The organism is Streptomyces sp. NPDC096324, from assembly GCF_044763015.1.
Classification (GTDB): Bacteria; Actinomycetota; Actinomycetes; order Streptomycetales; family Streptomycetaceae; genus Streptomyces.
Genome location: NZ_JBIWFK010000011.1, coordinates 57672 through 115342 on the forward strand (window position 1 = coordinate 57672; position 57671 = coordinate 115342).

A 57671-nucleotide genomic window follows, 5' to 3' on the forward strand; every position below is an offset into this window, starting at 1 on the left:
TGGCGCTCGCGCAGATGCAGTACATGCTGCCGAGGCTGCGAGGCTGGGGTCAGTCGCTGTCCCGTCAGATGGGCGGCGGCAAGGGCGGCGGCCTCGCCACCCGTGGTCCCGGTGAGACGAAGATCGAGACGGACCGGCGCCGCATCCGCGAGAAGATGGCGAAGATGCGCCGGGAGATCGCGGAGATGAAGACCGGCCGCGAGATCAAGCGCCAGGAGCGCCGCCGCAACAAGGTGCCCTCGGTCGCCATCGCCGGCTACACCAACGCCGGCAAGTCGTCCCTGCTCAACCGCCTCACGGGCGCGGGCGTCCTCGTCGAGAACGCGCTGTTCGCGACCCTCGACCCGACCGTGCGCCGGGCCGAGACCCCGAGCGGGCGGCTGTACACGCTGGTCGACACGGTCGGATTCGTGCGCCACCTGCCGCACCACCTGGTCGAGGCGTTCCGCTCCACCATGGAGGAGGTCGGCGACTCCGACCTGATCCTGCACGTCGTGGACGGTTCGCACCCGGCACCGGAGGAGCAGCTCGCCGCGGTCCGCGAGGTCATCACCGACGTCGGCGCGACCAAGGTGCCCGAGATCGTGGTGATCAACAAGGCGGACGCGGCGGACCCGCTGGTGCTCCAGCGTCTGCTGCGCATCGAGAAGCGTTCCATCGCCGTCTCGGCGCGCACGGGCCAGGGCATGGAGGAACTGCTCGCGCTGATCGACAACGAGCTGCCGCGCCCCTCGGTCGAGGTCGAGGCGCTCGTTCCGTACACGCACGGCAAGCTGGTCGCCCGCGCCCACACCGAGGGCGAGGTGATCTCCGAGGAGCACACCGCGGAGGGCACCCTGCTCAAGGTGAGGGTCCACGAGGAGCTGGCGGCGGACCTCGCACCGTACGTACCGGCGCCGGCGCTCCGCTAGTACAACCGGCCGGCCCGTCCGCGTGGCCGCCCGCACGAAGGCCCGCCCCCTCCCGAGGGGGCGGGCCTTCGCCGTACCCGCGTGCGCGAGGTCCGAATCGGCGGACGGATCCGCCTACCGGCCGCCGTACTCCTCGCTCATCCGCTGGTAGAGCGCCTGAGCCCCCTTGCCCAGCTGCGGTCCGGCCAGCCAGGTGTGCGCGGCCGGGCCGATCGAGGTGTTGGAGACGAGTTCGGTCCTGCCGTCGACGACCCGGAACCAGCCGCCGCCGGACGAACCGCCCGTCATGGTGCAGCCGATGCGGTACATCGTGGGCATGGCCGGGCTCAGGGAGAGGCGGCCGGGTGTGTCGACGCACTTGAACATGCTCAGTCCGTCGTACGGCGGCGCGGCCGGGTAGCCCCAGGCGCCCACCGTGCCGGCGTCCTGGGCGGACGGCGCGGAGAAGTCCACGTCCAGCGCGTTGCCGACGGTCTCCTCCAGCGACTTGCCGCCCTGCTCCGGCTTCACGTGCAGGACCGCGTAGTCGTACGGGGCGCCCGCGCCGCCCGTCTCGTCCCCGCCGGAGATCCACTCGTCGGAGGTCGAGGCCCAGTCCGCCCACCACTGGCCGTACGGCGCGATCTCCGCGGCGCCGGCACCGGCGAGCCGCGCCTCGGACCTGCCCTGGTCGTTGTAGGAGGGCACGAAGGCGATGTTGCGGTACCAGCCGCCGTTCCTGCCGGCGTGTACACAGTGGCCCGCGGTCCACACGAGGTTGGATCTGCCGGGGTGGTTCACGTCCTTGACGACCGTGCCCGAGCAGACCATCGAGCCCTCGGGGGAATCGAAGAAGACCTTCCCGACCGGGGCGGCGTACTCGTGGTACGGAGTCCGCTCGGCCCGCGCGTCGACGGGAGCCGGCTCGGGGTCGCTGACGCCCTGGTCGGCCGCCGCGTCCCGCACGGAGACCGTCTTGGCCGGGTCCTTCGCGGACTTCATCCGCTCGGGCTTCCACAGTCCGTCGATCACCGGATTGACGAAGTCCTCGGCCTCACCGAGCCACCGGTCCTTGTCCCAGTCCTTCCAGGCGCCGTCCTTCCACTGGTCGACGTCGATCCCGTGTTCCTTGAGCCGGTCCTTGACGGCGTCCGGAATCTCGATCTTGTCGTCGCCGCTCGCCGTCCCCCGCGACGCGGTGGCGGAGGACCCGCCGTCCGCCCGGTCGTCACCGGTGCCGCAGGCCGTCGCGGCCAGTGCCAGGGCGGCCATGAGGCCGGCGGCGAGGACCCTGCGACGCTGTCCTGACTTTCCCATTGGTTTCGTACCCCCCGGTCGAATCCCTGTCTCCGTGCCGGCCGGGCGCGGGCGGCTCTCCGGGGAATCCCCCGCCATGGCCTCCCGCGCCCGCCCGGACGTGTCACGTCTCGCGCGTCACCGCCCGGCGAACTTCGCGCTCACCGAGTCGTACACGCCCTTGGCCACGTCGCCCAGCCGCGGACCCGCCAGCCAGCCGAACTTGACCGGTCCGATGGAGGTGTTGGACACCAGGGCCGGCTTGCCGTCGGAACCCGTGGCCACCCAGCCACCGCCCGAGGAGCCACCGGTCATCGTGCAGCCGATGCGGTACATCGTCGGGTCGGACTGGGCGACCGAGAGCCGGCTCGGCTTGTCCGTGCACTGGTACAGCTTCTGGCCGTCGAACGGCGCCGCCGCCGGGTATCCGGTGGCCGTGATGCCGGACACCTTGGGTACGGCCGGAGCGTTGAAGTTCACCGGCAGCGCCGAACCCACCGTCTCCTCAAGGGACTTGCCGCCGCTGCCCTTCTCCGGCGTCACGTGCAGCACCGCGTAGTCGTACGACGCCCCCTGGCCGCCCGTGGAACCACCCCGCTCGATCCACTGGTCCGAGGTCTGCGCCCAGTCGCTCCACCAGACACCGTACGGAGCGACCTCCTCGCGCGGGGCGCTTGCCAACTGCGCCTCCGTCCGGCCCTGGTCGTTGTACGAGGGCACGAAGGCGATGTTGCGGTACCAGCCGCCCTTCTTGCCGGCGTGTACACAGTGGCCCGCGGTCCACACGAGGTTGGACTTGCCCGGGTGCGCCGGATCCTCGACCACCGTCGCCGAGCAGACCATCGTGCCCTCGGGGGCGTCGAAGAACACCTTGCCCGCCACGGGCACGTTGGCGTGGTACGACGGCTTCACGGCCTGCGCCGTCACCGGGGCCGGTTCCGGGTCGGTGACGCCCTGGTCACCGCTCAGGTCGGCGTCGTCCACGCCCTTGTTCTTGTCCGGGTCGTCCGCGCCGCGCATGCGGGCCGGGTCCCAGAGGTCCTTGATGATCGGGTTGATGAAATCGTCGGCCTGGCGCAGCCACTCGTCCTTGTCCCAGTTCTTCCAGGCGCCCTTCTTCCACTTGTCGACATCGATGCCGTGCTCTTTGAGCTTGTTCTTGATGTCGTCCGGGATCTGGATCTTTCCGTCACCGCCCTGGGAAGCGGAGGCGGTCGGCTCACCGCTCGCCGTGTCGCTGCCCGAGTCGCAGGCGGTGGCCGTCAGCGACAGGGCCGCGGCGAGGCCGACGGCCGCCAGGACGGGGGACGGTCGGCGGCGCGCGCTCCTGCCTCGACGGGCGGCGAAGTGCGGGCGTATGGATCGCATGGTGGGTGACTCCCCCTGAACGTATGGGAACTGTGCGGTGCGTCTGCAGGCGCCCGAGCGGTGTGTCCGGCACGGCCGAACGGCATCACAGACTATGCGGTCGCTGTGCGGGACGCCCGACGGAACGGCAACGGTTCAGCTACGGGGGCGCGGGTCCGCCGCACCGCCACGTTCTGACGGAGGGTCACCAGTTGGCGCGCCGATCCTCCCCGGCAAAGAACCGGTAAGGAACCCCGAATCCACCCGCTTCCCAACGCGACCGGCGTCGTTGGTACGTACGGGGGGCCTGCCGCCTGCGTCCGGACCCTCCTGCCAACTCGCCTCTGAACAGCGGGAGGACCTGAAGTCGTGGCCGTGACCGAGTCAGCGGTGGTGCCGGTGGGAGCGCCAGGGGAAGCCGAGGGGGCGCGGGACACCGGCGCCGGAGCGGCCGAGCGGGCGCGCGCCGCGCACGAGGGCATTCTGCGGCGCCAGTCGGCGCGCGAGTCGGCGGCTCGTACGTACGCGCGCGCCCTGCCGATCGTTCCCGTACGGGCGCGCGGGCTGACGATCGAGGGCGCCGACGGGCGCCGCTATCTCGACTGCCTCTCCGGAGCCGGGACCCTGGCCCTCGGGCACAACCACCCCGTCGTCCTCGAAGCGATCAGAAAGGTCCTCGACTCGGGCGCGCCCCTGCACGTCCTGGACCTCGCGACACCGGTCAAGGACGCGTTCACCACCGAGCTGTTCCGCAGTCTTCCCCCGCGGTTCGCCGAGCGCGCGCGGGTCCAGTTCTGCGGACCGGCCGGGACGGACGCCGTGGAAGCCGCGTTCAAGCTGGTGCGCGCGGCGACCGGCCGCACCGGCATGCTCGCGTTCACCGGCGCCTATCACGGGATGACCGCGGGGGCGCTCGAAGCGTCCGGCGGCGCGACCGACGTACGGGTCGCGCGCCTGCCCTATCCGCAGGACTACCGCTGCCCGTTCGGTATCGGCGGTGAGCACGGCGCCGAACTCTCCGCGCGCTGGACCGAGTCCCTCCTCGACGACACCAAGTCGGGTGTGCGGCACCCCGCCGGGATGATCCTCGAACCCGTCCAGGGCGAGGGCGGGGTCATTCCCGCGCCGGACGCCTGGACACGGCGGATGCGCGAGATCACCGAGGCCCGGTCCATCCCGCTGATCGTGGACGAGGTCCAGACGGGAGTGGGCCGGACCGGCGCCTTCTGGGCCGTGGAACACAGCGGGATCACCCCGGACGTGATGGTGCTGTCCAAGGCCATCGGCGGCAGCCTGCCCCTGGCCGTCGTCGTCTACCGCGACGACCTCGACGTCTGGGAGCCCGGCGCCCACGCCGGCACCTTCCGCGGCAACCAACTGGCCATGGCCGCCGGCACGGCCACCCTGGCCTACGTCCGCGAGCACGGCCTCGCCGAACGCGCGGCGACCGTCGGGGCCCGCATGCTGGACCAGTTGCGCTCGCTCGCCTCGGAGTTCCCGTGCGTCGGGGACGTACGCGGTCGCGGTCTGATGATCGGCCTCGAACTCGTCGACCCCGAAGGGCCCCCGCATCGCACCCCCGACGGTCCACGTCCCGCCGCCCCCGAACTCGCGGCCGCCGTCCAGCGGGAGTGCCTGCGCCGAGGTCTGATCGTGGAACTCGGGGGCCGCCGGTCGAGCGTCGTACGGCTCCTTCCACCCCTGACGATCAGCGACGAACAGGCGTCCGCCGTGCTCGACCGCCTCGCGGACGCGGTGAGCGCGGTGAGCGCGACGGCCCCGGAGGACCGGAGACCCGGTAGGGACGGGGCGCGGGGTGCCGTCGGTCCCGAGTGACGGCCCGGTCCCTCGGCGATCACCGCCTCGCCGCCCGCCCCACCGATCGACCAGGAACGCCAAGAGCCCCGACGCACCCCGGCTCCGGCCCGGTCCCGTCGCCGCACGAGCCCGAACGACCCGCAAGGAACTCCTCGTGAACACCACCCCCGTACCCGACAGCCCTCCCTCCCCGTACGAGCGGACGGCCGTCGCCGTACCGGCCCCGCACCCGCCCGCACCGGAGTCCGTTCCCCGGCAGACGGACGCGGCCCCGGCGCCCGAACGGCCGGGCCGGCCCACCGTGGACCCGCTGGGTCTGCTGGACCTGCTCGACCACCCCGACACCCGGACGGCGGCGCAGGCGGCGGCCGTCGAGAATCTGCTGCGCTGCTGGGTACGGGAGAACGACCTGGCCGCCCCCGACGACGGCACCCTGCGCATCGCACTGCCCGCCAGCGGAGCGGCCCTGCTGGTTCCCGTTCGCCACTGGTCCCCCTCCGGCTGGCACCGCTTCGGGCTTCCCCGCCTCGCCGGAGCGCCCCAACAGGCGCCGTCCGTCGACGCGGTCACCGTGGCGGCCCTCCTCGCACGGCAGACAGCCCCGGGAACACCGGCCGCGGAGACGCTTCACGCGGCGCCGTCCGACGCTCCGGAGGCAGGGGCAGGGGCAGGGGCAGGGGGAGGGGGAGGGGCAGCGGGCGAAGCCGACGCCCGGCACGTGGACAGTCCGGCCGGTGAAGGCGCCGACCTCGTCGGCCGCGTCGCGGACTCGGTCCGGCGCACCGCCGTGTTCATCCGGGACCGCAGGGAGCATCCCGCCGACCCGTCCGACCACTTCCTCGCCGCGGAGCAGGCGCTCCTCCTCGGCCACCCCCTGCACCCGACGCCCAAGGGGCGCGACGGCCTCTCCGAAACGGAAGGCAGGCTCTACTCACCCGAGCTGCGCGGCTCCTTCCCGCTGCACTGGATGGCGGTCGCCCCCTCGGTGCTGGCATCCGACTCGGCGTGGACGGAGCGCGGCCGGCCCGTCTCGGCGGAGCAGCTCACCCTGCGACTGGCCGGGCCCGGACTGGCCCTCCCCGAGGGCTGTTCCGCCGTACTGCCCCTGCACCCCTGGCAGATGCGCGAGGTCGGGCAGCGTCCCGAGACCGCGGCCCTGCTGGATGCCGGGCTCCTCCGCGACCTGGGCCCGCACGGCACGCCCTGGCACCCCACCTCCTCCGTCCGCACCGTCTACCGCTCCGGTGCCCCCGCGATGCTGAAACTGTCGTTGGGCCTGCGCATCACCAACTCCCGTCGTGAGAACCTCCGCAAGGAACTCCACCGCGGCGCCGAGGTCCACCGTCTGCTGCGCGGCGGCCTGTTCGAGCAGTGGCAGTCGGTCCATCCCGGCTTCGACATCGTCCGCGACCCGTCCTGGCTCGCCGTCGACGACCGGGACGGCAATCCGCTGTCCGGGCTCGACGTGATGATCCGCCACAACCCGTTCGCGCCGACGGACGACGTCGGCTGCGTCGCCGGGCTGGTCTCACCCCGGCCGTACGCACGCCTGGGCACGCACAGCCCGGCCGAGCGCGGCCCCTTCATGAGCTCCCGGCTCACCGAGGTCGTCACCGGGCTCGCGGGCCGGACCGGCCGCCCGCGCGGCGCCGTCGCCACCGAATGGTTCCTGCGCTATCTCGAACAGGTCGTCCGTCCCGTGCTCTGGCTGGACAGCGAGGCGGGCATCGCCCTTGAGGCGCACCAGCAGAACACCCTGCTCCTGCTGGACGCGGACGGCTGGCCCGTGGGCGGCCGCTACCGGGACAACCAGGGCTACTACTTCCGCGAGTCCCGGCGTGCCGAACTCGACCACCGGCTGCCCGGCATCGGCGCGCACAGCGACACCTTCGTCTCCGACGAGGTCACCGACGAACGCTTCGCCTACTACCTGGCCATCAACAACGTGTTCGGTCTCATCGGCGCCTTCGGCTCCCAACGGCTCGCCGACGAGGCCCTGTTGCTCGCCGCGTTCCGGCGCTTCCTCGGCGGCGTGATCAACGGCCCGGCCCGGCTGCGGACCCCGCTGCCCGCCCTGCTGCTCGACTCGCCCGTCCTGCGCTGCAAGGCCAACCTGCTGACCCGGCTGCACGGCCTCGACGAACTCGTCGGTCCGGTCGACACCCAGTCCGTCTACGTCACCATCGCCAACCCCCTCCATTCCTGATGTCCGGCTCCCCTCATCCCTGGGGAACATGACCAACCCCGTCTCCCGAGAGGAGCGTCGTCGTGCCTCCCACCGATGAGAGCACCGAACCCGGCACCGGCACGGACTGCGAGGACACGCTCGACCTGCGCCTTTCCGACGAACTGATCGCCCTGTTCGCGGAGGGCCTGGGATCGGGGGACGAGACCGCGGAAGGGGCTCCGGAAGGCGTTCCGGGCAGATCTCGGGAAGGGGCCGCGGACAGGACGCCGGACGGGGGCGATCTGCTCGACCGCGTCGGCGGCTGGGGGCCGGCCAAGACACCCGCGGGCGTCCTCCAGCTCGTCCCGGTGCGTCCCGGCCGCGACCTGGCCCTCGTCCACCGCTGGATGAACGACCCCGCCGTCGCGGAGTTCTGGGAGCTGGCGGGACCCGAGTCCGTGGTCGAGGACCACGTGCTCCGGCAGCTCGACGGCGACGGACGCAGCGTCCCGTGCCTCGGCGTGCTCGACGGCACCCCGATGAGCTACTGGGAGATCTACCGCGCGGACCTCGATCTCCTGGCACGCCACTACCCCGCCCGGCCCCACGACACCGGGATCCACCTCCTCGTCGGCGGTGTGGCCGACCGCGGGAGAGGCCTCGGCTCCACCCTCCTCAGAGCCGTCGCCGACCATGTACTGGACAAGCGACCGTCCTGCGCCCGGGTCGTCGCGGAACCCGACCTCCGCAACACCCCCTCCGTGTCCGCGTTCCTCAGCGCGGGCTTCCGCTTCTCCGCCGAGGTCGATCTGCCGGACAAGAGGGCGGCCCTCATGATCCGGGACCGGTCCCTGCGCGATCTGTTGTAGCCCCGTCACGCAGTGACGTGACGATCGCCCGATCCGGTTCACCGACCAGGAGTCTGCGTGTCGAATCCCTTGATCCCCCGGCCCGCGCCCGGCTTGACCACGCCCTCGGTTCCGGCCTTGATCGCTCGGTTGTCACTGGCGCCCCGTAGGCTGGCAGCGCTATGACAAAGCCCTCACTCCCCGAACTCCTGCATGCTGCCGTCACCGCTGTCGGCGGCTCGGAGCGCCCCGGCCAGGTGACGATGGCCGAAGCCGTCGCGGCTGCCATCGACGACAGCTCCCACCTGCTCATCCAGGCGGGCACCGGCACCGGAAAGTCGCTCGGCTACCTGGTTCCCGCGCTCGCGCACGGCGAGCGGGTGGTCGTGGCGACCGCCACCCTGGCGCTCCAGCGTCAGCTCGTGGAGCGGGACCTGCCGCGCACCGTCGACGCGCTGCATCCGCTGCTGCGGCGCCGCCCCGAGTTCGCGATGCTGAAGGGCCGGTCGAACTATCTGTGCCTGCACCGCCTGCACGAGGGCGTGCCGCAGGACGAGGAGGAGGGCCTCTTCGACCCGTTCGAGGCGGCCGCGCCCACCAGCAAGCTGGGACAGGACCTGCTGCGGCTGCGCGACTGGTCGGACGAGACCGAGACGGGCGACCGGGACAACCTCACCCCCGGTGTCTCCGACCGGGCCTGGGGCCAGGTGTCGGTGTCCAGCCGGGAGTGCCTGGGCGCCACGAAATGCGCCTACGGAGCCGAGTGCTTCGCCGAGCTGGCCCGCGAGCGGGCCAAGCTCGCCGAGGTCGTCGTGACCAACCACGCGCTGCTCGCGATCGACGCCATTGAAGGCGCGCCGGTCCTGCCGCAGCACGAGGTGCTGATCGTCGACGAGGCCCATGAGCTGGTCTCCCGGGTCACCGGCGTCGCCACCGGTGAGCTCACTCCGGGGCAGGTCAACCGTGCCGTGCGCCGCTCCGCGAAGCTCGTCAACGAGAAGGCCGCCGACCAGCTCCAGACCGCCGCCGAGGGCTTCGAACGCCTGATGGAGCTGGCTCTGCCCGGCCGTCTGGAGGAGATCCCGGAGGACCTCGGGTACGCCCTGATGGCGCTCCGCGACGCCTCCCGTACGGTGATCACCGCCCTCGGCTCCACCCGTGACAAGTCCGTCCAGGACGAGGACGCCGTGCGGAAGCAGGCACTGGCGTCCGTCGAGTCCGTGCACGCCGTGGCGGAGCGCATCGCCAACGGCTCCGAGTACGACGTCGTCTGGTACGAGCGTCACGACCGCTTCGGAGCCTCGCTCCGGGTCGCGCCGATGAACGTGTCCGGGCTCCTGAGGGAGAAGCTGTTCGCCGACCGCTCGGTCGTCCTGACGTCCGCCACGCTCAAGCTCGGTGGCGACTTCAACGGCGTGGGAGCGTCGATGGGGCTCGCGCCCGAGGGAACGGAGGGTGACGACCTCCCGCAGTGGAAGGGCGTCGACGTCGGCTCGCCGTTCGACTACCCCCGGCAGGGCATCCTGTACGTCGCCCGGCATCTCTCGCGCCCCGCGCGGGACGCCGACCGGGGGGACATGCTCGACGAACTCACCGAGCTGATCCAGGCCGCCGGCGGCCGTACGCTCGGTCTGTTCTCCTCGATGCGCGCGGCCCAGCTCGCGGCGGAGGAGCTGCGGACCCGTATCCCCGAGTTCCCGATCCTGCTCCAGGGCGAGGAGACGCTCGGTGAGCTGATCAAGAACTTCGCGGCCGACCCGAAGACCTGTCTGTTCGGCACGCTCTCGCTGTGGCAGGGCGTGGACGTGCCGGGGTCCAGTTGTCAGCTCGTCGTCATGGACAAGATCCCCTTCCCGCGCCCCGACGACCCGCTGATGAGCGCCCGCCAGAAAGCGGTCGAGGAGAACGGGGGGAACGGCTTCATGGCCGTCGCCGCCACCCATGCGGCGCTCCTCATGGCCCAGGGCGCCGGCCGTCTCGTCCGGGCCTCGGGCGACCGGGGTGTGGTGGCCGTGCTGGACCAGCGTCTGGCCACGGCCCGCTACGGCAGCTATCTGAAGGCCTCGCTCCCCGACTTCTGGTACACCACGGACCCGAACCAGGTCCGCAGATCCCTCGCGGCGATCGACGAGAAGGCCAGGACGACCGAGGAGCCCACCTCGAAGCCCACCGAGGCACCGGAAGACCCAGAGGACACGTAGCCCCCGGACACATCGGCGGAACCGGAGAACACACAGCTCCGCCGATGCGTCGGCGGAGCCGGAGAGCACAAAGCCCCGGCGACGCGCCGCCGGAACCGGAGAACACGTAGCCCGGCCCCGAAGCCAAGCCAGACGACACCACGGCCCCCCGGGCGCCTGACCGGCACCCCAGAATCACCACGGTCCGCCCGATGCCCCGGACCCCACAGGGTGCTTGCCCGATGCTCGGATAATCCGGGGTGTCTGCCCGAGGCCCCGGAACCACCGCCGTGCGCGCGACGTGCTGAGCCACATCGGGTGGTACCTGGCGCGTGGGAAACCCGGGTATCGGGCCGGCGGTCCGACACCCCGTGCTTCTGCCCAGCGGTCCGGGACTCGGGGTGCTCGCCGGGCGCTTCGGGAGGCGGGGTTGCTCGGCGGGCGCCGTCGGGAGCCGGGGTGCTTGCCGGGCTGTCCGGGACCCGGTGCTTGGCGGTTCCGGACCACGGCGTCCGCCTGGACATCCGGGCTTCCGGTGCTCGCCGGGCCGCCCGGAACCCCGGTGCTGCCCGGCCGCCCGGGCCCCGGCGTTCACCCGGCGGTCCCGGACCGGTCACGCTCGCTCAAGGCCCGCGGCCAGAACACGCAGGGCCCCGGAACCGGCGCAGTTGGTTCCGGGGCCCGGTCAGGGGCGGGGGCGGTGGACCGCCCGTCGCGGTGTCACACCCGGCGCAGCACGGCGACGACCTTTCCGAGGATGGTCGCCTCGTCGCCCGGGATCGGCTGGTACGCGGAGTTGTGCGGCAGCAGCCACACGTGGCCGTCCTCGCGCTTGAAGCGCTTCACCGTGGCCTCGCCCTCCAGCATCGCGGCGACGATGTCGCCGTTCTCGGCGACCGGCTGGCGGCGGACCGTCACCCAGTCCCCGTCGCAGATGGCGGCCTCGATCATCGAGTCACCGACGACCTTCAGGACGAACAGCTCCCCGTCACCCACGAGCTGGCGGGGGAGAGGGAAGACGTCCTCGACCGACTCCTCGGCGAGGATCGGGCCACCGGCGGCGATACGGCCGACGAGCGGCACGTACGACGCGGCCGGCTTGCCCGCCGTGTCCGTCGGCTGCACGGAAGACTGGTCGGACCCCCGCACCTCGTACGCGCGCGGGCGGTGCGGGTCCCGCCGCAGGAAGCCCTTGCGCTCCAGCGCCATGAGCTGGTGCGCGACGGAGGACGTGCTGGACAGGCCGACGGCCTGCCCGATCTCCCGCATCGACGGCGGGTACCCGCGCCGCTGCACGGAGTCCCGGATCACCTCGATCACCCGGCGCTGCCGGTCCGTGAGTCCCGAGCTGTCGGCCCGGATGCCTGGAGGTCGTCCAGGCAGGGAGCGCTTTGGCCCCTCATGATTCGCGGCTTCGTTCATCACATGCACCGGCTCGAGTCGGCCCTGGGAGCGGTCCTGGGCGGTGATGGTGGCGCTGTCTGCGGTCGTGGTCACGTCGGCCCCTCTCGATGGTCTCCCTGCTGGACAACGGTAGTAGCTTTCGAAAGGTTGCGCCAAACACACGTTCGAGTGAAAAACCGCGAATTGCCTGACGTGAGCATGTGTCTAGGTGTATGGCCGTCGACCTACCTGGCGGACAAAAAGGTCCATTGCTGTACCCTTCAGCGCCGGAGGCGGCGGCCGCGCCGGCCGGCCTGGGCCGTCGTCCAGTCTGCCATCCGATGGCCGACCGGCCGGGAACCGGCCCCTTTTCCGTGCGTCGACCACGCTATCCCCGTGTGTCCGGGATGGGTATGCCTGTGCGGCACGTGCCCTTACGTGTACGACACGCGCGGCGTGGGCGGTTTCACGGGCTGATCCCCACATCTAGTGGTTGGATTGCGGAGGCGTCCCAGAAGTTGTGGTCCCCCGGGTCTCCCGACCCTCTGGCATCGCCTATGCTTGAGGCTGCTTCGAGGGGCCCGTGAGGTCCCGCGAGGTTCCTGAGTCGCGCTGTGAAGGAGGGTTGGAGCCATGCACTGCCCCTTCTGCAGGCACCCGGACAGCCGCGTCGTCGACAGTCGTACGACCGACGACGGCACGTCGATCCGCAGGCGCCGCCAGTGCCCCGACTGCTCCCGTCGTTTCACGACCGTGGAGACGTGCTCCCTGATGGTGGTGAAGCGCTCCGGTGTGACCGAGCCCTTCAGCCGCATCAAGGTCATCAACGGCGTGCGCAAGGCGTGCCAGGGACGGCCTGTCACCGAGGACGCGCTGGCGCAGCTCGGCCAGCGGGTCGAAGAAGCCGTGCGAGCCACCGGAAGCGCCGAGCTGACCACCCACGACGTGGGACTGGCCATACTCGGACCCTTGCAGGAACTCGACCTCGTGGCCTACATGAGGTTCGCGTCCGTGTACCGGGCCTTCGATTCGCTCGACGACTTCGAAGCCGCCATCGCGGAACTCAGGCAGGTGAATCAGCGCCCCGCCGAGGACGACGACGTCCCGGACGTGGTGTGCCAGGAGACCGATCACCGGCCGGGCGGAACCGCTGAGGTTCCCGTGCCCGCCACCGCCGCCGACTGACCGCGGACCGGACCCCTCAGGGTGTCCGGGCCCGCCCGCGGGCGGCGACCACAGACTTGCAGCGCACGGCCGTACCCGCGGCGCGCGCTGCATCAGACACACACCGTGCCACGGGAAGTTCGCGGCACTTGAGCGCGTTTTAGCCTGTTACAGGGAGGCGGCATGACAGAGACGGCGAGCGGTCCGGCACGAGGTTCCCGCGCGAAGAGCGGAGCCAAGGCCAGCAAGGGACTGCGCATCGAGCGCATTCACACCACCCCCGGCGTGCACCCGTACGACGAGGTGGAGTGGGAGCGCCGTGACGTCGTCATGACCAACTGGCGCGACGGCTCGGTCAACTTCGAGCAGCGTGGCGTCGAGTTCCCCGGCTTCTGGTCGGTGAACGCGGTCAACATCGTCACCAGCAAGTACTTCCGCGGTGCCGTCGGCACCCCGCAGCGCGAGGTGAGCCTCAAGCAGCTCATCGACCGCATCGTGAAGACGTACCGGAAGGCCGGCGAGGACTTCAAGTACTTCGCCTCGCCCGCCGACGCCGAGATCTTCGAGCACGAGCTGGCGTACGCCCTCCTGCACCAGATCTTCAGCTTCAACAGCCCCGTCTGGTTCAACGTCGGGACCCCCCAGCCCCAGCAGGTCTCCGCCTGCTTCATCCTGGCCGTCGACGACTCCATGGAGTCGATCCTCGACTGGTACAAGGAAGAGGGCATGATCTTCAAGGGCGGCTCCGGCGCCGGCCTGAACCTCTCCCGCATCCGCTCCTCCAAGGAGCTCCTCTCCTCGGGCGGCAACGCCTCGGGTCCCGTCTCCTTCATGCGTGGTGCCGACGCCTCCGCGGGAACGATCAAGTCGGGCGGCGCCACCCGCCGCGCGGCCAAGATGGTCATCCTGGACGTCGACCACCCCGACATCGAGGACTTCATCCAGACCAAGGTCAAGGAAGAGGAGAAGATCCGCGCCCTGCGCGACGCGGGCTTCGACATGGACCTGGGCGGCGACGACATCACGTCCGTCCAGTACCAGAACGCCAACAACTCGGTCCGCGTGAACGACACGTTCATGAAGGCGGTCGAGCAAGGCGGAACGTTCGGCCTCACCTCGCGCATGACCGGAGAGGTCATCGAGAAGGTCGACGCCAAGTCGCTCTTCCGCAAGATGGCCGAGGCCGCGTGGGCCTGCGCCGACCCGGGCATCCAGTACGACGACACGATCAACCACTGGCACACGTGCCCGGAGTCCGGTCGTATCAACGGCTCGAACCCGTGCAGCGAGTACATGCACCTGGACAACACGTCCTGCAACCTCGCCTCGCTGAACCTGATGAAGTTCCTGAAGGACGACGGCAAGGGCCACCAGTCCTTCGACGTCGAGCGCTTCGCCCAGGTCGTCGAGCTGGTCATCACCGCGATGGACATCTCCATCTGCTTCGCCGACTTCCCGACCGAGAAGATCGGCGAGAACACCCGCGCCTTCCGCCAGCTCGGCATCGGCTACGCCAACCTCGGCGCCCTGCTGATGGCGACCGGCCACGCGTACGACTCCGACGGCGGCCGCGCGCTCGCCGGCGCCATCACCTCCCTGATGACCGGTAGGTCGTACAAGCGTTCCGCCGAGCTCGCCGCGGTCGTCGGCCCGTACGACGGCTACGCCCGCAACGCGCAGCCGCACCAGCGCGTCATGAAGCAGCACGCCGACGCCAACACCTCGGCCGTCCGCGTGGACGACCTGGACACCCCGATCTGGGCCGCCGCCACGGAGGCCTGGCAGGACGTGATCCGCCTCGGCGAGAAGAACGGCTTCCGCAACGCGCAGGCCTCCGTCATCGCGCCGACCGGCACCATCGGTCTCGCGATGTCCTGCGACACCACCGGCCTCGAGCCCGACCTCGCGCTGGTCAAGTTCAAGAAGCTCGTCGGCGGCGGCTCGATGCAGATCGTCAACGGCACCGTGCCGCAGGCCCTGCGCCGCCTGGGCTACCAGGAGGAGCAGATCGAGGCGGTCGTCGCCCACATCGCCGAGAACGGCAATGTGATCGACGCCCCCGGTCTCAAGCACGAGCACTACGAGGTGTTCGACTGCGCCATGGGCGAGCGCTCCATCTCCGCGATGGGCCACGTCCGCATGATGGCCGCGATCCAGCCGTGGATCTCCGGCGCGCTCTCCAAGACGGTCAACCTGCCGGAGACGGCGACCGTCGAGGACGTCGAAGAGGTCTACTTCGAGGCGTGGAAGATGGGCGTCAAGGCGCTCGCGATCTACCGCGACAACTGCAAGGTCGGCCAGCCCCTCTCCGCCAAGACCAAGGAGAAGGAGAAGGCCGAGGTCACGGCCAAGGCCGAGGACACCATCCGTACCGCGGTCGAGAAGGTCGTCGAGTACCGCCCGGTCCGCAAGCGTCTGCCCAAGGGCCGTCCCGGCATCACCACCTCCTTCACGGTCGGTGGCGCCGAGGGTTACATGACCGCCAACTCCTACCCCGACGACGGTCTCGGCGAGGTCTTCCTCAAGATGTCGAAGCAGGGTTCGACCCTCGCGGGCATGATGGACGCCTTCTCGATCGCCGTCTCGGTGGGTCTGCAGTACGGCGTGCCGCTGGAGACGTACGTCTCGAAGTTCACGAACATGCGCTTCGAGCCGGCCGGTATGACGGACGACCCGGACGTGCGGATGGCGCAGTCGATCGTCGACTACATCTTCCGCCGCCTGGCGCTGGACTTCCTGCCCTTCGAGACGCGCTCCGCGCTCGGCATCCACTCCGCCGAGGAGCGTCAGCGTCACCTGGAGACGGGTTCCTACGAGCCCTCCGAGGACGAGCTCGACGTCGAGGGCCTGGCCCAGTCCGCGCCCCTGGCGCAGGAGCTGAAGGCCGTCGCCGCCCCCAAGGTCGAGGCGGTCGTGGCCGAGTCCGCCCCCAAGCAGGTCCGCACCAGCGCCGAGCTGGTGGAGATGCAGCTCGGCATCCAGGCCGACGCCCCGCTCTGCTTCTCCTGCGGTACGAAGATGCAGCGGGCCGGCTCCTGCTACATCTGCGAGGGCTGCGGTTCGACGAGCGGTTGCAGCTGACGCCGGACGGACGGGCGGTCGCGGCCGACACCGGGCGCCGGTTCGGCGAACGGTCGCGGCTGACACCGGGCGCCCGCCGGGCGTGAAAGGCTGATCAGGGCGGTGGAGCGAGCAGTCGGCTCCACCGCCCTCGGCGTTCCCGGCGGCCGCCGCCGAGTCCGGAGGCGGGTGCTGAGGCGAGCCCTGAGAAATTCGCCTTTCCCGCGAAACGATCAACGGCTAGTCTCCCTCCGCGCGCACGGAGCGCGCAGGGGAGGGCGGGGGACATGGCCGACAAGGTGGCCGGATCGAGAACAGGCCTGAACGTGGGGGTTCAGGCCGTCGCGGCGGTGGTGCTGGTCGCGGGCGTGATGGGGGGCATTTGGGGGCTTTCGCGGGTCCTGCCGGACAGCAACGGCGCCGACGACCCGGCCAGGTGCTCCGACCGGCTCGGCGCCCCGCCGTCGAAGCGCGTCTCCGGTGAGCAGCTCTGCCAGGCGCTCAACCGCGCGGACCTGCCGGCCCTGCTCGGGACGCCCGACGAGCACGCGCAGACGGCCGACGGCGACGACAGCATGATCACCCTCGACGGCGGCACCAAGATCGCCAGCCCTGAAGCGAACGTCACGCTGAAGACGTACTCCGTGAAACTGTCGGCCTCGGACGACCGGCTCTCCGTCGCCCAGGGCCTGGATCTGCTGCCGAAGGCGGAACCGAGGCAGATCCTCGGCCACCCGGCGGTCCTCTACTCGGACCGGACGATCGCCCTCAGCTTCGGTTCGGGCAAGGCCGAGAGCGGCCCCGGCGGCGTCGCCCGCAGCCTGCTGGTCGCCAAGGACGCCAAGGGGGGCGGCGGTTCGTTCGAGATCTCCGTCTGGCGCCAGGACGACGTGGCGCCCGACGACGCGGCGCTGTTCCGCGTCGCCGAGCTGGTGCTGCCGACGGTCCCGGGCTGGAAGAGCGGCTGAACACCCGCCGTCGGACGGGCCCTGGGCGGGTCCGGGACCGACGGCCGGCACAGCGCGGCCAGGAGGAGGACGCTGGGCTGTGCCTCACGCCTCCTGTGGGCTGCCCATGACCCTCGCGAAGGTCGCCGGGTCGGTGTCGAAGCCGTGGATGCCCGCGTGGAACGTCCATTCACCGGTGTGGTCGCGCACGAACTCCCCGATGGTCGCGGCCGTCGACCCCAGTACGTCGCCGAAGTCGCCCTGGGTCAGGACGGTGTAGCCCTCGCGCAGACGGAAGGCGGGGTTCAGGACGCCGACGAAGGTCCGTGCCTCGGTGCGCTGCTGGATGAGGACACCGACGACCACGCGTGCGTAACGGCTGTCGAGGCGGTCGAGTTCGAGGGTCATGACCTCGTCCCAGCCGAAGCCCTTGCCGTCCTTGCTGTCGCGGTTCAGATAGATCGTGCCGTCCGGCGAACGGCTGCCGAAATACACCACGTAGTCCGGGTTGCCGTTCGGCGCGGACGCCAGATACGTCGCCGCCACGATGTCGAGATCGGTCGCGGGCTCGCCTATGGGGCTCGGATCCCACGAGATTGCCAACTCGGCCTTGCGGATCCCCTTGTTGAGACCGTTCACCGGATGTCCCCTCCCCGTTCCTCAACAGTCACCGGTCCAACTCCCCTGAGAGTGGGGCCGGTTGTCCATCGTGCCACGCACGCCGGGGCGCGCGCCCGGATCCACTCCGGCAGAGCGTGACCGGCGCCACGTTCCGGGGCCTTACGATGGCGCGGTGCTGGTCAAGTGGATTCGCTGCACCGTGGTCGACCGCCGCGGTTTCGAACGGGGGCAGCGAAAGTGGGCGGGGCTTCTGGGGGAGCCGGGATTCCGGGGACAGGGGGGAGGGTGGAGTGCGGGGCGCACCGGTGTCGCGCACATCTTCTCGTTCTGGGAGAGCCGCGCCTTCTACGACTCCTTCATGGCCCGGTCCCACGACCGGCTCGCCGCGTCGCAGTCCGGCAAGTTCAAGGACTCCCAGGTCAAGCTGTTCGACTACCGCTTCGACGTGAAGACGGGCTTCGAGCCGCGCTTCACGGACTCCGACGTGGTCCGGGTCGCGCACTGCCGTGTCCACGAGGAGCGCGCGGAACACTTCGCCCTGATGCAGGAGAAGGTCTGGAACCCCGCGATGGCCGGTTCGCCCGGCATGATCCGGGGCATGTTCGGCGAGGCGCCCGGCAGTGAGTTCCTGGTCCTGTCCATGTGGCAGTCGGCCGCCGAGCACGGAAAATACCGCACCGAGCGGCTGGAGCGACTGGCTCTGCGCGCCCAGCTCGAGGCCGACATAGCCGCCCTCGCGGGAGATGTCGTACAGCTCGAACCCGGCTGGATCGTCTGACGGCACCCTCCCATCGGGCGAACTGATGTGCGGGAGAGTGTGACCTGTGCTGCCGGAACGGTGTGACCTGCGCCTTATGTGACCGTACGACCGCTCGAACAGAGCCGGCACGATCTAGGGTTTTGGCATGGCACGACCACGGCGCATCGTCCTTGTCCGGCACGGCGAGTCGGTGGGCAATGCCGATGACACCGTCTACGAACGCGAGCCCGACCACGCACTGGCGCTCACGGAGACAGGGTGGCAGCAGGCGGAGGACACCGGCAAGCGGCTGCGCGAGCTCTTCGGAAGGGAACGCGTAAGCGTTTACGTCTCCCCCTATCGCCGTACCCACGAGACCTTCCGCGCCTTTCACCTCGACCCCGAGCTCGTACGGGTGCGGGAGGAGCCTCGCCTGCGCGAGCAGGACTGGGGCAACTGGCAGGACCGTGACGACGTACGCCTCCAGAAGGCCTATCGCGACGCGTACGGGCACTTTTTCTACCGGTTCGCGCAAGGCGAGTCCGGCGCCGACGTGTACGACCGGGTCGGCGGCTTCCTGGAGAGCCTGTACCGCAGCTTCGAGGCCCCCGACCACCCGACCAACGTGCTCCTGGTGACCCACGGCCTGGCCATGCGGCTGTTCTGCATGCGCTGGTTCCACTGGACGGTCGCCGAGTTCGAGTCGCTCTCCAACCCGGGGAACGCGGAGGTGAGGATGCTCGTTCTGGGGGAGGACGGCCGGTACACCCTCGACCGTCCCTTCGAGCAGTGGCGCGATCCGGAAGTCGTTCGGAGCCACCGGATAGAGTGGCAGGGCGATGATCGCTGACACCTCTCCCGACGGGCGCTTCGAGCGCGCCCTCGCCAGCCTGCGCGGACTCGCGGTGGGAGACGCGCTGGGCTCGCAGTTCTTCGTGCCCGCGAACTACCCCCTGCTCAAGCGCCGAGAACTGCCGCCCCGCCCCTGGCAGTGGACCGACGACACCGAGATGGCCTGTTCCGTGGTCGCCGTCCTGGCCACACACCACCGCGTCGACCAGGACGCGCTGGCCCACTCCTTCGCCGACCACCACGACTTCGACCGCGGCTACGGACCAGCGGTCAACCGGCTGCTGCGGCTGGTTCGGGAGGGCGGAGACTGGCGCGAGCTCGCGTCGGCGCTCTTCAAGGGCCAGGGCTCCTGGGGCAACGGCGCCGCGATGCGGATCGCTCCTCTGGGCGCCTGGTACGCGGACGACCCGGAGCAGGCGACCCACCAGGCGGAGATCTCCGCCTATCCGACGCACCAGCACCGCGAGGCCGTGGTCGGCGCGATGGCCGTCGCCGCGGCCGCGGCCCTGGCCGCCGACCCGGCGGGCCCGCCCAGCGCCGAGGCCCTGCTGGACGGCGTCATCGCGCTCGTACCGCGAAGCGCCGTGGGCGCCGGGCTGAGGCGCGCCCGCGACATGCTCGACTACGGGGACGCCGCGACCGTGGCCGCCGTCCTGGGCTGTGGCCGGCGTACGTCGGCACACGACACCGTGCCCTTCGCCCTCTGGTCCGCGGCCCGCGCCCTGGGCGACTACGAGGAGGGTTTCTGGGCCACCGCCCAGGTCGGCGGTGACGTGGACACGAACTGCTCCATCGTCGGCGGCGTCATCGCCTCCGGAAAGGCCGGCGCGCCCCCCGGGGCATGGCTGGAAGCGACGGAGGCACTGCCGGAGTGGCTACCAGAAGTCGTGTCGGGGGATAGAGCGGGCGGAGTGTAGGGCGCGTTCCGGGCGGCGGCGTTCCCGCGTATTTGGCAGTGATCGCCGGAGAGTGGCCGGCCGGGAGCGGTTTCGGGCGTGCGGCGGGGTTTGCGGTCGGCTGTGTGTCGAGCGTACGGCGGCCGTGTGATCGCGGACGAGAGGCTTGCGGGGCGAGTGTGCCGTCGGCCGCCTGTCGGGGCGTATGGCGGGTGCACGGCGGGCGCTCGGAGCCTCGGGAGATTTGTCCGGGCTTCCCGGATGCGGCCGGGAGGTCTCGCGGAGGCCTTTGGACGCCGCTGGACGCCGCGTACGGCGGGCTCCGGGGCGGCCCGGGGAGGACCCGGGCCAGGCGGGCATGGCGGGCACCGGACGGGCGTCGGGCTCTGTCACAGGCTTGCTACAGCCCCTCAGCACCGTGGTGAGCCGCATTACCCCTGGATACCCTGTGCGCCACGCCGCCCGTTGATCATGGCGGGCGTGTGCCGACGAAACACCGGCTGACAGCCTCTCCGCCCCAGCGGCGTGATCCGGGCTGCCCGGTGACCGGCTGGGAGGGGATCCCTTGTCCGACATACCGTCCACGCCCGAGCCCGGAGACGGGGCATCGGCGCAGAGGAAGAGACCGGAGGCCGGCGAGGAGATTCCGGGAGCCGAGTCGCGGCTCACGGAGGCACCGGAGCTCACGGACTCCACGGATTCGGACGCGTCGGGGGGCGCGGACGAGCCCGGGGGTGCTGGTGGGTCGAAGGGTGCGGTTGAGTCCGAGGGTGCGGTTGAGTCCTCGGGCGCGGATGGGTCCGAGGGTGCGGATGGGTCCGAGGGTGCGGATGCGCCTGAGGACGAGGAGGAGCCTCGGGGGGTGGACGGTCCGGAAGGGCCTGGTGCCCCCGAGGATGGCAAGGTGGCCGATGCCGCGCACGGGCCCGGGGCCAAGCCCTCGTCCGAGCGGGCGGCCGGGGCCGTCGGTGCCGGGACCGTCGGCGGGGTGCGGCACCAGGCCACCAGGCCGTCGCGGGCGAGGACAGGCAGGCCGGGCCCCTCGGCCGCCCCCGACGTGTGGTCGCCGGAACTGTGGGTCACGTCGCCCGCCCCGGTGCGCACACCCACGCTGTGGGCCGTGCTCGCGACCGGCGTGCTGAGCATGCTGCTCCTCGACGGCGGTCTCGGGATCAACCTCCTGCTGGTCGCGATCCCCGCGGCACTCGCCGCGTACTTCGCCGGCCGGGCCGCGAGTCGACGCCCGCGCGCGTGGAGCCTGGTCTGGGGTATCGGCGGCATCGGCCTGCTGGCCGTGCCGGCCCTGCGGGACGCGGACTGGCCGTCGTTCCTGGCCGTCACGGCGGCGATCGGGCTCGGCTCGCTCGCGCTGAACGGCGGCCGCACCTGGCCGGCGATCCTGCTCGGCCCCATCGGCGTGATGAACTCGGTGATCACCGGCATCACCTGGGGCTGGCGCGGGCTGCGGGAACGATTCGGCGGCGCCCGCCGCGGGGTCGGCGTCGGCCTGCGCGCGTTCGTGGTGAGCGCGGTCCTGCTGCTGGTCTTCGGCGCCTTGTTCGCCGGAGCCGACGCCGCTTTCGCCGATCTGCTCAGCGACCTGGTACCGGACACCTCGGTCACCGGCGGACCCGTGCGCGTGGTGCTCCTGCTGTCGGGCCTGGTCGTGGCGCTGGCCGTGGCCCACACGGCTGCCGCGCCGGTGCGACTGGACCGCGTCGTGGTGCGCCCCGGACGCCCGCGCAACCGTGTCGAGTGGGCGCTCCCGCTGATCGTGCTCACGGTGCTCTTCGCTGCCTTCAACGCGGTTCAGCTCGTCGTCCTCTTCGGTGGCTACGACGCCGTGCTGGAGAAGACCGACCTGTCGTACGCGGAGTACGCGCGCCAGGGCTTCTGGCAGCTCCTGTTCGTCACGCTGCTGACCCTGCTCGTCGTGGTGTTCGCGCTGCGCTGGGCCCCGCGGGACGGCGCCGGCGACCGGAAGCTGGTGCGGGGTGTGCTGGGAACTCTCTGCGCGCTGGCGCTCGTTGTCGTGGCATCCGCTGTGCGACGTATGGACATGTATGTGGAGGCTTATGGGCTGACGCGGCTGAGGATCTCGGTGCTGGCCGGGGAGTTGTGGCTGGGCCTGGTCATCGTGCTCATCATGGCGGCCGGTGTGTGGGGGGCCCGCTGGCTGCCCCGCGCCGTCGCGGCCAGTGCGGCGGTCGGCGTCCTCGCGTTCGGGCTGATGTCGCCGGACAGCCTGATCGCCGAGAGCAACGTCCAGCGGTACGAGGACACGGGCAAGTTCGACATCCTGTACGCCCGCGATCTGTCGGCCGACGCCGTACCGGCCCTCGACAAGCTCAAGGAGCCGACGCGGTCCTGCGTGCTGAGAGCGATCGCCGACGATCTGGGCGAGGACGACACACCCTGGTACGCGACCAGTTGGGGTGAGGCCCGAGCCCGGGACATCCTTCGCGAGCGCCCGCCCGCCGCGTCCGTCGACGAGGCCGTGTGCAACTCGCTGACGGAGGTCCCCGAGTACCGCTGACGGCCTTCGGCCGACCCTCGACGGGGCCGGTTCTCAGTGTCATCGGCGCTACCGGCGTCACTGGCACTACCGGCGCCACCGGCTCCGTATCGCGGACGGTCTGACCTCGGACGGCCGGACCGTGGTCGCAACAGGGTCTTCATGACCCGGACCACGACCCGGCCCTCCGCGGTTCTGCTCCCCGTCCGGGGCGGGTCTCCCGTCGTACCGGCGAGAGCGCCCTGAGCCCACGGCAGGTCTCCCGCCGTACCGGCGCGTGCCCTCAGCCCGCCGCCGCCGGTTCCGCCGTACCGGCGAGAGCCTCCATGTCGCTCTTGCGGACCCTGATCACCAGTGCGGCGGTGGCCAGGGCGACCACGGCCATGCCCACCGCCGGCACGAAGGCGGTCGAGATGCCGTGGGCGAGTACGTCATGGCCCCAAGGGGCAGGCAGTTGGTGGGTCTTGGCGAATGCCGCCTTCTGCTCGGCCGAGCCGTCGGCCAGGAACTTCGGCATCTGCTTCTGCGCCTCGTCCCGGCTGGCCGAGCCGAAGACCGTGGTGAGGATGGAGAGGCCGAGCGAACCGCCCACCTGCTGCGTGACGTTGAGCAGACCGGAGGCCGCACCCGCCTCGTGCTGGGCGACGCCGGAGACGGCGGTCACCGTCAGCGTCACGAAGTTCAGGCCCATGCCGAAGCCGAACAGCAGCATCGGTCCGAGCACTCCACCGGCGTACGAGTCGTCGGGGCTGATGAAGGTCAGCCAGCCGAGCCCGAGGGCGACGAGCGACGAGCCGGTGACCATGAACGGCTTGGGGCCGAGCACCGGCAGGAAGCGCTGCGAAAGACCCGCGCCGACCGCGATCGCGACCGTCACCGGCAGGAAGGCCACACCTGCCGAGATCGGCGTGTACCCCAGCACGTTCTGCACGAAGAGCACGATGTAGAAGAACATGCCGAACATCGCGGCGGCGAGGCTCAGCATGATCAGATAAGTGCCCGATCGGTTCCGGTCGGCGAACATCCTCAACGGGGTGATGGGTTCCTTCGCCCGCGTCTCGATGATCCCGAAGGCCAGCAACAGCGCCGCGGCCGCGCCGAACGACCCGATCGTGAGACCGTCCCGCCAGCCGTTCTCCGCCGCGCGGATGAAGCCGTAGACCAGGGAGGCCATGCCCGCCGTCGAGGTGAGCGCGCCCGCGACGTCGAAGCGTCCCGGGTGGCGCTGGGACTCGTTGATGTACATCGGCGCGAGAACGGCGATCAGGATGCCGATGGGCACGTTGACGAACAGGACCCATCGCCAGTCGAGCCACTCCGTGAGCATGCCTCCGGCGAGCAGGCCGATGGCGCCGCCACCGGCCGATACCGTCGCGAAGACGGCGAAGGCCCGGTTCCGTTCCGGGCCTTCGGGGAAGGTCGTCGTGATCAGGGCCAGCGACGTCGGGGAGGCGATCGCGCCCCCCATGCCCTGCAGGGCCCGCGCCGCCAGCAACTGCCAGGGCTCCTGGGCGAGTCCGCCGAGCAGTGAGGCGAAGGTGAACAGCAGGATGCCGGTCATGAAGACCCGGCGCCGGCCGAGGATGTCGCCGGCTCGTGCGCCGAGAAGCAGCAGGCCGCCGAAGGTGAGGGTGTACGAACTGACCACCCATGTCAGGTCTGTCGTACTGAAGTCGAGTGCGTCTTGAATGTGCGGGAGTGCGATGTTCACAATCGTCGCGTCGAGTACCACCATGAGTTGGCAGGCCGCGATGACGGTGAGCGCGATGCCGGGATGTCCCTCCCGGCGTGCCGCACCTGGCTTGCCGTCCTTAGTCAACTGAGAGGTTGTCACCATGCTTCCCCCACAAGTGAGTTAGTGAACGCGAGCGTTCACTTGCGCGTCAACGGTAGTGACTCCCCGTCAGTGAACGCAAGCGTTCACTGAAGCCACTGCCCGACGTGGACGATCCGGTCGCGCACCCCTCGTCCGAAAGCCCGAACCTCCCTGAATACCGCTCCCCTGTACGACGGAGACACTCTGATGGTTACTTCGCGTTGGACGGCCGCCCCCGCTCAGGCGCCCCCCTCGCGCCGTCGCGGCGCCGTGCTCGAGCGCGCGATCCTGGAAGCCGCCCTGGAACAGCTCGGCGCGGTCGGCTGGAACGGCCTCACCATGGAGGGGGTGGCCGCCGGGGCGCAGACCGGCAAGGCCGCGGTCTACCGCCGGTGGCCCTCGAAGGTGGACCTGGTCGCGGATGCCCTCCAGGCCGGACTGCCCGACCTGACGCGAGTTCCCGACCTCGGCAGTGTCCGGGAGGATCTGCTGCAGGTGTGCCGACGGGTGCGCGAGGCGATGTTCTCGCCGCCGGGAATCGCGCTTCGCTCGGTGCTTCACGAATGCGATGTACGGCAGGCCGAGCGCTTCAATCTGGTGATCCGTGGCAGGGTCGTCGAGCCCACGCTGCATCTGCTCCGCGAGGTCGTTCAGCGCGGTATCGAACGGGGTGAGGTGCGTCCCGAGGCCGCGAACTCGTACGTCTTCGACGCCGTCCCGGCGATGATGATGTACCGCGCCAAGGTGTGCGCGAGCGAATGGAGCGAGCTGGATCTCCAGGAGATGATCGACCAGATGATGGTCCCGCTGCTGTGTGTACGGGTGGGCTGATCCGGTTGTGCGGGTCGTCCGATCGGCTTGGTCCTGTCGGCCGACCAGTGTGCGCGGGGTCGTCGAACCGTCCGTGCGGACCGGCCGGCCCGCACGCTGTGGCTGGGCTGACCGGCGGGTGCGGGTCGGTTCCGCCGGTGTGCGGGCCGGCTCCGCCGGTTCCGAGGCGGGCTTTCCGGCGGCCCGGGGGCCTGGGTGTCGCGCGGGGCTCCGGGCGGCGTAGTCTGAGGGCGCCATGCCGTACGAACCCCCCACTCATACCGTCGAGCGCTCCCTCCGCGCCACGACCGGAGCGAAGGTCATAGCCGGTGTCGACGAGGTGGGGCGCGGTGCCTGGGCCGGCCCTGTCACCGTCTGCGCCGCCGTCACCGGACTGCGCCGCCCGCCCGAAGGCCTCACCGACTCCAAGCTCCTGACCGTCAAGCGCCGGACCGCGCTCGCCGTGGAGTTGGAGAAATGGGTGACGGCGTACGCCCTCGGGCACGCCTCCCCGGACGAGATCGACCGACTCGGCATGACGGCGGCGCTGCGCCTCGCGGCCGTACGCGCGCTGGATGCCTTGCCGGTCCGCCCCGACGCGGTCATCCTCGACGGGAAGCACGACTATCTCGGTGCTCCCTGGAAGGTCCGTACGGTGATCAAGGGTGACCAGTCCTGCGTCGCCGTCGCGGCGGCCTCGGTGATCGCCAAGGTGCAGCGCGACAAAATGATGGCCGAACTGGGCATCGACCATGCAGACTTCGGCTTTGCGGCCAACGCCGGGTATCCGTCGCCGGTCCACAAAGCCGCGCTGGAGGAGCGGGGGCCCACCCCGTACCACCGGCTGTCGTGGGCGTATCTTGATGCGCTGCCCCAGTGGCGGCACCTCAAGAAGGCCCGCAGTTCGACGGACGGAAGCGTTCCGGAGATCGAAGGCCAGCTCGGCTTCGACTTCTGACGACTCCGTTCGCACTCATGTGCCACCCGCCGGGGTGAGTCGCACCGGCGTTTGATAGATATCAGCTCATGCCTCTCCTTCCCGAGGAGCCTCAGATTCACGAGAGTGCCCAGGGTCCCCGCGTCAGTCCGGCCAGTGGCCGAACCGCGCCGACCCCTCGCCCTGTACCCGGTCCCCGTCCCGCGGCCCCGCCGCGTCCCGGCCGCCCGGGTCCCGTCCGGCCGATGCCGGCCCAACGCACCCCGCGCGAGCCGGTCGTGGCCGCACCGGGGCCGTCCGCCAAGCCGGCCGCACCCGCGGCCGGCACCCCGCAGATCCAGCTCGTCCCGGCCTCGGCCGACGGTGCGCTGGACGCCGCGGAAGAAGCCGTCGACCTGCTGCTGGAGTCGGGCCGCGCCCCCGGTGAGGTGCTGGTGATCACCACCGGCGATCCGCACCCGTGGGCCGTGCACGAACTCTCCTTCGGTGAGGCCGCCTACTGGGCGCAGCACGACGCCGGCGACGACGTCTTCTACGCCGACGCCGCTGCCGCGCGCCGCGCCGCTTCCCGTCCCGTGGTCGTGGTCGCGGTCAACGGTGGTTCCGGCGAGGTCGCCGCGACCGCCCTGCCCCTGGCCCTCGGCCGGGCCGGTGCCCTGCTGATCGTCTGCGGTGACCCGCAGCAGATCAACTCGGTCCTGGCCGCAGGCGTCTGAGCGCGTTCCGGACCCGGTCCGGAACGCGCCCGGCGGGACGCTGAGGGTGCCGCCACGGCGGCACCTGCACGGCGGTCCCTTCGGCGTACCCGCACGCGTCGAGTCCGCCCCGAACCCTTGCACGGCGGTCCCTTCGGCGTACCCGCACGCGTCGAGTCCGCTCCGAACCCTCGGATCCGGCGGATCTGTTCGGCTCCCGACTGATGTCACGGCACGGAGTCCGACCGCTCCGCACGTGTGCCTTCCCGCTTCACCGCCCGCGCCTGCTCGGGTGCAGCGCCCGGCATGGCACGGTCACCCCGCGTGTACCGCATCGCTCCGTTCGGCCCGCGCCCTGTCGGTGGCAGGGCAGGTGTTGGGGTGTTCGGCGTATGCCCTCTTGGTCGCCGAGCGTGAGCGCGCTCCGCATCAGGCCGCGCGTTCGCGCCGCACCGGTGCGCGGGTGGTGCGGGTGGTACGGCCCTGCGGTTCGCCCGGCCGAGCGTGCGCGGCCCGCCTTCCCCGGGGCGGGCCACGGCCGTGACGGACCCGCCTCTCAGCGGGCGGCCGCCCGGCGCATCACCTCGGAGGCGACGCCTCCTGTGCGGGGCAGCGGCGGCATCACCTCACCCACGTAGAACTCCGGCGCCGACTCCGAATTGGGGCGGCGTCCGCCGCGGCCCTCGCCGAGGACCTGCCAGCCGTCACGTGTCAGCGTGATGTACGCGCCGCACCGCAGTCCGTGGAGCGTGCAGGCATCGCGCAGTCCCCACATCCAGGCCCCGTCCTCCTCCGTCCAGCGCGCGTCGCCGTCCCGGCAGTACATGAGGACGGCCGTGCGCGCGGGAGTGCGGCGCCGCAGGTCGTGCGGGATGACCCGGCGAAGCTGCGCGAGCAGCGCGTTGCGGAACATCCAGCCGTCTGCGGGTGCCGAACGCCGGGTGAAGGAGGCGCTCGCCATCAGCCGCTCGTCCTGGTCGAGCACCGCGACGACCGCGGTCGACGGTCTGGGCCGGTGCCGGGCGTGAAGGCCGCTCACGACCTCACGGGGATCGCGCAGAAGCGGAATTCCGGCCGAGGCCCATTCGGCGGGTTCCAGCATGCGGGTCAGTGGATTGGTGGAAGCGGCGGACAGGTCGGGAGACATGGTTGCCGCCGAGGACGGAGCGAATCCGAAGGTCACGGTCCTCCCTTCGGCTACGTGCCCGGACAGCGGGCGGGGTCGGACTTGGGGGATGGCACGCCGCAGCAGAGCCCTACCGGACCACGGGCAAACCGTGCGGGGAGCGGAGCTCAATTCTTCCTGTCGAACTGGGATGCGGCAACGAGCAATTGGGGCCACCGACCGTTTTCGGGCGATTAGCGTCCTATATACCTGCCCGGTGTTTCGAATGGCGACACGCGAGTCACGCCTGTACGGCGAGGACCAGCGGCAACACTGCCTGGGCACCCGCTCTGCGAAGCATCCGCGATGCCACCGCCAGCGTCCAGCCCGTGTCCGTGGCATCGTCCACCAGCAGTACCGGACCCTCCGTTTCTCTCAGGACTTCGGCCAGCCGCGGCGGCACGGTCAGTGACCCGTCCAGTGCCTTGAGCCGCTGAGCGCTGTTGCTGCGGGAGATCTGGGCCGCCTCGCCGACGTACTCCACGGACCCCAGGAGCGGCAGCCGGCCGATCTCCGCGATCCGCGCGCCGAGCGAATTGATCAGTTGCGGCCGCGAGCGCGAGGCGATGGTCACCACGCCGACCGGGCGCGGCATCGCGTCGGGCTGCCCGGAGGCCCAGCCACCAGGGCCCTTCGCCCAGTCGGCCAGGACGCCGACCACGGCCTGGGCCACATCGTCCGGAACGGGCCCGTCCGGGGCCTGCGGGGCGAGCATCGGCCGCAGTCGGTTTCCCCAGCCGATGTCGGAGAGCCGTCCCAGGGCACGCCCCGGAGCGGCCAGTTCGCCGGCCGGGATGCGGCCCTTCAGATCGACACCGACCGCCGCCAGCCCGGTCGGCCACATCTTCCGGGGTTCGACCTCGACGCCCGCACGGTCCAGCTCGCCGTTCGCCGCGTCCAGCGCGGCAGCGGACACGGACTCCTGGAACCGCCCGCCGGAGCAGTTGTCGCAGCGCCCGCACGGCGCGGCGCCCTCGTCGTCGAGCTGCAGCCGGAGGAACTCCATGCGGCATCCGGTCGTCGACACGTAGTCCCGCATCGCCTGCTGCTCCGTCGCCCGCTGCTTGGCGACCCAGGCGTAGCGCTCGGTGTCGTACGTCCAGGGCATCCCGGTGGAGATCCAGCCGCCCTTGACCCGGTGCACGGCCCCGTCCACGTCGAGCACCTTGAGCATGGTCTCCAGCCGGGACCTGCGCAGCTCGACCAGCGGTTCCAGCGCGGGCAGGGAGAGCGGGCGCTCGGCCCGGGCCAGGACGTCCAGAGTGCGCCGCACCTGCTCCTCCGGGGGGAAGGCGATCGAGGCGAAGTACTCCCAGATCGCCTGGTCCTCCTTCCCCGGCAGAAGCAGCACTTCGGCGTGCTCCACCCCGCGGCCCGCGCGTCCCACCTGTTGGTAGTAGGCGATCGGAGAGGAGGGCGAACCCAGGTGCACCACGAAGCCGAGGTCGGGCTTGTCGAAGCCCATGCCCAGCGCCGACGTGGCGACCAGTGCCTTGACGCGGTTGGCGAGCAGGTCCTCCTCGGCCTGTTGGCGGTCGGCGTTCTCCGTCTTCCCGGTGTACGAGGCGACGGTGTAGCCGCTCTGGCGCAGGAACGCGGTGACCTCCTCGGCCGCGGCCACGGTCAGCGTGTAGATGATTCCCGAGCCCGGCAGGTCGTTCAGATGCTCGGCGAGCCAGGCCATCCGGTGCGCGGCGTCCGGCAGCCGCAGCACGCCGAGGCTCAGGCTCTCCCGGTCCAGGGGGCCGCGCAGCACCAGCGCGTCGGTGCTCACGCCGGTGCCGAGCTGCTCGGCCACATCGGCCGTCACGCGCGCGTTGGCCGTCGCGGTGGTGGCCAGCACCGGGGTGTCGGGCGGGAGGTCGGCGAGCATGGTGCGCAGGCGCCGGTAGTCCGGCCGGAAATCATGGCCCCAGTCGGAGATGCAGTGCGCCTCGTCCACCACCAGCAGTCCGGTGGCCGCGGCCAGCTTGGGCAGTACCTGGTCGCGGAAGTCGGGATTGTTCAGTCGTTCCGGACTCACGAGGAGGACGTCGACCTCGCTCGACGCCACCTCGGCCTGAATCGTCTCCCACTCCTCCGTGTTGGAGGAGTTGATCGTCCGCGCGCGGATTCCGGCGCGGGCCGCCGCCTCCACCTGGTTGCGCATCAAGGCGAGAAGCGGCGAGACGATCACCGTGGGCCCCGCGCCCATCTCGCGCAGCAGCGCCGTCGCGACGAAGTACACCGCGGACTTGCCCCAGCCGGTGCGCTGCACCACCAGCGCTCTGCGCTTGTCGGCCACCAGCGCCTCGATGGCGCGCCACTGGTCCTCGCGAAGCCGAGCCTCGCCCGCCGGCGCGCCGACCAGGCGGGCCAGGACGGTGTCGGCGGTTGCCCGGAGTTCTTCGCGGGAGGTGTCGTGAGCGTTGTCGGGGGCTGTGGGTCGCGGGTCTGCGTTGGTCATGGCTCCATGCAACCGGATGGGTCCGACAATGCGCGAACGAGACGTCGAGCTGTGGACAACTTCTGTTGTGATCATGGCGACGGTTATCCACAGCCTCAACCGGAATCTTGCGATCTGCGAGATGGTCACCGCATGACGAATCACGACGAATCGACCGGCACGTCCGGCGACAAGAACATCAGCGCGGTCGGTGGACGCGGCTGGAACCCCGGGCACGACCGATCCGGTGGCGCAGGCGGCGAGGGTGACTGGAGCGGGCCGGGCGGCCGAGGCGGGGACGGCGGCGACGCGTCGAACGATCCGGGCGGCCGGCCCGACGACGGGCTGGAAATTCTGGACGGCCTCTCCGACGAAGGCCTGGAAGGTTTGGACGGCCGCTCCCGCAATAGGGCGGACGGTTCGGACGGCCGCTCCTGCGACGGGTTGGACGCGGCGGGCGGCCGGTCAGGCGACGGTCCAGCGGGTCCAGCCGGTCCAGCCGCTCCGCCCGGGTGCGCGGGCCGGGTCCGGCCGGTTCGTCAGCTCGGCCCGGTGGTCCACGGCGGAACGGCCATTCCTGGCGGGCTGCTCCACGGCGCCGACGCGGAGCGTGTCCGCGGCGGGCACCACGCGGGCGGCATGGGCCTGCCGGGCGGAGAGCATCAGGTGACTCTCCGCACCCCGGCGGAGCTGGCCGACGCGCTGCCCTATCTCCTCGGATACCGCCCCGACGACAGCATCGTGCTGGTCGCCCTGCACGACCGGGAGCGACGGGGCCGCTTCGGCGGCCGGGCCCGGCTCGGCATCCCGGCTCACGCGGAGGACTGGCCGGCCGCCTCCGACCAGCTCGCACAGGGACTGGTGAAGGGGAGCGAGCGACGAGGCACCCGCCCCGGGAGCATGGTGGCGTACCTGTGCCAGGAACCCGGGCGAGGTGAATCGGGCCGGGACGTCATGGAACGTCTGCGCCCGCTCGCACAGCTGTTGCGGACGGCCTGCGGACGTCTCGACGTTCCGGTGATCGAGGCACTCTGCATCTCCGACGGGCGCTTCTGGACCTACACATGCCCGGGGCAGGGATGCTGCCCGCCGGAAGGTACGGCGATGGGGCTGCCGGGCACGTCCGTCCTCGCCGCCGCCGCGACGTACGCGGGCCTTCAGGTGCGCGGATCACTGAAGGACCTGACAGCCAGGTTCCATCCCTGGGAGTCCACCGCCGCGCTGGGGCAGGAGGTCGCGCTCGACACGGCCAGCATCGCCCTCGTACCGAGGATCCTCATGGATGACAGCCGGGCCGAGGTGGCCGAGGAAACCCTCACCATGGCCCGGCGGATCAGGGACCGGTTCGCCGCGGCCCTTCCCGTGTCGGGTACGCGCCCGTCCGATCTGCGCGACGACGGACTCCTGGAGAACGACGAGGCCGCCACACTGATCCTCGGCCTCCAGGACCGCACGACCCGCGACCGCGCCGCCCAATGGATGGAGGGCGACGAGGCCGCCCCGGCGCTGCGCCTGTGGCGGGCCCTGGCCCGTCGCTGTGTCGGCCCCTACCGCGAGCACGCGGCAGCACCCCTCACACTCGCTGGATGGGTCGCCTGGTCCATGGGCGACGAACTGGAGGCGCGGGAAGCGCTCGCCATGGCACTCGGCGCCGATCCCGAGTACCTGTTCGCCCGCCTGCTCCACCAGGCCTGCAATGAGGGCCTGGATCCGGAATCGGTCCGCCGCTGTCTCCGCGCGGAGCGCGCGGACAGCGATCCGAACGAGGCGGAACGGCCGAACGGCATGGAGGGGTCGACCGAGGCGGGTCGGCCGGTCGACACGGAACAACCGACCGACTCGGAACGCCCGGTCGACTCCGGCACACCGCCGCCGGTCGTCGGCCCGACACCGCCCGGTTCCCACGCGCCCGCCGACCGGCCCACGAGGCCGACCACCTCGATGGGCACCTCGCTCTCGACGCCTGCCGCGTCGCGTCGCCGTCGGCCTCGGTCAGCGCCGATCGGCGGCAGTCGACCGAGTCGGCGCGGCCCCGGGACCTCGTATCCCCAGGGGGGCCGCCCGACGGGCGATGTCTCACGGGGCGGGGACCGGTCGCGGCGAGCGGTGGACCGGGCGGACGGCCGGCGGCGAGGGCGGGAGAACAGCGAGCGGCGCGGTACAGGGGAGGACGCGTGAGCGACCGAGGTGCAGCACGGCGGGAGAGGGCCGGGACAAGGACGGGCCGGACTTCTCCGCCATAGACAGCCCGGCCAGTCCAGTCGTCTGCGGAGGACAGCCTGGCTTTCTCGGCAGAGGACTGGCCGGACCATTTCGGGGTGGGACCGGCCGGTCTTCTCGGCCCGGGCGGGTCGGGAGTCCCCGCGCCCCGGGGGTTGGCCGCAACCCGGTCCTGCCCTTGTCGGAGGGCTCGGCTCCCGACCAGCCGGAGCACCACCACCCGCACGGTCGGCGAACGTCCGGCCGGTGCCGGTGCCGGTGCCGGTGCCGGTACCAGTGCGACTGGTGGCCGGCCCGCCGCCATTCGGTCGGCTTCCTGGTCATACGCGTGACCCGGGACAGGGCTGGCCCGTTCACCTGAGTGGCGGAATCCGTGGCCGGATTGCGCCGCCGCAACGCCCCCGACCCGCGGAGCCCCCACCCGGAGCCCAGCGCACTCCCGGCGCATCGAGCGCGGAGGAAGTCATCCCATGTCCATGCCCCATCCGTCCTCGGCGCCCGACGGCGGTCGTCCGTCCGGGCCCGAACCCGCACAGGCCGCCGGACGCGGGGGCGCTCCGGCGGCCCCGCGACCGGGCCGCGACTCCGCTGAGCCGTTCCTCCCGGCAGGGCGCGTCACCGTGACTCCCCGGACGCCTCTTCCCGTGCCGGGCCGGCCGACGGACCTGCCACCGGCCCACACCACACTGATCTGTGCCGCCCTTCCCGGACTGGTGATCTCGACGCAGGAAGGACAGCTCACCGGCCGTGGCCTCGAGGGCTTCTACATGGCGGGTCGACGGACTCTGTCCCGTTGCCTGGTACGGGTCGCGGGCCGGGAGCCGCTGGCGATGCAGGCCCGGATGCTCGCGGCCGACCGCGCCCACTTCCTGGGGACGCTGCGCGCCTGCCCCGACACCGGCCCGGACCCGGACGTGATCGTCGAAAGAACCCGCCAGGCGGACGGCGTCGAAAGGATCACCCTGCGCAGCGCGGCTCTTCGCGTCCTGCGCGTGCCCGTCGAGGTCGCCCTCGGGACGGACCTCGCGGAACTGGGCGACGTCGCCTCGGGCCGGGCCGGAGCCGAGCTGCCCGCCAGTGTCCACGGCGCCGGTCTGCGCTGGTCCTGCCCCACGGGCCATGTGACCGTCTCCGCCGATCCGCCGCCCACCGACGCCCTGGCTTCGGCGGGACTGCTGCGCTGGGAGGTCGAACTGCCACCAGGGGGCACGCTCACGGTGGAACTGCATGTCAGACCGGACGGCCAGGGGCCGGTCAGAGCGGTGGGCCGGGGCGCGGCGAGCCCGTTCGCCGAAGCCCGGGTGGTGAGCGACGAGTCCGGAGTCGAAGCGCTCCTGAGCACCTGCGTCGACGACCTTCGAGCCCTGCTGCTGCGCGACCCCCGGCACCCGGCCGACACCCACCTCGCGGCGGGAGCGCCCTGGCGCTGCGGGCTGGCGCCGGCCGAGGCACTGGCCGCGGCCCGGATGACCCTGCCGCTGGGCACCCGTCTCGCCGCGGGCACGCTGCGCACCCTCGCCCGTACCCAACTCGCAGGTCCGGGGCCGCACGCCGGACTGATCCCGGGACCGCTCCGGGACAGCGGGCCGCACCTGCCGCCAGGCTGCACGGCGACCGAGGCCACCCTGCTCTTCCCGGTGCTTCTCGCCGAGGCCTGGCGCTGGGGGCTGGCCGAGCGGGAGGTGGCGGAGTTGCTGCCCGCGGCCGAGCGTTGCCTGGAGTGGCTGCGGACCACGATCGGCGACGGCACGTACCTGCCCGACCCTCAGCCGGGCGGGCCGTTCCGCTGCGAGACGCAGGCACACGCGCATCGCGCCGCCCTGCTCGGTGCCGATCTGTTGGACGCGCACGGACGGACCGGCGGCACGGGGCTGCGGCAGTGGGCCCGGGCGCTGCGAGGGGCGTTCCACGACGACTTCTGGGTCGAGGACCGAGCCGGTGGCCGGCCGGCCGCTGCTCGTACCAGGGACGGGCGCCCCGTGCCCCAGCTCGGTTCGGGCGCCGCCCATCTCCTCGACACGGGTCTGTCGGGCGCGGGTGAGCACGCCCCCGGTCTGCTCGACAAGGCGCGGACCGAACAGCTCGCGCGGCTGCTCGGCGAGCCGGCCATGGACTCGGGGTGGGGGCTGCGCAGCCTCGGAGCGAAGGAGGCGGCGTACAACCCGTTCGGTCATCGCAGCGGGGCGGTGCGGGTCCACGAGACGGCCGTCGCCGTCATGGGGCTCGCCGCCGCGGGCCACGAGAAAGAGGCCGGCTCCCTCCTGCGTGGCGTACTGGCGGCGGCCGAGTCCTTCGGCGGCAGAGTGCCCGAGATGTACGCGGGGGAGCAGCGCACGCGGGGGAGCGCTCCGGTTCCTCACCCGGCCGCCTCCCGGCCCGCCGCCACCTCGGCGGCCGCCGGGGTGCTGTTGCTCTGCTCCCTGGCCGGGATCCGCCCCGATGCGCCCGCGGGCGCGGTGACCCTGCGCCCGTTCCGGGCCGCGCCCCTGGGGGAGATCGTGCTGACGGGCCTGCGGATCTCGGGGGTTCCCTTCTCCGTGCGCGTCAGCAGACTGGGGCTCGCCATGGTCGAGGAAGCGGGAGAGGGACTGCAGTTGGGGGTGTGACGCCGCGGGACGCGTCATCGACCGGATCCTGGGCGGCTGGGTGCCGTACGGGACGGAAGTCGATCAACCTTGGTCCGGGCTCCCGAAGGAGGTGTTTATCGTCAGGAAGACGACTATGATCGCGGCATGCCCTACGACCCGTCAGCCTTTCCGCCCTTCGCCGTGACCGTGGACCTGGTCGTGCTGACCGTGCGCCGCCATGCCCTGTGCGCGCTGGCGGTACGGCGGGGCGAGCAGCCGTTCCAGGGGCGATGGGCGCTGCCCGGCGGTTTCGTACGGACCGACGAGGATCTGGCGCAGGCCGCGGCCCGCGAGCTGGCCGAGGAGACGGGGCTGTGTGCCCACGACCCCTCGGTGCCCGCGCAGGACAACGGCGCACACCTCGAGCAGCTCGCGACCTACGGTGACCCCAAGCGCGATCCCCGGATGCGGGTGGTGAGCGTCGCGCACCTCGCCCTCGCCCCCGACCTGCCCGCTCCCCGCGCGGGCGGCGACGCGAACAGCGCACGCTGGGCGCCGGTCGACGAACTGCTGCAACAGGGCGGGTACGGACGTGACGGGGAGCAGGCGGCGCCCCTCGCCTTCGATCACGCGCAGATCCTCTCGGACGGTGTGGAGCGCGCCCGGTCCAAGATCGAGTACTCGTCGCTGGCGACCGCCTTCTGCCCGACGGAGTTCACCGTCGGCGAGCTGCGCCGTGTCTACGAGGCCGTGTGGGGCGTGGCGCTCGACCCGCGCAACTTCCACCGCAAGGTGACCGGTACGCCGGGCTTCCTCGTGCCCACCGGGGGCACGACCACACGTCAGGGCGGCCGCCCCGCCCAGTTGTTCCGGGCGGGCGGCGCCACGCTGCTCAACCCGCCGATGCTGCGCCCCGAGGTCTGAGGAAGACCGCGAACGCGGTTCCGGGCGCCGGGGTCTCGGCGCCCTCGCCGGACCCGCGAGGCCCTTCGGAGGCGAGCCGCATGGCGCCCGGGAAATCCGAAATGTCGCGCTATCTTGCTTTGGGTGATCCAGGCCATCGGACTGACCAGCAACACCCGCAAGGCGCGTCCGCCCGCCGTCGACGACGTGTCCTTCGAGGCGCAGGCGGGCCACGTCACCGCGCTCGTCGGGGCCCCCGGTGCGGGCAAGACGACGGCACTGAGACTCATGCTCGAACTCCGACAGGGCCGCGGAATCACTTATTTCCGGGGAAGGCCCCTGCACCGGATCGCCCATCCCTGCCGCGAGGTCGGCGTACTCCTGGGCGAGGTGCCGGGCCATCCGGCACGCACGGTCCGGGGCCAGCTCCGCATGCTGTGCGCCGCGGCCGGGGTACCCGCCCGCCGCGCCGACGAAGTCCTCGAAGTGGTCGGGCTCGTCAGCCTGCGGGACGAGAGCCTGGGCACCCTCTCCCGTGGCATGGACCGCCGGCTCGGACTGGCCTGCGCGCTCCTGCCCGACCCCCACACCCTCGTGCTCGACGCCCCCGCGGGCGGACTGTCCGTCAGAGAAGGCCGATGGCTGCACGGGATGCTGCGCGCACACGCGAACCAGGGTGGCACGGTGCTGTTCACCACGGACGACCCCAAGGAGGCCGCACGGACCGCCGACCGGGTCGTCACGCTGGAGCAGGGACGCCTCGTCGCCGACCAGGAGGCCGCCGAGTTCGCCCGCACCCGGCTGCGGCCGCGGGTCGCCGTCCGCAGCCCGCACGCCGCCCGGCTCGGCTCCCTCCTGACCAAGGAAGCCCGAACGGCACGGCGCTCGGTGGAAGTCGTGCGCGAGGAGGGCAATCGGCTCTCGGTGTACGGAAGCACCTGCGCCGACGTCGGCGAGACGGCCTTCCGGCACGGCATCCTCGTACACCAACTCGCTGATGAGACGGGTGACATGGGGCCCAAGCGGGCTGCGTCGCCGTCGGAGGAGAGCGAGCAGCCTGCCGACGAGCCGCGCCGCGCAGACGAGTCGCGCCTCACCGAGACCTCGGCCGCGGATGACGCTTCCGCCCTTCCGCCCCCCATCGCCGTACGCCAGGCCCGGAGCCCGTCGCGCCCCCTGCGCTACGAACTGCGCAGAGCGGCCGGCGTCGGTACTGGCTACGTCACGGCGGCCGCCGTTCTCGTCACCTCCGCCCTCCTGTCCGTCCTGCTGGCCAGAATCGGCCACACGCCGCAGCCGCGCCTGCTGGCCGCGTGGCCACGGGAGCTCCCGCTCCCGCCCGCCGCGCTCGGTGCCGGACTGCTGGGCGCCGTCGCCTTCGGCGAGGAGTTCCGGCACCCCGCCCTGGCCGCGGACCGCGGCACCGTCCCGCGCCGGCTGGGACTGCTGACCGCCAAGCTCCTCGTCGCCTCGGCCACCGCGCTGACGCTGGCGTTCCTCACCGTGGGATGCGACCTCGAAATGCTCTACCTCGTCTACGGACGGGAGCTCGCCGGAATTCCGTCGGACTGGCTCTCGCTGAGCGCGAGTTGGTTCGGTCTGGTGGTGGGGTGCGCGTGGGCGGGCGTGCTGGCGGCCGGCATCTTCCGGTCCACCGCCGCCGGGCTCGCGGCGGTCCTCGCCGTGCCGGTCGTCGTCGTACCGCTCGTACAGAAGGCCTTCCAGGGGCCGTCTGTACGGTCGGCGGCCGGATTCCCGGAGCGGCTCCGGGAACTGGTCCTCATGCAGTGGCCGTTCGGCGGCGAGCGCTACCTGGTGGCCGTCGTGCGGGTGCTCGCCCAACCCGTGGGCGGAGCACTGCTGTTGTCGCTGACCGCACTGCTCTGCGCATATCTGCTCACGACCCTGCGGAGCCGGGTCCGATGACGACCGTCCGCACCCTTCCGTTTCCCCTGTGCGCACAACTCCCCGAAGAACGCCCATTTCTTTCCGATAAGGCGTCAATTGCGACGGTGTGAGCGATCACCCTTTCGTGTGCTTTTCACCAAAGACCTCAAGGCAGTTGGAGCCGGAGCCGACAACAGACCCGTGAGTACCCTTGCGCAGACCATGATGACCGCCGCCCGTTCCTCAGACTCCGGCCTCGCCGGACCGGGCGAACTCGACCGTTACCCCTACGCCGACGCCTCCGGTGCCGACCGCGTCGGCCCCCCTGTGTGGGAGAGCGCCGAGCCCGAGCTCGGCCGCGTCGGCCGGCGCGCCGCCGGCAGCCGCGGACGCGGACTGCACGGCCAGCTCGTCCAGCAGCTCGGCCAGATGATCGTCTCCGGAGACCTCGGCGCGGACCGCCCGCTCGTGCCCGAGGAGATCGGCCAGCGCTTCGAGGTCTCCCGGACCGTCGTCCGCGAGTCGCTCCGCGTCCTGGAGGCCAAGGGGCTGGTCAGTGCCCGCCCGAACGTCGGCACGCGCGTGCGTCCCGTCAGCGACTGGAACCTCCTCGACCCGGACATCATCGAATGGCGGGCCTTCGGTCCGCAGCGGGACGACCAGCGGCGCGAGCTGGGCGAGCTCCGCTGGACGATCGAGCCGCTCGCCGCACGCCTCGCGGCCGGACACGGGCGCGAGGAGGTCCAGCAGCGGCTCGGCGACATGGTGGAGATCATGGGCCACGCCATGGCGCAGGGTGACGCCCTGACCTTCTCGCGGGCCGACACCGAGTTCCACTCGCTGCTCATCCAGCTCGCGGGCAACAGGATGCTCGAGCACCTCTCGGGGATCGTCTCGGCGGCGCTCCAGGTCTCCGGCAGCCCGGTCACCGGCTGTGACCGGCCGAACGAGGCCTCGCTGGGTCACCACGCGCGCATCGTGGACGCCCTCGCGGCGGCCGACGGCGCGGCGGCCGAGACGGCCATGCGGCAGCTCCTCACCGTCCACCCCGAGGTGGAGCGTGTCGTGCCCGCGCCGCGCGAGCACTGATCGCGCGGCGCGGGTGACGCGGTCCGGAGCGTGTGCGCGTCCGTGGCGGCGTCGGACCCGGGAGTCGTCACCCGTCGGGACCTCGCCAAATCCTTCCCGGATGAGGTGAGGTCCCGACGGTGCGACCGGGGTGGCGGATCATGAACTAACCTGGATTGACAGGATCTGTCATCTTTTGGGCACATACGGGGTGTGACTCGGGCCACGCAGATTGGGCGTAACGCTCTTCGGGGCAGCGCGATGACCTAAGAGGTGATAGCCGAGGAAGGAATACAGACGCCGTGTGTGGCGCTGTGCATCTTCCCGGTCCCCGCCCGCGCCGTCGGCCCATCCCCAGTCGGCGGTCGTCGGTTCCTGTCCACAGCGGACGGGGCCGGAAGCCGTTTTTCAACGTTCCGAGAGGTTGTTCGTGTCGGCCAGCACATCCCGTACGCTCCCGCCGGAGATCGCCGAGTCCGTCTCTGTCATGGCGCTCATCGAGCGGGGAAAGGCTGAGGGGCAGATCGCCGGCGATGACGTGCGTCGGGCCTTCGAAGCTGACCAGATTCCGGCCACTCAGTGGAAGAACGTACTGCGCAGCCTCAACCAGATCCTCGAGGAAGAGGGTGTGACGCTGATGGTCAGTGCCGCGGAGCCCAAGCGCACCCGAAAGAGCGTCGCAGCGAAGAGTCCGGCCAAGCGCACCGCCACCAAGACCGTGGCGGCCAAGACGGTGACTGCCAAGAAGACCACCGCCACCGCGGCTCCGGCTGCCCTCGCCGACGATTCGGTCGAGGACGCCTCCGCAGGCAAGCCCGCCGCAGCCAAGAAGACGACGGCGAAGAAGGCCGTCGCCAAGAAGACGGTCGCCAAGAAGACGGCGGCCAAGAAGACGAGCGCCAAGAAGGACGACGCCGAGCTCGTCGACGAGGAGACGGCCGAGGAGACCCCCGGCAAGCCCGGTGCGGACGAGCCCACCGAGGACGGCGCCCAGGGCTTCGTCCTGTCCGACGAGGACGAGGACGACGCGCCCGCGCAGCAGGTGGCCGCCGCCGGTGCCACCGCCGACCCGGTCAAGGACTACCTCAAGCAGATCGGCAAGGTCCCGCTGCTCAACGCCGAGCAGGAGGTCGAGCTCGCCAAGCGCATCGAGGCCGGTCTGTTCGCCGAGGACAAGCTCGCCAACGCAGACAAGCTCGCCCCCAAGCTCAAGCGTGAGCTCGAGATCATCGCCGAGGACGGCCGCCGCGCCAAGAACCACCTCCTGGAGGCCAACCTCCGTCTGGTGGTCTCCCTGGCCAAGCGTTACACCGGTCGCGGCATGCTCTTCCTGGACCTCATCCAGGAGGGCAACCTCGGTCTGATCCGCGCGGTCGAGAAGTTCGACTACACCAAGGGCTACAAGTTCTCCACGTACGCCACCTGGTGGATCCGTCAGGCGATCACCCGCGCCATGGCCGACCAGGCCCGCACCATCCGTATCCCGGTGCACATGGTCGAGGTCATCAACAAGCTCGCGCGCGTCCAGCGCCAGATGCTCCAGGACCTGGGCCGTGAGCCCACCCCGGAGGAGCTGGCCAAGGAACTCGACATGACCCCCGAGAAGGTCATCGAGGTCCAGAAGTACGGCCGTGAGCCCATCTCCCTGCACACCCCGCTGGGTGAGGACGGCGACAGCGAGTTCGGCGACCTCATCGAGGACTCCGAGGCCGTCGTCCCGGCCGACGCGGTCAGCTTCACGCTCCTCCAGGAGCAGCTGCACTCCGTCCTCGACACCCTGTCCGAGCGCGAGGCGGGCGTCGTCTCGATGCGCTTCGGTCTCACCGACGGTCAGCCGAAGACCCTCGACGAGATCGGCAAGGTGTACGGCGTGACCCGTGAGCGGATCCGCCAGATCGAGTCCAAGACCATGTCGAAGCTGCGTCACCCGTCGCGTTCCCAGGTGCTGCGCGACTACCTCGACTAGGCCTCGGCCGCACGTCGACGAGGGCCCGATCTCCTGTTGGAGGTCGGGCCCTCGCCGTGTGCGCGGAATGCGTGCGTTCGCCTACTGGATCACTCTGGGTGTTCCACGACCCTCCCAGTGTGAGGAGCGCGCATGCGCCGTCCCTACGTCCCGACGTTGGCCCTTGCGGCCGCCACAGCGGTGATATCACTGACCACCCCCGCCCTGGCGTCCTCCGACAGCGTTGTCATAGGAAGCCGTCCGGTCCGGATCTCCGACAGTCCGTGGACGGTCGCACTGTCCAGTCGTGACCGGTTCGGGGGTACGCGCGCGGGACAGTTCTGCGGAGGTGTGGTCGTCGGACCGACCACCGTCCTGACCGCGGCCCACTGCCTCGGCGACGACGTGCTGGGGGCGCCACCAAGTGAGGACCGCGATCTGAAGGTCATCGCGGGCCGGGGCGACCTGATGTCCCGCGACGGCAAGGAGATCTCCGTGCGCGACATCTGGGTCAACCCGCACTACGACAGTGATACGAACGCCGGGGACTTCGGCGTGCTGACCCTCGCCGAGCCGCTGCCGACCGCCTCCGTGATCCGTATGGCCCCCTCGGGCGACTCGGCGTACGAGCCGGGGACCGCCGCCACCGTCTACGGCTGGGGTGATCTGACGGGCGGCGGCGACTACGCGAGCAGCCTGCGCGCCGCGGATGTGCACGTGCTTCCCGACGCCGACTGCGAGCGGGCCTATCCCGGAGACGAGTCCGGCACGTACGACGCCGCGTCCATGGTCTGCGCCGGAGAGCCCGCCGGCGGCCGTGACGCCTGTCAGGGGGACAGCGGCGGGCCGCTGGTCGCCCAGGGCCGTCTCATAGGCCTGGTGTCCTGGGGGAGCGGCTGTGGGCGCCCGGACAGCCCGGGGGTCTACACGCGGGTCTCAGAGGCCGTCCAGGCGCTGAAGGCGGGCCGCTGAGAGCCGGCGACGTCGCGATACGAGTGTGGGCGGCCACTCCCTGTGTCCAGGGTGTGACCGCCCACTCACCGGCCTGTCGCCGGTACCCGCTCGTCGTTGATGCGAAGGTCAGCGTTCTTCGTCGTTGACGCTCTCGGGAACGGACGTCAGCCGCTCCGTCTCGTCCTGTATCTCAGCGGCGATCTTCTTGAGTTCCGGCTCGAACTTGCGACCGTGGTGGGCGCAGAAGAGCAGTTCTCCGCCGCTCAGGAGGACGACGCGCAGATATGCCTGGGCGCCGCAACGGTCGCAGCGGTCAGCGGCCGTCAGCGGGCTCGCGGGGGTCAGAACAGTAGTCACGTCGCCTCTTCTCTAGCTCGACGAGCTGTCGTACCAGGGTCAACATCCAACCAGGCCGAAAACGTTCCCGCTCGCGGCTTTTCCTCGAAATTTTCTTTCGAGGCGGCTGTCTGCTGCCGGGTGGCGGCGAATGAGCCGTATTGCGTGTCTTTGTGTCTGTACGGGTTCGCGCTGTCTGTCAGGTGTCGGTCCTCCCGGCTGGATTGCCGGTTGTTCATGAGGACGTGCCCGGAGCCTAAATGGTTCATGCCTCGAAGGGAACGTGATATGTACTTCACTCCATCGAGGGATCGAACACTCATACGATCCTGGACTAGGGTGAGTTCATGCGAGGGTGGTGCTACAACGGCTCTACCAGGCCTCGGTACCCTCTGAGCGGCGACCGAAGCCGGGCCCTTACCCAAAAGGGTCTCCCATGAAATTCAGCGAGGAGCGAACCGCGTGACCGCCGATACGTCCGTGCCGTCCACAGCGCTGCTGACCGGAGCAGACCGGGACGGCTCCAACTACACAGCGCGGCACCTGCTCGTCCTTGAAGGGCTCGAGGCAGTGCGGAAGCGCCCGGGCATGTATATCGGGTCGACCGACAGCCGCGGCCTGATGCACTGCCTCTGGGAGATCATCGACAACTCCGTGGACGAGGCCCTCGGAGGGTACTGCGACCACATCGACGTCATCCTGCACGACGACGGCTCGGTCGAGGTGCGCGACAACGGCCGCGGCATCCCGGTCGACGTGGAGCCCAAGACGGGCCTCTCCGGCGTCGAGGTCGTCATGACCAAGCTGCACGCCGGCGGCAAGTTCGGCGGCGGCTCCTACGCGGCCTCCGGCGGTCTGCACGGCGTGGGCGCCTCGGTCGTGAACGCGCTCTCCGCCCGCCTGGACGTCGAGGTGGACCGCAACGGCCAGACCCACGCGGTGAGCTTCCGTCGCGGCACCCCGGGCGCCTTCAAGGCCGACGGACCGGACGCCGCCTTCGACGCGAGCGGCGGCCTGCGCAAGCTCAAGCGGATCCCGAAGACCCGCACCGGCACCCGCGTGCGCTACTGGGCGGACCGCCAGATCTTCCTCAAGGACGCCCGGCTCTCCCTGGAGCACCTCCACCAGCGTGCTCGCCAGACCGCCTTCCTGGTGCCGGGCCTGACCATCGTCGTCCGTGACGAGTTCGGGCTCGGCGAGGGGGGCAGCAAGGGCGAGGAATCCTTCCGCTTCGACGGTGGAATCAGCGAGTTCTGCGAGTTCCTGGCCTCCGACAAGCCGGTCTGCGACGTCCTCCGCTTCAACGGGCAGGGGACCTTCAAGGAGACCGTTCCGGTCCTCGACGAGCACGGCCAGATGACGCCGACCGAGGTCACCCGTGAGCTGGCCGTAGACGTCGCCATGCGCTGGGGCACCGGTTACGACACGACCCTGAAGTCGTTCGTGAACATCATCGCCACGCCCAAGGGCGGCACCCACGTCGCCGGCTATGAGCAGGCCGTCGCCAGGACGATGAACGAGGTCCTGCGGTCAAAGAAGCTGCTGCGCGTCGCCGAGGACGACATCGTCAAGGACGACGCGCTGGAGGGCCTCACGGCCGTCGTCACCGTGCGTCTCGCCGAGCCCCAGTTCGAGGGGCAGACGAAGGAGGTCCTCGGCACCTCGGCCGCCCGCCGCATCGTGACGAACGTGGTGACCAAGGAACTCAAGGCGTTCCTGACCTCCACCAAGCGGGACGAGGCCGCGCAGGCGCGGGTCGTCATGGAGAAGGCCGTCGCCGCCGCGCGCACGAGGATCGCCGCCCGTCAGCACAAGGACGCGCAGCGCCGCAAGACGGCTCTGGAGTCCTCCTCGCTGCCCGCCAAGCTCGCCGACTGCCGCAGCGACGACGTCGAGCGCAGCGAGCTCTTCATCGTCGAGGGCGACTCCGCGCTGGGTACGGCGAAGCTGGCCCGGAACTCCGAGTTCCAGGCGCTGCTGCCGATCCGGGGCAAGATCCTCAACGTTCAGAAGGCGTCTGTCACGGACATGCTGAAGAACGCCGAGTGCGGTGCGATCATCCAGGTCATAGGAGCCGGCTCCGGGCGGACCTTCGACATCGACGCCGCGCGCTACGGGAAGATCATTCTCCTCGTCGACGCCGACGTCGACGGCGCGCACATCCGGATCCTGCTGCTGACGCTCTTCCAGCGCTACATGCGGCCCATGGTCGAGGCGGGCCGGGTGTTCGCCGCGGTCCCGCCGCTGCACCGGATCGAGCTCAGCCAGCCCAAGAAGGGCCAGGACAAGTACGTGTACACGTACTCGGACCGTGAGCTGCGGGAGACGGTTCTGGAGCTGCAGCGCAAGGGTGTGCGCTACAAGGACTCGATCCAGCGGTACAAGGGTCTCGGTGAGATGGACGCCGATCAGCTCGCCGAGACGACGATGGATCCGCGGTTCCGGACGCTGCGCCGGATCAACATCTCCGACCTGGAGGCGTCCGAGCAGGTGTTCGACCTGCTGATGGGGAACGATGTGGCACCGCGCAAGGAGTTCATCTCCAGCTCGGCGGCGACGTTGGACCGGTCACGCATCGACGCGTAGCCCTCCGGGGGGTCACCGGGTGCGGTGTCGGTCCGGTGGGTGGGTCGGGGCCGTGCCGGTGCATCAGCCCGTCGCCGTTGGACGGAGAGGTGACCGTCGGTGGCGACGGGCATCGATGTACCGGCACGTCCCCTCGCGTCGGATTCCGGCTGCGGGTGCGGGATCCAAACGGTTACAGCCCCGGCCGGGAGAGTCCAGTTCTCCGGCGGTCTCCCTGCGGGCCCCTTTCCTGGTGCCGGGCAAGTTTCAGCCCCTCCGGCGTTTGAGGAGCGGGGTCTGGGGCGGAGCCCCAGGTACGGGATGGGTAGGGGCGGAGGGGGCGAAACAAGCCTGTGGGCCCCTGTACCAGGGCTCACAGGGCTCAGGCCGCATGGTGGGCCAGGCGTCTGGGTCGTGGGTCCACCCGTGGGTGGAGAGATGGGGGCCGAGGGATCCACCCAGGGTCCACCCCGGCGCCGATCTCCCAAAGCCGCGAGGTCCGTAGCGTCGATGGGGTCGGCAGCGCTCGCTGCGGACACCCGCTTCTCGCTCACGGAGGCCGCGCATGTCCGGGCTCATGAACACCGTGCTGATCCTCGCGATCGCCGCAGCGGTGATCGCGCGCCAGTTCGGCGCACGCCGAATCGGCTCGGATCGCCGCTGGTGGATCGTGCCCGCCGTTCTAGCCGTCATGGCACTGCGCGAGCCCGGCGTGATCGACCCGCACCACCAGATAGTGGCGTCCCTCCTGCTCGGCACGGAACTGGTGACGGCGGTGGCCATCGGAGCCGGATGGGCGTGGACGACACGGATGTGGGTGGAGCCGGACGGCGCCGTGTGGAGCAGGAGCACCAAGGCCGCCGCAGCCGTCTGGGCCGCGGGTATCTGCCTGCGACTGGGACTGTTCGGCATAGGGACCCTGGTCGGCGTACACCAGACCTCCTCGGCCCTGATGCTCGGTCTCGCGGTCACCCTGCTGGTCCGCTCCGGGCTGCTGACCTGGCGGGCACAGGCCCTGCAGCCGGCGGTGACGGGACAGAGCCGGGGACAGAGCCCGGCGTACGGTGACGGTGTCGGCCGCGCCCTGCGGAAGGAGCGCCTGTGACGGACAACGCCTGGATGCGCTGGCCCTCTCGTGAGGCACTCGCGCGCGTGGGTGTGCACAAGGCCCGCCGTGTGCTCGCCCTGGTCACGCGTGCCGTCGTCCTCGCCACCCTCGTCGCCACGACACTGACGAACCCGGAACTCGGCGGTTGGGAGCTCGCCGGGGGCATCGCGGGGATTGTCGCGTGCGGGGTCCTCGCCTGGGGCTTCTGGCGGACCACCCTGGAGCATCGCCTGCTGCCGTCCCTGGCGCTGTTCGCCCTGCTGCTGGCGGTCGCGTCCGTGGGGCACCAAGCGGGCTTCCGGGTCCCGGCGCTCGTCCTGCTGTGCGGGTGTGGCGTCGCCGCCATCGAAAGGCTGCCCCTCGTGGCGGCCCTGCCGGCCACAGCGGTCGCGCTGAGTGTCTACGCGGCGTTCGACGACGACGCCTGGCTGACCACCGCGGCCACGACCGCGGGACTGGCGCTCGCCGGATACGTGCTGCGCCTCGACGCGGAAGCGCGGGCCGGCGCTCAGCGGCTGCTGGCGCAGGAGCGCGCTGCTCGCGCGGCCGAGGCGGAGTCGGCGGCCCTGGCGGAGCGGGCGCGGATAGCCAGGGAGATCCACGACGTCCTGGCCCACAGTCTGTCGGCGCAGCTCGTGCATCTGGAGGCGGCACGGCTGCTCATCGAGAGAGGAGCGGACCGGGAGGTCATTCTCGAACGGGTCGTGGCGGCACGGGGAATGGCCCGTGAGGGGCTCTCGGAGACCCGGCAGGCACTCTCCGCACTTCGGGGTGAGATGACTCCGCTGGAGGACTTCCTCGGCGAACTCGTGGCCGCCGCCGACCGCGCCGGTGTCACCGTGACCGGCGAGCGTCAGCCGCTGCCGGCGGAGGCGTCCCAGGCGGTGCGCCGCGTCGCGCAGGAGGCGCTGACGAACGTGCGCAAGCACGCTCCGGGGGCCGCGGTACACATCCGGCTGGACTATGGCGAGCACGAAGTGACGCTGGACGTACGGGATTCGGGTGGAAAACCGGGTGAACTCGGCGGTTCGGGAGCCGGGTACGGTCTGCTGGGCATGCGGGAGCGCGCGGAGCTGCTCGGCGGCTCGCTGGATGCCGGACCGGGCGAGGAGGGGTTCGTGGTGACGTTGAAGGTGCCCGTATGACCGAGCGGGAGGAGCGCAAGGGACCGGCGCGGGTCGTGGTCGCGGACGATCAGACCGTCGTGCGCGAGGGCATTGTGATGCTGCTGGGACTGCTGCCCGGGATCGAGGTCGTCGGAGCGGCCGGTGACGGGGCCGAGGCGGTGGAGCTGGTGGCCGAACTCGCCCCGGACGTCGTGCTGATGGATCTGCGCATGCCCCGCTGTGACGGGGTCGAGGCGACCCGGCGCATTCGTGCCGAGCATCCCGGGACCCAGGTCGTCGTACTCACGACGTTCGCGGACGACGAGTCGCTGTTCCCCGCGCTGCGTGCCGGGGCCCGGGGCTATCTGACCAAGGACGCGGGAGGTGACGAGATCGTGCGGGCCGTGCAGAGCGTGCTTTCCGGGGACGCGGGGCTCTCGCCGAGTATCCAGCGACGGCTGCTGGAGCGGCTGTCGGCCCCGGAACCGGAGCCCGGCCCGCCCCTGGAGGCCCCCGACGGGCTCACCTCGCGCGAGACGGAGGTTCTCCTGCTGATCGCCGAGGGCCTCAGCAACCACGAGATCGCCCGCAAGCTCCATGTGTCCACGGCCACCGTGAAGACCCACATCAACAATCTCTTCGCCAAAGCGGGTCTCAAGGACCGTGCTCAAGCAGTCCGTTACGCCTATGGGAAAGGTCTCGTGCGGCCGCCCGCGGGATGAAGTCACCTAATGGGGTGAAGAGCGCGGAGACAGGGGTCAGGGAGCCCTCCGATCTGCACATCCTTGGGCACGCGGCAGCAACGGGTCGCGGACAAGGAGAGTTCGGTGGACAAGCACGACGGCGGCGACACGGGGGAGGTCCGGTTCGACGACCCCTGGTACGACGCGCTCGCTTCCGGCTGGGGCGAGTTGGACGGCACGGGTGCGCTCGCTCCCGCCGTGCCGGCCGCCCGCTCGGAGCACGAAGGACGCACGGGCGACGCCGCCCGCGTCTACATCGAGGTGCAGCGCAGCGCCGCCTTCCAGGAGGTGCGCGGCCGGTACCGCAGGTTCGTGATTCCGGCCGTCGCCGTCTTCTTCCCCTGGTACGTGGGGTATGTGGTGGCCGCGACCACCGCGCCGGGGTTCATGGCGCGTCCCGTCGTCGGAGCCGTGAACGTGGCACTGCTCGCGGGACTCGGGCAGTTCCTCACGACGTTCCTGCTCGCCTGGGCGTACGCACGGCACGCTCGGCTCCGCCGGGACCGGGCCGCGCTCGAACTGCGCTGGGACACCCAGGAGATGACGCGGAACGCCAGGGGTGGTGAGCGGTGAGCGGCCACCATCAGACCCTGGCGCTCCTGCTGTTCAGCGCGTTTGTCGCGGTGACGCTGGCGATCACGACATGGGTGAGCCGTAACAGGCACGGTTCGGCCGAGGAGTTCTACGCGGGCGGGCGATTGTTCTCGCCGATGGAAAATGGTTTTGCCCTCTCCGGTGACTACATGTCGGCGGCTTCCTTCCTCGGTATCACGGGACTCATCTCCCTGTACGGCTACGACGGTCTGCTGTACGCCGTGGGATTCCTGGTGGCCTGGCTGGTCGTTCTGTTCTTCGTCGCCGAACTGGTGCGCAACTGCGGGCGGTTCACGCTCGCCGACGTCGTAGCGGCCCGGATGGACGAGCGGCCGGTGCGGATCGCGGCCGGAACGTCCTCGGTCGTGGTGTCCGTTCTGTATCTGGTGGCGCAGATGGTGGGCGCGGGGAGCCTGGTCTCGCTGCTGCTGGGCGGCACGAGCGACGCGGCGCGCAACTGGACGGTGATCGGTGTCGGCGCGCTCATGGTGATCTACGTGTCGATGGGAGGGATGCGGGCGACCACCTGGATCCAGATCGTCAAGGCGGTTCTGCTGATCGGCGGGGCCATCGCTCTCACCGTGCTGGTCCTGATGCGATTCCACGGGGACATCAACGAACTGCTGCGTGCGGCCGCGCGGCGCAGCGGCCACGGCAAGGACTTTCTCGCCCCCGGGCTGAAGTACGGCGGCGACTGGACGGCACGCTTCGACTTCATGAGCCTCGGGCTCGCACTCGTGCTCGGCACCGCCGGGTTGCCGCACATCCTGTCGCGCTTCTACACCGTGCCGACCGCGCGAGCCGCCCGGCGCTCGGTGCTGTGGGCGATCGGGCTCATCGGCGGCTTCTACCTGATGACGATCGTGCTGGGCTTCGGCGCGGCAGCCGTCGTCGGTCCCGAGGCGGTGCGCGGATCGAACGCCGCGGGCAACACCGCCGTTCCGCTGCTGGCCCTGGACCTGGGCGGCGGGGCCGACTCCGCCGGCGGAACAGTCCTGTTCGCGATCGTCGCCGCCATCGCCTTCGCCACCATTCTCGCGGTCGTCGCCGGAGTCACCCTCGCGTCCTCGGCGGCCGTGGCCCACGACCTGTACGGCTCGTTGCGCCGCCGCCGCGCGAAGCCGCGCGGCGAGGTGACGGTGGCGCGCGCCGCGTCGGTCGGCATCGGTGTGGTCGGCATCGCCCTGAGCCTCCTCGCCCGGGATCTCAACGTGGCCTTCCTGGTCGGGCTCGCCTTCGCCGTCGCCGCCTCGGCGAACCTGCCGGTGCTGCTGTACTCCCTGTTCTGGCGGTCCTTCACGACGCGCGGTGCCGTGTGGGCCGTATACGGCGGGCTGGTGCCCGCGCTGTTGCTCGTGCTGCTGTCGCCGGTGGTGTCGGGCAGCCCCGAATCGTTCTTCCCGGGTGTGGACTTCCAGTACTTCCCACTGCAGAACCCGGGCCTCGTCTCCGTCCCCCTGGGCTTCGTCGCCGGCTGGCTCGGCACCGTCACCTCGGCGGAACCGTCGGACGAGGCCAAGCACGCCGAGATCGAGGTCCGTGCGCTCACGGGCGCCGGGGCCGTCTGACGGCCGCCAGGATCGCGTACGACCGCCCTGAGGTGGCATGACTCCGGCAGCCCGTTGCCGCAGGAGTGCCGGCTCAGGGCGCCACCCAGGCGTAGCGGTGTTCCGGGCGTCCTGTGTCGCCGTATCTGAGGGAGAGACGGAGCCGTCCCGCTTGTTCCAGGTGCCGCAGATAGCGCTGGGCGGTGGATCGGCTCAGGCCGGTCTCGGAGGCCACCTCGTGGGCCGACAGCGGCTGGTTCGCCTGGTGCAGTACATCGCAGATCAGGTCCGTGGTCGGCTCCGAGTGACCGCTGGGGAGCCCGGGGGAGGACGGCGTGGGGGCGGTGCGCAGGGCACCGAAGATCCGGTCGACCTGCTCCTGGCCCGTCACGCCGTGGCCGCCCACCCGGTCGACGGTACGGCGCAGGGCGGCGTAGGAGTCGAGGCGTGTGCGCAGGGCGGTGAACGTGAACGGTTTGATCAGGTAGTGCAGAGCACCCAGACGCATCGCCGCCCGTACGGTGGCGACATCGGCGGCCGCGGTGATCATGATGACGTCGGTGCCGTGACGGTTCTCCCGCATCCGGTGGACGAGTTCGAGTCCCGTCCGGTCGGGCAGGTAGTGGTCGAGCAGCACCAGATCGACGGGAGTGCGCTCGATCGCGGCCAGAGCCTGGGCGGCACTGTGCGCGCGGGCGGCCACCTGGAATCCGGGAACCCTGCTCACGTACTTCGCGTTGATCTCGGCGACGCGGAAATCGTCGTCCACGACCAGGACGTCAATCATCGGGCCTCTTTCTCTCAAGGCCTGGGCGTGTGTTGCGCCCGTGTTTCGGCTCCGCTGTTGTAGCGCGAGCAAAATGAGCACAACAGACCCTTGCGAGCAGAAGAACGGCTTGCGCCCAGAAGACTGATGGTGTGGCCCGCCCCACATCTACGGTCCGGGCCATGAGCACAGACACCGGCCCCGCCATCGAGCTGCGGGGCGCGAGCAAGATCTTCAAGACCCCGTCGGGGGGTTTGCACACGGCCGTCAGGGACCTGGACCTGACCGTCGGCCGGGGCGAGTTCGTGGCCGTCGTCGGACCGACCGGCTGCGGGAAGTCCACCACGCTGACCCTGGTCAGCGGTCTTGAGGAGCCCACCGAGGGCGATGTCCTGGTCGCCGGGGAGCCCGTCGCCGGCGTCGGGGACAAGGTCGGCTTCGTCTTCCAGCAGGACGCCACTTTTCCCTGGCGCACGGTGCTGTCCAACGTGATGGCCGGACCCCGGTTCCGTGGCGTGCCCAAGGCCGAGGCGAAGGAACGGGCCCGGGATTGGCTCGCCAGGGTCGGGCTCGCGGCCTTCGAGGACCGGTATCCGCACCAGCTCTCCGGTGGTCAGCGCAAGCGTGTCGCCCTCGCCGCCACCTTCGTCAACGACCCCGAGATCCTGCTGATGGACGAGCCCTTCTCCGCGCTCGACGTGCAGACCAGGGCGCTGATGTCCGACGAACTGCTCGAACTGTGGGAAGGCACGGGTGCTTCGGTCGTCTTCGTCACCCACGACCTGGAGGAGTCGATCGCGCTCGCCGACAAGGTCGTCGTGATGACCGCGGGGCCCGCCACCGTGAAGCAGGTCTTCGACATCGATCTGCCACGGCCGCGCAAGGTCGAATCGGTGCGCCTGGAGCCGCGGTTCATCGAGATCTACCGCGAGATCTGGGAGTCCCTCGGCGAAGAGGTCCGCATCACCCGCGAAAGGGGCGCCGCCAATGTCGCCTGAGGTTCTCAGCGCTCAGGTCGTCGACACGGCCAGGACCCCGGGCCGCGAGCACTCCCGCGCCCGTGCCGCCCGCAGACGCAAGGTCGTGGTGGCGGTAGCCCGGGTGCTGCTCCTGGTCGCCGTGCTCGGCCTGTGGGAGGTGCTCTCTCGAGCCAAGGTCATCGACCCGTTCAATTTCTCCATGCCGTCGAAGATCTGGGAACAGATCCAGACCTGGGTGATGCACGGGACCGCGCTCGGTCCACTGGGCGAGCAGATCTGGTACACGCTTCACGAGGCGCTGCTCGGCTGGGTCATCGGTGTCGTCGCCGGTGTGCTCTTCGGAATAGCGCTCGGGCGTGTCACCTTGCTCGCAGACATCCTTGGTCCGTACATCAAGGTGCTCAACTCCATACCGAGGATCGTCCTCGCACCGATCTTCGTGATCTGGTTCGGGCTCGGACCGGCGTCCAAGGTCGCCTCGGCCGTGGTGCTCGTCTTCTTCCCGGTGTTCTTCAACGCCTTCCAGGGCGCCCGGGAGGTCGACCGGAACCTGGTGGCCAACGCCCGGATCCTCGGCGCGAGCGACCGCAGGGTGACACTGCAGGTCGTCATACCGTCCGCCACCTCGTGGATCTTCACGAGTCTTCATGTCAGCTTCGGGTTCGCCCTCATCGGCGCGATCGTCGGCGAGTACATCGGCGCCACCAAGGGCATCGGGCTGCTCGTCGCACAGTCGCAGGGCACCTTCAACGCGGCAGGGGTGTACGCGGCGATGGTCATCCTCGCCGTCGTCGCCCTGCTCGCCGAAGGACTGCTGACATTCGGCGAACGCCGCATCTTCCGCTGGAAGCCGTCGGAATCCGACCGCTGACCCCGCGCCCGCAAGAACGCACGACCTCTCCCTGTCGCACATACGGGTCCGCCCGTACGCACCGTCCCGCCGTACGTAGGCACGGCCTCCCCTCCGCTCACAAGGACGTGAACCACCATGCGCAAGACCGCCAGATACTCCGCGCTGGCAGCCGCCGGTCTGCTCGCTCTCTCCTCGCTCACCGCCTGCGCCAATGACGCGGCGAGCACCACGGCCAGCTCCGGCAGCGGTGGCGGTGGCGGCAAGGGGGAGCACGTCAAGATCATGGTCGGTGGGCTGGACAAGGTCATCTACCTGCCGGCGATGCTCACCCAGCGGCTCGGCTACTTCGAGGACGCGGGTCTGGACGTCGAGCTCCTCAGTGAGCCGGCCGGTGTCCAGGCCGAGACCGCGCTCGTCTCGGGACAGGTCCAGGGAGCCGTCGGCTTCTACGACCACACGCTCGACCTGCAGACCAAGGGCAAGGCCGTCGAGTCCGTCGTGCAGTTCTCGCACGCTCCGGGTGAGGTCGAGATCGTCTCCGCCAAGCGGGCGGGCGACATCACGTCACCCAAGGACTTCAAGGGCAGGAAGCTCGGCGTCACCGGACTGGGTTCCTCGACCGACTTCCTGACGAAGTACCTCGCCGTCAAGAACGGTGTGAAGGTCAGCGAGTTCACCCCGGTCGCCGTCGGCGCCGGACCGACGTTCGTCTCCGCGCTCCAGCAGGGTGCCATCGACGGCGGCATGACGACGGACCCCACCGTCGCCACGGTCATGGAGAAGAACCTCGGCAAGGTGCTCATCGACATGCGCACCCCCGAGGGCTCGCAGAAGGCGCTCGGCGGACCGTACCCGTCGTCAAGCCTGTACATGCAGACGGACTGGGTCAACGGTCACAAGGAGACGGTCCAGAAGCTGGCCAACGCCTTCGTGAAGACCCTTCGGTGGATGTCCGGTCACAGCGCCTCCGAGATCGCCGCCAAGATGCCCGCCGACTACTCCCAGGGCAATCAGACGCTGTACGCCGGGGCGATCGAGAGCACGCTGCCGATGTTCACCGAGGACGGCGTGATGCCCGAGAACGGTCCCGAGACCGTCGAGAAGGTCCTCAAGGCGTTCAACCCGAACATCAAGAACGCCGATGTGGACCTGAGCAAGACGTACACCACGGAGTTCGTGAAGAAGGCGACCGGCTGACCATCTCCCGCCTGGAGCGCCGAGCCGCCCCGTCGCCCGCACGACCGTGCCCCACTGGTCGTACGGGCGACGGGGCGGCCGCCCCCGCTTCGGGTATGTCCTCAGACGCGGGTGGCCCACACGTAGCGGTGCTCCGGGCGGCCCGCGTCGCCGTAACGGAGGGTCAGACGCGCCTTCCCCGTGCGCTCCAGGAGCTTCAGATACCGCTGTGCGGTCTGTCGGCTCAGTCCGGTCTCCTCCGCGACCTCCTGGGCCGACAGCGAGCCCTCGGCGTTCAGCAGGGCGCGCCGTACGAGGTCCGCCGTCGCGGGGGAGTGCCTCTTGGGCAGGTCGGGCACGGCGCCCGAGGCGAGCGCCCCGAAGATCAGATCCACATCGGACTGCTCGGCCGTGCCACCGCGGTCGAGCGTGTGTCGCAGGTCGGCGTACGTCTCCAGTTTGGCCCGCAGCCCGGCGAACGAGAACGGCTTGACCAGGTACTGCAGTACGCCCTGCCGCAACGCCGCTCGTACGGTCGTGAGGTCACGCGCGGCCGTCACCATGATCACGTCGATCTGATGGCCCCGTCGGCGCATCTCCTGGACGACCGCGAGACCCGACTCGTCCGGCAGATGGTGGTCCATCAGGACGAGGTCCGGGCGCGGCAGCCCCTCCATCCGGCGCAGCGCCTCGGCCGCGCTGTGCGCCTGCCCCGCGACACGGAACCCCGGCACCCTCTCCACGTAGGCGGCGTTGACGCGAGCGACCCGTGTGTCGTCGTCCACGACCAGAACCTCGATCATCCCGGCTCCCCGTCGGGGTTCCCGGCGCTCCAGCCGTTCCCGGTGTTCCCGGCACCCCAGGTGTGCGTGGCGTTCTCGGTGCCTCCGGCGTCGGCCTTCGGCGCCAGCGACGGGTCCGTCAGCGCCTCCGGCAGGACGACCGTGAACTCCGCGCCGCCGCCCTCGGCGTCGGCCACCTCCGCGCTGCCTCCCTGCCGCTCGGCGAGGCGCCGCACCAGGGAGAGCCCGATCCCGCGCTTGCCGTGCGCGGGCGGCTGCTTGGTGCTCCAGCCGTCCGTGAAGACCAACTCCCGCCGCTCCTCGGGGACGCCGGGCCCGGTGTCCCGTATCCGCAGTACGGCGGTTCGCCCCTCGGCCCGCAATTCGACCTCCACGCGCGCGTGCGGCGTACCCGCGACGGCGTCCAGCGCGTTGTCGACGAGGTTCCCGACGACGGTGACGAGCCCACGCGGATCGATCAACCGGTCCGGGAGCAGCGTCCGGTCCGAGATCCACAGCGCCACGCCCCGCTCCGTCGCCACGGTCGCCTTGCCGACCAGGAGCGCGGCGAGCAGTGGATCGTGGACCTTCTCGGTGACCTGTTCCGCGGTGACCCTGTGGTCGCCGACCACCTCCCCGACGAACTCCACGGCGTCGTCGTACATCTCCAGTTCGAGCAGCCCCAGGAGCGTGTGCAGTCGATTGGCGTGCTCATGGTCCTGCGCGCGGAGGGCGTCGATCAGACCGTGCGTGGAGTCGAGCTCACGGCCGAGCTGCTCCAGTTCGGTCCGGTCGCGCAAGGTGGCGACGGCGCCGCCGTCCTCGGTGGGCATCCGGTTGGTGACCAGGACGCGCTGGCCGCGGACGGTGAGCAGGTCCGTGCCGGTGACGCGTCCCGCCAGCACATCCGTCGTGCGGCCCGGACCCAGCGCGTCGCGAAGCGATTGCCCGACGGCCTCGGCGCCGACCCCGAGCAGCCGCTGCGCCTCGTCGTTCAGCAGGCGTACGCGACCGCCCCGGTCCAGGGCGACCACGCCCTCGCGGATACCGTGCAACATCGCCTCACGCTCCGCCAGCAGCGCCGAGATGTCGGAGAAGGCCAGGTCATGGGTCTGCCGCTGGACTCTGCGGGAGATCAGATACGCGGCCAGCGCACCGACGGCCATGGCCCCGCCCGCGTAAGCGAACAACCCCGGGATCGCGTCGATCAGCCGAGCCCGCACACTGTCGTACTTGATCCCCACCGACACCGCGCCGACGATCCGGTCGGAGGCGTCGCGCAGCGGCACCTTTCCCCGCGCGGAGCGCCCCAGAGTTCCGGTGTCGATCTCCATCACGTCCCTGCCGGCCAGGGCCTGCCGCGGGCTCGTCGAGACCGGTCCGCCGATCCGTGCGGGCTCCGTGTGCGACCAGCGGATGCCTCGCATGTCCATCACGACGACGTACTCGGCATCGCTCGCTTTCCGTATCCGCTCGGCCTCGGCCTGCACGGGGCCGGTCCTGGAGGGGGCCGTTCTCCGGAGGTCCACCGCGATCTGCGGCTGGGCGGCCGTGGTCTGCGCGATCGCGAGAGCGCGTCGCATGGCCTGGTCGTCCAATTGGGCGCTCAGCGGCGCCAGGAACAGCCCGGTGGCGAGTACCGCGACTCCTGCCGCGATCGCGATCTGCATCAGCAGGACCTGGGCGAACACCCGCCGCGGCAGACCGAGGCGCAGCCGTCGTGCGAGGGGAGTGGGGCTCATGCCCACGACCGTACGGCGGTGCCGCATCCCTCCAAAGGGAGTGTGGTGTGGATCTCTTGATCAATGGATGAGACGGCCGTGGAGCGACCAGAGCGCAGGGGACCGGGTGGTGGGCGCCTGCCCTGGCCTCGGCGGGTACGTGCGACGGGCCCGGTTTCGTGCGGCGCAGCCGCCCCGGTCGAACCCGGGGGCCGGGCCGTCAGCAGGCCACGGCCACAGCCGTCGCCTCGAGCTGCCGTACGGCCACCACATCCATCCGGGCGGGTGAACCGAGCGCCGAACCGCAGCTCTCCGGGCGGGGTGGCAGCGAGGCACCCCGCGCGACGACGACCCGCCACAGCCGGCCGTCGGAGTGGGCGACGGTGACCTCCCAGCGCGGCGCGCTGCCGTCCGTACGGATCACCGTCAGGACATCGGCGGCGTGGTCCCCCGAAGCCGTCCGAACGGCCAGTTCGGCCGCCTGGCCGGGGCGCTCCCAGGCGGAGTTCCCGCGACACCCCTCGGTGACGATCCGGCCCTCCCGGACGCCCTGGAGGATCTCCTTGACGGCATGGGCCTCGGCGCGGCCGTACGCGTACCCGTACGGCAGGACCAGCACGGTGGGGGAGAAGCGATGACCACCCAGATGGGTGACCTCCCAGATGCCACCGACGCCTGAGGCGGCCAGTTCCGCCGCCAGGGGGCGTCCGAGCAGGGCGCAGCAGCGGTCGCGCTTGCCGTTGGTGCAGACGAGGGCCAGCGGATCGCCCGTGTGGGGCCGTCCTTGGAGTACCTCGTCGAAGGAGTGCGGGTCGCCCGCGCCGAGCGCCGAGAAGTCGAGGTCTAGCAGGTCCCCGGGATCACGCGTCATGGCGTTGTGCACCCAGGCGTCTCCCGGGGTGGTGTGGGCCACGTACACCTGCCGTTCGGCGAGCGAATGGCAGTCGGCATGGCGCCCGGGGCGCCGGATGAGCGCGATGCGCACCCCGGTTCCCTCCGCGGCCGCTTCGAGGGCGCGGCCGAGCGCGGGATCCAGGTGGCTCGAAGTGAGCGCCTTGGCACCCCAGGGTCCGGGCTGCTCGATGAGCAGCCATGTCCTCGCAGTGGCCGCGGTCCCGGAAAACGGCTCGTCGAGCTGCCGCGACACAGTCGTGCACGTACTCACACAGGTGAGCCTAACCTGACTTCGCCCGGGGTGACTTCCCGTCGCCCGCGGGGGGCGCGCAAGGGGGCGTCCAGGCGTGTGGGCCGGGCGTGTGGAAGTGCGGGTGGGGAGATG

At 70.8% G+C, this 57671-nt stretch carries 44 protein-coding genes (1 of these 44 only partly in view); 31 read left to right on the forward strand and 13 right to left on the reverse strand.

The genetic code is table 11. The features are described 5' to 3' along the window. Positions 1-911, forward strand: partial view of a GTPase HflX gene (gene hflX, locus ACIQ7M_RS28805; RefSeq protein WP_355763220.1) — the 3' portion only. 586 nt of this gene lie to the left of the window's left edge; 911 of the gene's 1497 nt are visible here — the last part of the coding sequence; its start codon lies beyond the left edge, outside the window; its stop codon occupies positions 909-911. A 114-nt stretch (positions 912-1025) separates the two neighbouring features. Here the strand turns inward: hflX and ACIQ7M_RS28810 are convergent, their stop codons facing one another. Continuing rightward, positions 1026-2207 carry a trypsin-like serine peptidase gene (locus ACIQ7M_RS28810; protein WP_403649840.1) on the reverse strand — a complete coding sequence of 394 codons (1182 nt, stop codon included), beginning with the start codon at positions 2205-2207 and terminating at the stop codon, positions 1026-1028. Between the two features lie 117 nt (positions 2208-2324). Then, entirely contained in the window at positions 2325-3554 is a 1230-nt protein-coding gene (locus ACIQ7M_RS28815; protein WP_403649843.1) for a trypsin-like serine peptidase, read from the reverse strand. Positions 3555-3902: 348 nt separating this feature from the next. Here ACIQ7M_RS28815 and ACIQ7M_RS28820 point away from each other — a divergent pair, with 348 nt between their 5' ends. The 4 genes from ACIQ7M_RS28820 to ACIQ7M_RS28835 all read left to right on the forward strand — a co-directional run bounded on the left by ACIQ7M_RS28820 (position 3903) and on the right by ACIQ7M_RS28835 (position 10567). Then, positions 3903-5369, forward strand: a complete 1467-nt coding sequence (locus ACIQ7M_RS28820) for a diaminobutyrate--2-oxoglutarate transaminase family protein (RefSeq protein WP_403649846.1) — start codon at positions 3903-3905, stop codon at positions 5367-5369. A gap of 136 nt (positions 5370-5505) precedes the next feature. Next, complete coding sequence (locus tag ACIQ7M_RS28825; protein WP_403649849.1) at positions 5506-7557, forward strand: IucA/IucC family protein; 2052 nt, start codon at positions 5506-5508, stop codon at positions 7555-7557. A 62-nt stretch (positions 7558-7619) separates the two neighbouring features. Then, positions 7620-8387 (forward strand): GNAT family N-acetyltransferase, encoded by a 768-nt coding sequence (locus ACIQ7M_RS28830; RefSeq protein ID WP_386983717.1) that lies wholly within the window; start codon positions 7620-7622, stop codon positions 8385-8387. Between the two features lie 161 nt (positions 8388-8548). Continuing rightward, complete coding sequence (locus ACIQ7M_RS28835; protein ID WP_403649853.1) at positions 8549-10567, forward strand: ATP-dependent DNA helicase; 2019 nt, start codon at positions 8549-8551, stop codon at positions 10565-10567. 699 nt (positions 10568-11266) lie between these two features. On the opposite strand, the gene lexA is transcribed toward ACIQ7M_RS28835, so the two are convergent. Continuing rightward, positions 11267-12043, reverse strand: coding sequence for a transcriptional repressor LexA (gene lexA / locus ACIQ7M_RS28840; RefSeq protein ID WP_355763205.1), 777 nt, complete (start codon positions 12041-12043; stop codon positions 11267-11269). Between the two features lie 519 nt (positions 12044-12562). On the opposite strand from lexA, the gene nrdR reads away from it, so the two are divergent. The 3 genes from nrdR to ACIQ7M_RS28855 all read left to right on the forward strand — a co-directional run bounded on the left by nrdR (position 12563) and on the right by ACIQ7M_RS28855 (position 17121). Then, entirely contained in the window at positions 12563-13114 is a 552-nt protein-coding gene (nrdR, locus tag ACIQ7M_RS28845; RefSeq protein ID WP_403649857.1) for a transcriptional regulator NrdR, read from the forward strand. A 162-nt stretch (positions 13115-13276) separates the two neighbouring features. Beyond that, a complete protein-coding gene (locus ACIQ7M_RS28850; protein ID WP_355763199.1) occupies positions 13277-16174 on the forward strand; it encodes a vitamin B12-dependent ribonucleotide reductase in 2898 nt (965 codons plus the stop codon). Positions 16175-16440: 266 nt separating this feature from the next. Continuing rightward, positions 16441-17121, forward strand: coding sequence for a DUF6215 domain-containing protein (locus ACIQ7M_RS28855; RefSeq protein ID WP_403649861.1), 681 nt, complete (start codon positions 16441-16443; stop codon positions 17119-17121). Positions 17122-17205: 84 nt separating this feature from the next. On the opposite strand, the gene ACIQ7M_RS28860 is transcribed toward ACIQ7M_RS28855, so the two are convergent. Further along, positions 17206-17739 carry a TerD family protein gene (locus tag ACIQ7M_RS28860; protein WP_355763193.1) on the reverse strand — a complete coding sequence of 178 codons (534 nt, stop codon included), beginning with the start codon at positions 17737-17739 and terminating at the stop codon, positions 17206-17208. 154 nt (positions 17740-17893) lie between these two features. Here ACIQ7M_RS28860 and ACIQ7M_RS28865 point away from each other — a divergent pair, with 154 nt between their 5' ends. The 4 genes from ACIQ7M_RS28865 to ACIQ7M_RS28880 all read left to right on the forward strand — a co-directional run bounded on the left by ACIQ7M_RS28865 (position 17894) and on the right by ACIQ7M_RS28880 (position 22744). Further along, positions 17894-18499, forward strand: coding sequence for a YdbC family protein (locus ACIQ7M_RS28865; protein ID WP_403649865.1), 606 nt, complete (start codon positions 17894-17896; stop codon positions 18497-18499). Between the two features lie 127 nt (positions 18500-18626). Next, complete coding sequence (locus ACIQ7M_RS28870; RefSeq protein ID WP_355763188.1) at positions 18627-19310, forward strand: histidine phosphatase family protein; 684 nt, start codon at positions 18627-18629, stop codon at positions 19308-19310. Beyond that, positions 19300-20229, forward strand: coding sequence for an ADP-ribosylglycohydrolase family protein (locus tag ACIQ7M_RS28875; RefSeq protein WP_355763185.1), 930 nt, complete (start codon positions 19300-19302; stop codon positions 20227-20229). The genes ACIQ7M_RS28870 and ACIQ7M_RS28875 overlap by 11 nt, the downstream gene beginning before the upstream one ends. 1036 nt (positions 20230-21265) lie before the next feature. After that, positions 21266-22744 (forward strand): DUF4153 domain-containing protein, encoded by a 1479-nt coding sequence (locus ACIQ7M_RS28880; protein WP_403650182.1) that lies wholly within the window; start codon positions 21266-21268, stop codon positions 22742-22744. 262 nt (positions 22745-23006) lie between these two features. On the opposite strand, the gene ACIQ7M_RS28885 is transcribed toward ACIQ7M_RS28880, so the two are convergent. Further along, the gene (locus ACIQ7M_RS28885) at positions 23007-24557 is read right to left on the reverse strand and encodes an MFS transporter (protein ID WP_403650186.1); all 1551 of its coding nucleotides are present in this window, start codon (positions 24555-24557) and stop codon (positions 23007-23009) included. A 189-nt stretch (positions 24558-24746) separates the two neighbouring features. On the opposite strand from ACIQ7M_RS28885, the gene ACIQ7M_RS28890 reads away from it, so the two are divergent. The 3 genes from ACIQ7M_RS28890 to ACIQ7M_RS28900 all read left to right on the forward strand — a co-directional run bounded on the left by ACIQ7M_RS28890 (position 24747) and on the right by ACIQ7M_RS28900 (position 27002). Next, positions 24747-25370 (forward strand): TetR/AcrR family transcriptional regulator, encoded by a 624-nt coding sequence (locus ACIQ7M_RS28890; RefSeq protein WP_355763179.1) that lies wholly within the window; start codon positions 24747-24749, stop codon positions 25368-25370. Positions 25371-25605: 235 nt separating this feature from the next. Next, entirely contained in the window at positions 25606-26307 is a 702-nt protein-coding gene (locus tag ACIQ7M_RS28895) for a ribonuclease HII (protein ID WP_389841119.1), read from the forward strand. 68 nt (positions 26308-26375) lie between these two features. Next, positions 26376-27002 carry a hypothetical protein gene (locus ACIQ7M_RS28900; RefSeq protein ID WP_355763173.1) on the forward strand — a complete coding sequence of 209 codons (627 nt, stop codon included), beginning with the start codon at positions 26376-26378 and terminating at the stop codon, positions 27000-27002. A 535-nt stretch (positions 27003-27537) separates the two neighbouring features. On the opposite strand, the gene ACIQ7M_RS28905 is transcribed toward ACIQ7M_RS28900, so the two are convergent. From ACIQ7M_RS28905 to ACIQ7M_RS28915, 3 genes are all read right to left on the reverse strand, one after another. Then, the gene (locus tag ACIQ7M_RS28905) at positions 27538-28164 is read right to left on the reverse strand and encodes a hypothetical protein (protein WP_355763170.1); all 627 of its coding nucleotides are present in this window, start codon (positions 28162-28164) and stop codon (positions 27538-27540) included. 223 nt (positions 28165-28387) lie between these two features. Next, positions 28388-30592, reverse strand: coding sequence for a RecQ family ATP-dependent DNA helicase (locus ACIQ7M_RS28910; RefSeq protein ID WP_403649872.1), 2205 nt, complete (start codon positions 30590-30592; stop codon positions 28388-28390). 444 nt (positions 30593-31036) lie between these two features. After that, positions 31037-31234, reverse strand: a complete 198-nt coding sequence (locus ACIQ7M_RS28915; RefSeq protein WP_403650213.1) for a hypothetical protein — start codon at positions 31232-31234, stop codon at positions 31037-31039. On the opposite strand from ACIQ7M_RS28915, the gene ACIQ7M_RS28920 reads away from it, so the two are divergent. The 7 genes from ACIQ7M_RS28920 (at position 31145) to ACIQ7M_RS28950 (ending at position 42133) form a co-directional block, all read left to right on the forward strand. Then, complete coding sequence (locus tag ACIQ7M_RS28920; protein ID WP_403650189.1) at positions 31145-32749, forward strand: DUF4192 domain-containing protein; 1605 nt, start codon at positions 31145-31147, stop codon at positions 32747-32749. The genes ACIQ7M_RS28915 and ACIQ7M_RS28920 overlap by 90 nt on opposite strands. 518 nt (positions 32750-33267) lie before the next feature. Continuing rightward, positions 33268-35397 (forward strand): glycogen debranching N-terminal domain-containing protein, encoded by a 2130-nt coding sequence (locus ACIQ7M_RS28925; protein WP_403650191.1) that lies wholly within the window; start codon positions 33268-33270, stop codon positions 35395-35397. Positions 35398-35523: 126 nt separating this feature from the next. Beyond that, positions 35524-36282, forward strand: coding sequence for an NUDIX hydrolase (locus tag ACIQ7M_RS28930; protein ID WP_355763160.1), 759 nt, complete (start codon positions 35524-35526; stop codon positions 36280-36282). A gap of 123 nt (positions 36283-36405) precedes the next feature. Then, positions 36406-38187 carry an ATP-binding cassette domain-containing protein gene (locus ACIQ7M_RS28935; RefSeq protein WP_403649876.1) on the forward strand — a complete coding sequence of 594 codons (1782 nt, stop codon included), beginning with the start codon at positions 36406-36408 and terminating at the stop codon, positions 38185-38187. 162 nt (positions 38188-38349) lie between these two features. After that, positions 38350-39237 (forward strand): FadR/GntR family transcriptional regulator, encoded by an 888-nt coding sequence (locus ACIQ7M_RS28940; protein WP_386983694.1) that lies wholly within the window; start codon positions 38350-38352, stop codon positions 39235-39237. A 409-nt stretch (positions 39238-39646) separates the two neighbouring features. Beyond that, a complete protein-coding gene (locus tag ACIQ7M_RS28945) occupies positions 39647-41182 on the forward strand; it encodes an RNA polymerase sigma factor (protein WP_403649880.1) in 1536 nt (511 codons plus the stop codon). A gap of 132 nt (positions 41183-41314) precedes the next feature. After that, positions 41315-42133: a serine protease gene (locus tag ACIQ7M_RS28950; RefSeq protein ID WP_403649883.1), complete on the forward strand. Its 819-nt coding sequence runs from the start codon at positions 41315-41317 to the stop codon at positions 42131-42133. Between the two features lie 108 nt (positions 42134-42241). Here the strand turns inward: ACIQ7M_RS28950 and ACIQ7M_RS28955 are convergent, their stop codons facing one another. After that, entirely contained in the window at positions 42242-42472 is a 231-nt protein-coding gene (locus ACIQ7M_RS28955) for a hypothetical protein (protein WP_121406526.1), read from the reverse strand. A 441-nt stretch (positions 42473-42913) separates the two neighbouring features. On the opposite strand from ACIQ7M_RS28955, the gene ACIQ7M_RS28960 reads away from it, so the two are divergent. The 6 genes from ACIQ7M_RS28960 (at position 42914) to ACIQ7M_RS28985 (ending at position 50135) form a co-directional block, all read left to right on the forward strand. Further along, entirely contained in the window at positions 42914-45037 is a 2124-nt protein-coding gene (locus tag ACIQ7M_RS28960) for a type IIA DNA topoisomerase subunit B (protein ID WP_403649886.1), read from the forward strand. Positions 45038-45581: 544 nt separating this feature from the next. Next, on the forward strand, positions 45582-46121 hold the full coding sequence (locus ACIQ7M_RS28965) for a DUF1453 domain-containing protein (protein ID WP_403649889.1): 540 nt from the start codon (positions 45582-45584) through the stop codon (positions 46119-46121). After that, positions 46118-47269, forward strand: a complete 1152-nt coding sequence (locus ACIQ7M_RS28970) for a sensor histidine kinase (RefSeq protein ID WP_403649892.1) — start codon at positions 46118-46120, stop codon at positions 47267-47269. Before ACIQ7M_RS28965 ends, ACIQ7M_RS28970 begins: the two co-directional genes overlap by 4 nt. Then, positions 47266-47952 carry a response regulator gene (locus ACIQ7M_RS28975; protein WP_403649895.1) on the forward strand — a complete coding sequence of 229 codons (687 nt, stop codon included), beginning with the start codon at positions 47266-47268 and terminating at the stop codon, positions 47950-47952. Before ACIQ7M_RS28970 ends, ACIQ7M_RS28975 begins: the two co-directional genes overlap by 4 nt. Before the next feature lie 105 nt (positions 47953-48057). Further along, positions 48058-48546 carry a DUF485 domain-containing protein gene (locus tag ACIQ7M_RS28980; RefSeq protein ID WP_403649898.1) on the forward strand — a complete coding sequence of 163 codons (489 nt, stop codon included), beginning with the start codon at positions 48058-48060 and terminating at the stop codon, positions 48544-48546. Beyond that, entirely contained in the window at positions 48543-50135 is a 1593-nt protein-coding gene (locus ACIQ7M_RS28985) for a cation acetate symporter (protein ID WP_355766228.1), read from the forward strand. The genes ACIQ7M_RS28980 and ACIQ7M_RS28985 overlap by 4 nt, the downstream gene beginning before the upstream one ends. Before the next feature lie 73 nt (positions 50136-50208). Here the strand turns inward: ACIQ7M_RS28985 and ACIQ7M_RS28990 are convergent, their stop codons facing one another. Continuing rightward, the gene (locus tag ACIQ7M_RS28990) at positions 50209-50901 is read right to left on the reverse strand and encodes a response regulator (RefSeq protein WP_403649901.1); all 693 of its coding nucleotides are present in this window, start codon (positions 50899-50901) and stop codon (positions 50209-50211) included. A gap of 161 nt (positions 50902-51062) precedes the next feature. On the opposite strand from ACIQ7M_RS28990, the gene ACIQ7M_RS28995 reads away from it, so the two are divergent. From ACIQ7M_RS28995 to ACIQ7M_RS29005, 3 genes are all read left to right on the forward strand, one after another. Then, positions 51063-51878, forward strand: coding sequence for an ABC transporter ATP-binding protein (locus tag ACIQ7M_RS28995; protein ID WP_403649904.1), 816 nt, complete (start codon positions 51063-51065; stop codon positions 51876-51878). After that, on the forward strand, positions 51868-52731 hold the full coding sequence (locus tag ACIQ7M_RS29000) for an ABC transporter permease (protein ID WP_403649907.1): 864 nt from the start codon (positions 51868-51870) through the stop codon (positions 52729-52731). Before ACIQ7M_RS28995 ends, ACIQ7M_RS29000 begins: the two co-directional genes overlap by 11 nt. Before the next feature lie 117 nt (positions 52732-52848). Then, entirely contained in the window at positions 52849-53910 is a 1062-nt protein-coding gene (locus ACIQ7M_RS29005; RefSeq protein ID WP_403649910.1) for an ABC transporter substrate-binding protein, read from the forward strand. 101 nt (positions 53911-54011) lie between these two features. On the opposite strand, the gene ACIQ7M_RS29010 is transcribed toward ACIQ7M_RS29005, so the two are convergent. From ACIQ7M_RS29010 to ACIQ7M_RS29020, 3 genes are all read right to left on the reverse strand, one after another. Continuing rightward, on the reverse strand, positions 54012-54692 hold the full coding sequence (locus tag ACIQ7M_RS29010; RefSeq protein WP_403649913.1) for a response regulator: 681 nt from the start codon (positions 54690-54692) through the stop codon (positions 54012-54014). Then, complete coding sequence (locus tag ACIQ7M_RS29015) at positions 54689-56413, reverse strand: ATP-binding protein (protein WP_403649916.1); 1725 nt, start codon at positions 56411-56413, stop codon at positions 54689-54691. Before ACIQ7M_RS29015 ends, ACIQ7M_RS29010 begins: the two co-directional genes overlap by 4 nt. Before the next feature lie 199 nt (positions 56414-56612). After that, positions 56613-57557, reverse strand: coding sequence for a sucrase ferredoxin (locus tag ACIQ7M_RS29020; RefSeq protein WP_403649919.1), 945 nt, complete (start codon positions 57555-57557; stop codon positions 56613-56615). Positions 57558-57671 lie beyond the last annotated feature (114 nt).

Coding starts and splice junctions, on each gene's coding strand:
- ACIQ7M_RS28810 (WP_403649840.1), bottom strand. CDS start 2,207: ATGGGAAAGTCAGGACAGCGTCGCAGGGTCCTCGCCGCCGGCCTCATG.
- ACIQ7M_RS28815 (WP_403649843.1), bottom strand. CDS start 3,554: ATGCGATCCATACGCCCGCACTTCGCCGCCCGTCGAGGCAGGAGCGCG.
- ACIQ7M_RS28835 (WP_403649853.1), top strand. CDS start 8,549: ATGACAAAGCCCTCACTCCCCGAACTCCTGCATGCTGCCGTCACCGCT.
- nrdR (WP_403649857.1), top strand. CDS start 12,563: ATGCACTGCCCCTTCTGCAGGCACCCGGACAGCCGCGTCGTCGACAGT.
- ACIQ7M_RS28850 (WP_355763199.1), top strand. CDS start 13,277: ATGACAGAGACGGCGAGCGGTCCGGCACGAGGTTCCCGCGCGAAGAGC.
- ACIQ7M_RS28855 (WP_403649861.1), top strand. CDS start 16,441: ATGGCCGACAAGGTGGCCGGATCGAGAACAGGCCTGAACGTGGGGGTT.
- ACIQ7M_RS28870 (WP_355763188.1), top strand. CDS start 18,627: ATGGCACGACCACGGCGCATCGTCCTTGTCCGGCACGGCGAGTCGGTG.
- ACIQ7M_RS28875 (WP_355763185.1), top strand. CDS start 19,300: ATGATCGCTGACACCTCTCCCGACGGGCGCTTCGAGCGCGCCCTCGCC.
- ACIQ7M_RS28890 (WP_355763179.1), top strand. CDS start 24,747: ATGGTTACTTCGCGTTGGACGGCCGCCCCCGCTCAGGCGCCCCCCTCG.
- ACIQ7M_RS28895 (WP_389841119.1), top strand. CDS start 25,606: ATGCCGTACGAACCCCCCACTCATACCGTCGAGCGCTCCCTCCGCGCC.
- ACIQ7M_RS28900 (WP_355763173.1), top strand. CDS start 26,376: ATGCCTCTCCTTCCCGAGGAGCCTCAGATTCACGAGAGTGCCCAGGGT.
- ACIQ7M_RS28910 (WP_403649872.1), bottom strand. CDS start 30,592: ATGACCAACGCAGACCCGCGACCCACAGCCCCCGACAACGCTCACGAC.
- ACIQ7M_RS28915 (WP_403650213.1), bottom strand. CDS start 31,234: ATGCTCTCCGCCCGGCAGGCCCATGCCGCCCGCGTGGTGCCCGCCGCG.
- ACIQ7M_RS28925 (WP_403650191.1), top strand. CDS start 33,268: ATGCCCCATCCGTCCTCGGCGCCCGACGGCGGTCGTCCGTCCGGGCCC.
- ACIQ7M_RS28930 (WP_355763160.1), top strand. CDS start 35,524: ATGCCCTACGACCCGTCAGCCTTTCCGCCCTTCGCCGTGACCGTGGAC.
- ACIQ7M_RS28950 (WP_403649883.1), top strand. CDS start 41,315: ATGCGCCGTCCCTACGTCCCGACGTTGGCCCTTGCGGCCGCCACAGCG.
- ACIQ7M_RS28965 (WP_403649889.1), top strand. CDS start 45,582: ATGTCCGGGCTCATGAACACCGTGCTGATCCTCGCGATCGCCGCAGCG.
- ACIQ7M_RS28975 (WP_403649895.1), top strand. CDS start 47,266: ATGACCGAGCGGGAGGAGCGCAAGGGACCGGCGCGGGTCGTGGTCGCG.
- ACIQ7M_RS28990 (WP_403649901.1), bottom strand. CDS start 50,901: ATGATTGACGTCCTGGTCGTGGACGACGATTTCCGCGTCGCCGAGATC.
- ACIQ7M_RS28995 (WP_403649904.1), top strand. CDS start 51,063: ATGAGCACAGACACCGGCCCCGCCATCGAGCTGCGGGGCGCGAGCAAG.
- ACIQ7M_RS29000 (WP_403649907.1), top strand. CDS start 51,868: ATGTCGCCTGAGGTTCTCAGCGCTCAGGTCGTCGACACGGCCAGGACC.
- ACIQ7M_RS29005 (WP_403649910.1), top strand. CDS start 52,849: ATGCGCAAGACCGCCAGATACTCCGCGCTGGCAGCCGCCGGTCTGCTC.
- ACIQ7M_RS29010 (WP_403649913.1), bottom strand. CDS start 54,692: ATGATCGAGGTTCTGGTCGTGGACGACGACACACGGGTCGCTCGCGTC.
- ACIQ7M_RS29015 (WP_403649916.1), bottom strand. CDS start 56,413: ATGAGCCCCACTCCCCTCGCACGACGGCTGCGCCTCGGTCTGCCGCGG.